Origin of the sequence: Aliiglaciecola sp. M165 (assembly GCF_007197995.1) — a bacterium.
In the GTDB taxonomy this organism is placed as follows: domain Bacteria; phylum Pseudomonadota; class Gammaproteobacteria; order Enterobacterales; family Alteromonadaceae; genus Aliiglaciecola.
In genome coordinates this window covers 1-50656 of record NZ_VKKH01000011.1, presented here as the reverse complement: position 1 = coordinate 50656, position 50656 = coordinate 1, and the positions used below count along the sequence as shown (strand labels likewise).

48 protein-coding genes are annotated in these 50656 nt (G+C 42.7%); 29 read left to right on the top strand and 19 right to left on the bottom strand.

Going from position 1 to position 50656, the window contains the following annotated elements; translation table 11 throughout:
• Nucleotides 1-423: 423 nt before the first annotated feature.
• Nucleotides 424-954 carry a gamma carbonic anhydrase family protein gene (locus FM019_RS20320; protein WP_143837935.1) on the top strand — a complete coding sequence of 177 codons (531 nt, stop codon included), beginning with the start codon at nt 424-426 and terminating at the stop codon, nt 952-954.
• 7 nt (nt 955-961) lie between these two features.
• Here the strand turns inward: FM019_RS20320 and FM019_RS20315 are convergent, their stop codons facing one another.
• The 8 genes from FM019_RS20315 to FM019_RS20280 all read right to left on the bottom strand — a co-directional run bounded on the left by FM019_RS20315 (nt 962) and on the right by FM019_RS20280 (nt 6985).
• Nucleotides 962-1204 (bottom strand): DUF1488 domain-containing protein, encoded by a 243-nt coding sequence (locus FM019_RS20315; RefSeq protein WP_143837934.1) that lies wholly within the window; start codon nt 1202-1204, stop codon nt 962-964.
• Nucleotides 1201-2040, bottom strand: a complete 840-nt coding sequence (gene aroE / locus FM019_RS20310) for a shikimate dehydrogenase (protein WP_143837933.1) — start codon at nt 2038-2040, stop codon at nt 1201-1203. The genes FM019_RS20315 and aroE overlap by 4 nt, the downstream gene beginning before the upstream one ends.
• Entirely contained in the window at nt 2033-2980 is a 948-nt protein-coding gene (gene hemF / locus FM019_RS20305) for an oxygen-dependent coproporphyrinogen oxidase (RefSeq protein ID WP_143837932.1), read from the bottom strand. Before hemF ends, aroE begins: the two co-directional genes overlap by 8 nt.
• A gap of 3 nt (nt 2981-2983) precedes the next feature.
• On the bottom strand, nt 2984-3547 hold the full coding sequence (locus tag FM019_RS20300) for a Sua5/YciO/YrdC/YwlC family protein (protein ID WP_143837931.1): 564 nt from the start codon (nt 3545-3547) through the stop codon (nt 2984-2986).
• 59 nt (nt 3548-3606) lie between these two features.
• On the bottom strand, nt 3607-4179 hold the full coding sequence (locus FM019_RS20295) for a topoisomerase DNA-binding C4 zinc finger domain-containing protein (RefSeq protein ID WP_143837930.1): 573 nt from the start codon (nt 4177-4179) through the stop codon (nt 3607-3609).
• 63 nt (nt 4180-4242) lie between these two features.
• The gene (locus tag FM019_RS20290; RefSeq protein ID WP_143837929.1) at nt 4243-4719 is read right to left on the bottom strand and encodes a DUF494 family protein; all 477 of its coding nucleotides are present in this window, start codon (nt 4717-4719) and stop codon (nt 4243-4245) included.
• A gap of 1 nt (nt 4720) precedes the next feature.
• On the bottom strand, nt 4721-5881 hold the full coding sequence (gene dprA, locus FM019_RS20285; RefSeq protein WP_143837928.1) for a DNA-processing protein DprA: 1161 nt from the start codon (nt 5879-5881) through the stop codon (nt 4721-4723).
• Nucleotides 5882-5911: 30 nt separating this feature from the next.
• Entirely contained in the window at nt 5912-6985 is a 1074-nt protein-coding gene (locus FM019_RS20280; RefSeq protein WP_143837927.1) for a LysM peptidoglycan-binding domain-containing protein, read from the bottom strand.
• Between the two features lie 212 nt (nt 6986-7197).
• Here FM019_RS20280 and def point away from each other — a divergent pair, with 212 nt between their 5' ends.
• The 7 genes from def to FM019_RS20245 all read left to right on the top strand — a co-directional run bounded on the left by def (nt 7198) and on the right by FM019_RS20245 (nt 13399).
• Complete coding sequence (gene def, locus FM019_RS20275; RefSeq protein ID WP_143837926.1) at nt 7198-7710, top strand: peptide deformylase; 513 nt, start codon at nt 7198-7200, stop codon at nt 7708-7710.
• 20 nt (nt 7711-7730) lie between these two features.
• Nucleotides 7731-8687 carry a methionyl-tRNA formyltransferase gene (gene fmt / locus FM019_RS20270; RefSeq protein ID WP_143837925.1) on the top strand — a complete coding sequence of 319 codons (957 nt, stop codon included), beginning with the start codon at nt 7731-7733 and terminating at the stop codon, nt 8685-8687.
• A complete protein-coding gene (gene rsmB / locus FM019_RS20265) occupies nt 8684-10012 on the top strand; it encodes a 16S rRNA (cytosine(967)-C(5))-methyltransferase RsmB (RefSeq protein ID WP_260681688.1) in 1329 nt (442 codons plus the stop codon). Before fmt ends, rsmB begins: the two co-directional genes overlap by 4 nt.
• A gap of 33 nt (nt 10013-10045) precedes the next feature.
• A complete protein-coding gene (trkA, locus tag FM019_RS20260) occupies nt 10046-11425 on the top strand; it encodes a Trk system potassium transporter TrkA (RefSeq protein WP_143837923.1) in 1380 nt (459 codons plus the stop codon).
• An 89-nt stretch (nt 11426-11514) separates the two neighbouring features.
• Nucleotides 11515-12054 (top strand): DUF2780 domain-containing protein, encoded by a 540-nt coding sequence (locus tag FM019_RS20255; protein WP_143837922.1) that lies wholly within the window; start codon nt 11515-11517, stop codon nt 12052-12054.
• Nucleotides 12055-12287: 233 nt separating this feature from the next.
• Complete coding sequence (locus tag FM019_RS21060; protein ID WP_313901713.1) at nt 12288-12596, top strand: hypothetical protein; 309 nt, start codon at nt 12288-12290, stop codon at nt 12594-12596.
• A 59-nt stretch (nt 12597-12655) separates the two neighbouring features.
• Entirely contained in the window at nt 12656-13399 is a 744-nt protein-coding gene (locus tag FM019_RS20245) for a complement resistance protein TraT (protein WP_143837921.1), read from the top strand.
• Between the two features lie 104 nt (nt 13400-13503).
• On the opposite strand, the gene FM019_RS20240 is transcribed toward FM019_RS20245, so the two are convergent.
• Complete coding sequence (locus FM019_RS20240) at nt 13504-14955, bottom strand: TrkH family potassium uptake protein (RefSeq protein ID WP_143837936.1); 1452 nt, start codon at nt 14953-14955, stop codon at nt 13504-13506.
• A 266-nt stretch (nt 14956-15221) separates the two neighbouring features.
• Complete coding sequence (locus FM019_RS20235) at nt 15222-15821, bottom strand: TetR/AcrR family transcriptional regulator (RefSeq protein ID WP_143837920.1); 600 nt, start codon at nt 15819-15821, stop codon at nt 15222-15224.
• Nucleotides 15822-16658: 837 nt separating this feature from the next.
• On the opposite strand from FM019_RS20235, the gene polA reads away from it, so the two are divergent.
• Nucleotides 16659-19454 carry a DNA polymerase I gene (gene polA / locus FM019_RS20230; RefSeq protein ID WP_143837919.1) on the top strand — a complete coding sequence of 932 codons (2796 nt, stop codon included), beginning with the start codon at nt 16659-16661 and terminating at the stop codon, nt 19452-19454.
• Nucleotides 19455-19753: 299 nt separating this feature from the next.
• On the opposite strand, the gene yihA is transcribed toward polA, so the two are convergent.
• Nucleotides 19754-20365 (bottom strand): ribosome biogenesis GTP-binding protein YihA/YsxC, encoded by a 612-nt coding sequence (yihA, locus tag FM019_RS20225; protein ID WP_143837918.1) that lies wholly within the window; start codon nt 20363-20365, stop codon nt 19754-19756.
• A gap of 182 nt (nt 20366-20547) precedes the next feature.
• Here yihA and FM019_RS20220 point away from each other — a divergent pair, with 182 nt between their 5' ends.
• From FM019_RS20220 to FM019_RS20210, 3 genes are all read left to right on the top strand, one after another.
• A complete protein-coding gene (locus tag FM019_RS20220; protein WP_143837917.1) occupies nt 20548-21171 on the top strand; it encodes a c-type cytochrome in 624 nt (207 codons plus the stop codon).
• A 574-nt stretch (nt 21172-21745) separates the two neighbouring features.
• The gene (gene yihI / locus FM019_RS20215) at nt 21746-22255 is read left to right on the top strand and encodes a Der GTPase-activating protein YihI (RefSeq protein ID WP_143837916.1); all 510 of its coding nucleotides are present in this window, start codon (nt 21746-21748) and stop codon (nt 22253-22255) included.
• A 10-nt stretch (nt 22256-22265) separates the two neighbouring features.
• Nucleotides 22266-22718 carry a DUF2489 domain-containing protein gene (locus tag FM019_RS20210; protein ID WP_143837915.1) on the top strand — a complete coding sequence of 151 codons (453 nt, stop codon included), beginning with the start codon at nt 22266-22268 and terminating at the stop codon, nt 22716-22718.
• Nucleotides 22719-22799: 81 nt separating this feature from the next.
• Here the strand turns inward: FM019_RS20210 and FM019_RS20205 are convergent, their stop codons facing one another.
• Nucleotides 22800-23387 carry a DNA-3-methyladenine glycosylase I gene (locus FM019_RS20205; RefSeq protein ID WP_143837914.1) on the bottom strand — a complete coding sequence of 196 codons (588 nt, stop codon included), beginning with the start codon at nt 23385-23387 and terminating at the stop codon, nt 22800-22802.
• Between the two features lie 119 nt (nt 23388-23506).
• Here FM019_RS20205 and glyQ point away from each other — a divergent pair, with 119 nt between their 5' ends.
• From glyQ to FM019_RS20185, 4 genes are all read left to right on the top strand, one after another.
• On the top strand, nt 23507-24433 hold the full coding sequence (gene glyQ / locus FM019_RS20200; RefSeq protein ID WP_143837913.1) for a glycine--tRNA ligase subunit alpha: 927 nt from the start codon (nt 23507-23509) through the stop codon (nt 24431-24433).
• The gene (gene glyS / locus FM019_RS20195; RefSeq protein ID WP_143837912.1) at nt 24426-26498 is read left to right on the top strand and encodes a glycine--tRNA ligase subunit beta; all 2073 of its coding nucleotides are present in this window, start codon (nt 24426-24428) and stop codon (nt 26496-26498) included. Before glyQ ends, glyS begins: the two co-directional genes overlap by 8 nt.
• A gap of 25 nt (nt 26499-26523) precedes the next feature.
• On the top strand, nt 26524-26958 hold the full coding sequence (locus tag FM019_RS20190; protein WP_143837911.1) for a hypothetical protein: 435 nt from the start codon (nt 26524-26526) through the stop codon (nt 26956-26958).
• Nucleotides 26959-27156: 198 nt separating this feature from the next.
• Complete coding sequence (locus tag FM019_RS20185) at nt 27157-29187, top strand: TonB-dependent receptor (protein ID WP_143837910.1); 2031 nt, start codon at nt 27157-27159, stop codon at nt 29185-29187.
• Nucleotides 29188-29210: 23 nt separating this feature from the next.
• Here the strand turns inward: FM019_RS20185 and FM019_RS20180 are convergent, their stop codons facing one another.
• The 5 genes from FM019_RS20180 to dnaA all read right to left on the bottom strand — a co-directional run bounded on the left by FM019_RS20180 (nt 29211) and on the right by dnaA (nt 35950).
• A complete protein-coding gene (locus FM019_RS20180) occupies nt 29211-29765 on the bottom strand; it encodes a DUF6942 family protein (RefSeq protein WP_260681686.1) in 555 nt (184 codons plus the stop codon).
• A gap of 79 nt (nt 29766-29844) precedes the next feature.
• On the bottom strand, nt 29845-32265 hold the full coding sequence (gene gyrB / locus FM019_RS20175; RefSeq protein WP_143837908.1) for a DNA topoisomerase (ATP-hydrolyzing) subunit B: 2421 nt from the start codon (nt 32263-32265) through the stop codon (nt 29845-29847).
• A gap of 4 nt (nt 32266-32269) precedes the next feature.
• Nucleotides 32270-33370, bottom strand: coding sequence for a DNA replication/repair protein RecF (gene recF / locus FM019_RS20170; protein WP_143837907.1), 1101 nt, complete (start codon nt 33368-33370; stop codon nt 32270-32272).
• A gap of 19 nt (nt 33371-33389) precedes the next feature.
• A complete protein-coding gene (gene dnaN, locus FM019_RS20165; protein ID WP_143837906.1) occupies nt 33390-34493 on the bottom strand; it encodes a DNA polymerase III subunit beta in 1104 nt (367 codons plus the stop codon).
• Between the two features lie 20 nt (nt 34494-34513).
• On the bottom strand, nt 34514-35950 hold the full coding sequence (gene dnaA, locus FM019_RS20160) for a chromosomal replication initiator protein DnaA (protein ID WP_143837905.1): 1437 nt from the start codon (nt 35948-35950) through the stop codon (nt 34514-34516).
• Between the two features lie 583 nt (nt 35951-36533).
• On the opposite strand from dnaA, the gene rpmH reads away from it, so the two are divergent.
• The 9 genes from rpmH to FM019_RS20115 all read left to right on the top strand — a co-directional run bounded on the left by rpmH (nt 36534) and on the right by FM019_RS20115 (nt 43059).
• Nucleotides 36534-36668, top strand: a complete 135-nt coding sequence (rpmH, locus tag FM019_RS20155) for a 50S ribosomal protein L34 (protein WP_008842504.1) — start codon at nt 36534-36536, stop codon at nt 36666-36668.
• Nucleotides 36669-36677: 9 nt separating this feature from the next.
• A complete protein-coding gene (gene rnpA, locus FM019_RS20150) occupies nt 36678-37046 on the top strand; it encodes a ribonuclease P protein component (protein ID WP_143837904.1) in 369 nt (122 codons plus the stop codon).
• Complete coding sequence (gene yidD / locus FM019_RS20145) at nt 37001-37255, top strand: membrane protein insertion efficiency factor YidD (RefSeq protein ID WP_143837903.1); 255 nt, start codon at nt 37001-37003, stop codon at nt 37253-37255. The genes rnpA and yidD overlap by 46 nt, the downstream gene beginning before the upstream one ends.
• A gap of 151 nt (nt 37256-37406) precedes the next feature.
• Nucleotides 37407-39074, top strand: a complete 1668-nt coding sequence (gene yidC / locus FM019_RS20140) for a membrane protein insertase YidC (protein WP_143837902.1) — start codon at nt 37407-37409, stop codon at nt 39072-39074.
• Between the two features lie 111 nt (nt 39075-39185).
• Nucleotides 39186-39668 carry a YajQ family cyclic di-GMP-binding protein gene (locus tag FM019_RS20135; protein ID WP_143837901.1) on the top strand — a complete coding sequence of 161 codons (483 nt, stop codon included), beginning with the start codon at nt 39186-39188 and terminating at the stop codon, nt 39666-39668.
• A gap of 11 nt (nt 39669-39679) precedes the next feature.
• On the top strand, nt 39680-41062 hold the full coding sequence (gene mnmE / locus FM019_RS20130; RefSeq protein ID WP_143837900.1) for a tRNA uridine-5-carboxymethylaminomethyl(34) synthesis GTPase MnmE: 1383 nt from the start codon (nt 39680-39682) through the stop codon (nt 41060-41062).
• A gap of 19 nt (nt 41063-41081) precedes the next feature.
• The gene (mioC, locus tag FM019_RS20125; RefSeq protein ID WP_143837899.1) at nt 41082-41534 is read left to right on the top strand and encodes an FMN-binding protein MioC; all 453 of its coding nucleotides are present in this window, start codon (nt 41082-41084) and stop codon (nt 41532-41534) included.
• Between the two features lie 9 nt (nt 41535-41543).
• Entirely contained in the window at nt 41544-42194 is a 651-nt protein-coding gene (locus FM019_RS20120; protein ID WP_143837898.1) for a DnaT-like ssDNA-binding domain-containing protein, read from the top strand.
• Between the two features lie 49 nt (nt 42195-42243).
• On the top strand, nt 42244-43059 hold the full coding sequence (locus FM019_RS20115; RefSeq protein WP_143837897.1) for a DnaA ATPase domain-containing protein: 816 nt from the start codon (nt 42244-42246) through the stop codon (nt 43057-43059).
• Between the two features lie 280 nt (nt 43060-43339).
• Here the strand turns inward: FM019_RS20115 and FM019_RS20110 are convergent, their stop codons facing one another.
• Nucleotides 43340-44128: a DUF4097 family beta strand repeat-containing protein gene (locus tag FM019_RS20110; protein WP_143837896.1), complete on the bottom strand. Its 789-nt coding sequence runs from the start codon at nt 44126-44128 to the stop codon at nt 43340-43342.
• 79 nt (nt 44129-44207) lie between these two features.
• Nucleotides 44208-45377 (bottom strand): hydroxymethylglutaryl-CoA reductase, encoded by a 1170-nt coding sequence (locus FM019_RS20105; RefSeq protein WP_143837895.1) that lies wholly within the window; start codon nt 45375-45377, stop codon nt 44208-44210.
• A 708-nt stretch (nt 45378-46085) separates the two neighbouring features.
• Between FM019_RS20105 and mnmG the strand changes: the two genes are divergently transcribed.
• From mnmG to FM019_RS20085, 4 genes are read left to right on the top strand one after another with little or no spacing between them, the layout of a single operon-like run.
• Nucleotides 46086-47996, top strand: a complete 1911-nt coding sequence (mnmG, locus tag FM019_RS20100) for a tRNA uridine-5-carboxymethylaminomethyl(34) synthesis enzyme MnmG (RefSeq protein ID WP_143837894.1) — start codon at nt 46086-46088, stop codon at nt 47994-47996.
• Complete coding sequence (gene rsmG / locus FM019_RS20095) at nt 47996-48637, top strand: 16S rRNA (guanine(527)-N(7))-methyltransferase RsmG (RefSeq protein WP_143837893.1); 642 nt, start codon at nt 47996-47998, stop codon at nt 48635-48637. The genes mnmG and rsmG overlap by 1 nt, the downstream gene beginning before the upstream one ends.
• A gap of 58 nt (nt 48638-48695) precedes the next feature.
• On the top strand, nt 48696-49481 hold the full coding sequence (locus tag FM019_RS20090; RefSeq protein WP_143837892.1) for a ParA family protein: 786 nt from the start codon (nt 48696-48698) through the stop codon (nt 49479-49481).
• A gap of 21 nt (nt 49482-49502) precedes the next feature.
• Nucleotides 49503-50366, top strand: a complete 864-nt coding sequence (locus FM019_RS20085; protein WP_143837891.1) for a ParB/RepB/Spo0J family partition protein — start codon at nt 49503-49505, stop codon at nt 50364-50366.
• Nucleotides 50367-50656: the final 290 nt, after the last annotated feature.

Genomic DNA, 50656 nt, shown 5'->3' with positions numbered 1-50656 from the left:
GGCGACGTTTGCGCAAGGTGACTGTCATAACATGACGTCGGTTGCGACAAACTTGGTTTTCACCTTTGCTTGATTTGGCCTAAGCCTCTCTCAAGCGGGACGCGAATTCTACACGCCCCTTGGATGTTGTCAACCATTTTGTGCTGTTTATTTGAAACTTTTTTCAAATCACCAACCGGCTGCATCCCGCTTCACACTTGCTTTACAGCAATGTCACAAAATGCTCATCTGAGCTTTTTGTGAACGAGTGTTCTTGTAAGAACTCCCTGAAGCGAGCGCGCATTCTACAGACCCCCTTTCTAAGATCAAGGCTTTAATTAAAAAAATTGTTTGAATGAACATTAAACGGTCAATTTGATTGGTATCTGCCCATTAGCAACGTTATATTTGTCTGAATACATAAAAGTTGACGGGTAGTAAATAATGTCGATACGTTCGTTTAAAGGTATAGATCCCACATTTGGGTCGAACTGTTACATAGATGAAAGTGCAATATGGATTGGTGACATCCAATGTGGCAATGATGTAAGTATATGGCCGCTGGTTGTTGCTCGTGGTGACGTTAACACGATGAGAATAGGCAACAGAACCAACATTCAAGATGCCACCATGTTACATGTAACAAGAAGTAGCCAGTCTAATCCCAATGGTTATCCACTTGTTATCGGCGACGATGTGACCATTGGACATAAATGCATGTTACATGGCTGCACATTAGGCAATCGTATTTTAGTTGGTATGGGTGCCATTATAATGGACGGTGCGGTAGTAGAAGATGATGTCTTTGTTGGTGCTGGGTGCCTGGTTCCACCCAATAAAACACTTAAAAGTGGTTTCTTATATGTAGGAAGTCCGGCGAAACAGGCAAGAAAATTAAATGAACAAGAAATTGCTTTTTTAAAAACCTCTGCTGATAACTACTTAGTGACCAAAGATGAATATCTCGCAGAGTAGCGCAAGACTATAACTGCGAAACGGAGATTTCAATTTCACCTTGAGAATTGAAATCTTCATTTTCTATTAATTCGGTAATCTTTTCTTCAATATCAAATTGCAACGCTTGATAAACCTTTTCCGAATCGACGCAATTGATTCCCATGACATAGCAATTTATTAATGCGCCGCCTGCGATACTTTGGATTTTTAAGGCTGATTTCTCTTCAATGTAGTCGAATCCATCAATTACTTGAATGTGTTGATTCAAAGGCTCGCTCTCAAATGATTCAATACTTCGTGGGTATCTGGCATCACCCCTCTCCATAATTTAAAACTGTGAGCAGCTTGGCCGACCAACATACCTAACCCATCACTTGTGGTCTTCACACCCAAGCGCGCAGCATGTTCCATAAATACCGTAGGTTTTGGTAAATACACCATGTCATAAGCCATATCGGCTTTAGATAAAACGTAGTCACCCACATTTGGAAGTTCGTTAGCCAAACTTGCGGACGTGCAGTTTATTATAATGTGGTAGTTTTTATTGTTTTGATTTAATTCTTCAAAAGACAACCCAGCAACGTTTTTTCTAGCAAACCAGCTAGCGAGATCCTGAGCTTTCGTTTTTGTGCGATTGACGATGTCGATACTTTGTACTTGTTGTTCAAGAAAAGGTAAAACAACACCCCGAGCAGCTCCACCAGCGCCGATCAATAGAACATTTGTATTTAAGAATGATACTTCTTGTTTAGTCAAATCATAAATAAGACCCTTACCGTCGGTATTATCGCCTGAAAATCGGCCATCATCATGACGGACAATCGTATTTACTGCCCCACATGCTTTAGCGTTTTCTGACAAATCATTGACCCAATTCGCTGCATCTTGCTTAAACGGTGACGTGATATTACAGCCTTTTGCATTAGGATCGTTGAAAAATCGCTCTAAACTGGCAGAAAACTTTCCAACCTGACCTAATATTTTTCCATAGGTTAGAGATTGACCGGATTGACGGGCAAACATTTGATGAATTTCTGGTGAGCGACTCTGTTCAATTGGATTACCGAATACCGCATATCGGTCAACTTGCGACTGATTATTCATTAGCGTCACTCTTAGCGTCCATACTCAACCAGTCGGTTGGCTTTAAAAAAACCTCTGTAAGTTTGGTTTCTGGTGTATTGGATTGTGCATGATAGGCATATTCCCACCTAGCCAAAGGAGGCATAGACATAAGAATAGATTCGGTTCTTCCACCGGTTTGCAATCCAAACAATGTCCCTCGATCGTAGACTAAATTGAATTCAACATAGCGGCCACGGCGATAAAGTTGGAATTGTCTTTCACGTTCGCCAAATGTTTGTGCTTTGCGTTTTTCAATAATCGGCACATAAGCATCCAGATAACCGTTACCTACTGCCTGCATAAACTCGAACGATCTTTCAAAACCCTGTTCATTTAAATCATCAAAAAATAATCCACCCACCCCACGAGTTTCTCCACGATGTTTGAGGTAGAAGTAGTCGTCACACCACTTTTTATATTGAGGGTAAACGCTATTGCCAAAAGGCTCACACAGGTTTCTTGCAATTTTGTGCCAATGCTGAACATCTTCAAGGTAGGGATAAAAGGGTGTTAAATCGAAACCACCACCGAACCACCAGACCGCTTCCTCCCCCTCTTTTTCAGCAACAAAAAATCGAACATTGGCATGTGAAGTAGGGACATAGGGATTGTTAGGGTGAATGACCAGAGAAACGCCCATTGCCTGAAAGCTTCTGCCAGCCAACTCAGGCCTTGCAGCTGTTGCAGAAGTAGGCAATTGCGTACCAAAAACATGAGAAAAGTTTACCCCGCCTTGCTCAATAACATTGCCGTTGGTCATTACTCTAGTGCGGCCACCACCGCCCTCTTCACGTTGCCACTCATCTTCGATAAAAAGACCTTTACCATCTACCATTTCTAAAGTGTGGCAAATTTCGTCCTGTAATTTCAGTAAGAATGATTTGACCCGTTGAATATCCGCAGATATTAACTCTGACATTTATTAGCTCGCTCTAATGATTTCGCCAGTTATTCCGTGCCGAATTTGGCTTGGATTGGCTTGTTGTCCGACTTCCCCTTCAACACAAACAACTTGATCGCCAAACTTATCAATTATTTGAGATTGTGTCCTTGCAGGTTCTTCGCCACTTAGATTAGCACTGGTTGAGACCAATGCACTGTTAAAATTTTCACACAACGTCTTTATGACGGGGTGCGCGCTTACACGAACGGCAATAAGTTCACTCCCTCCTGTAAGAAAATCTGGAGTCGACGGTGATTTTGGGATTAACCAGGTATTAGGGCCAGGCCAAGATTTATCCACCATACCTCTAACCTTATCATCCAATTGGCTGAAGTCGGCAAACGGAAGTAGCTGAGACATATTGGACGCAATAAGGATGACACCCTTCTCCAAAGGCCTGTTTTTTAAATTAAGGATTTGCATGACCGCTTTTTCATTTAGCGGATCACAGCCTAAACCAAACACAGCTTCTGTGGGATAGGCCAGTACTTGACCGCGGATAAATGCATCCACTAGCTGCGCTGAATTTGCATCCAAAATCATAACTGGTTCCGAGGTTAAATTGGCAGGCAAGTGTAATAGATAATGAATGGACTGGGAAGTCAGCTTTGGGCTTCGTCACTAACCGACGTTAGGCAGTTTTTTTGCGGACATTGAAAAATTCTTTGTTCACCCTTTTGTTTTTCTACCATCACTGCCCAATGGCACTTAGGGCAGCTTTTCGCGACAGGTTTGTGATTGAGCAAATATTTGCATTTAGGGTAAGCGTCACAGGAATAAAATGTTTTACCGTATTTGTTTGTGCGTTGTATGAGCTTCCCTGTGGCACACTTAGGGCAGTGCACATGAACATCTGTTTGTTGTTTTACCCCTTCAATATGATGGCAGTCGGGAAATCCAGAACATCCTATAAACAACCCATAACGCCCCTTTTTGATCGACAAAACTTTTCCGCAATCCGGGCATTCAGATCCCTCTATTTGCTTGATTTCTTCGGTATGATTGTCATGGAGTGGTTTAGAGAAGTGGCATGATGGGTAATGCTCACAACCAAGAAAAGCGCCAGTTTTACCTCGTCTGACAGCGAGTTTTCCATTACATTCTGGGCACTCACCAAAATTACCTTCTAACGCATGTTCATGAGCCGCAAACAGTGAATGATCTATTTTGCTCATTGCCTAAGCCCCAAAGATAGATGTGGGCGCCAGATGAACACTAGCGCCAAATCTTTTTTGTGTTTAATGCAGCGGGCCTTCTTGTTCATCAAACAAAAGATCTTCCATTTGTGCGTAAGCGTTTTCTTTGCCGGGCACATTAAAGAGCACCATTAAAACCACCCACTTAAGATCCTCGAGGCAAAATTCTTTGGAATCAATTTCCATGACTCTGTCCACGACCATCTCTCTGGTTGCAGAATCCAGCACATTAATTTGCTCTAAAAACATCAAAAACCCACGGCATTGCACATCTAACCGCATTTCTTCCTCTTGGGTATAGATACGGTTAACAAGCGAGTTACCGGATTTAACAAAATAGGGGTTAATATCGGTTTCTTGCAATGCGGCGAGTTTTTCTAGCCATGAAAGCGCTTTGTATATTTCGTCGTGATGAAATCCGGCACGCACGAGCTCGTCGGTCAATTCATCTTGATCGACACGAATTTCTGTTTCACTGTGAATGAAATTTTCGAAAAGATACATGAGGATATCGAACATATTATTTTCCCCTCAGTTTGACGTAACCACCGGAAACAGTGGCTACTAAACCTCGCAACTCATATTGTAATAATTGCGCCAATACTTCTTTAATCGGCAGATTGCTGCGCTGTATAATGACGTCTAACGCGGTAACGTCATAATCTACACTATCTAACAATTGTGCTGTTGCCAAGCTTTCACATGGACTTTTTTGCAAGTTTCTTACACATGCCCCAGAGTCAAAAGAACTAACGTTCTGAAATTCCTCTAATATATCGTTATAAGTTTCTACGAGCTTAGCCCCTTGTTTGATCAAATGATGACACCCAGCACTAAGTGGGTTCAGTGCACTTCCAGGGACAGCGAAGACTTCACGATTCTGCTCAAGCGCATATTTGGCGGTGATCAACGAACCGCTTCTCACAGCAGCTTCAACCACCAGCACTCCATGAGAAAGCCCGCTTACAATTCTATTTCTTCGGGGAAAATGTTCAGCTTTGGGAGGTGTGTTGACAAAAAACTCAGAAATTAACAATCCGCCTTGATCGACTATATGATCTGCTAGTGAGACATTGCGTTTCGGGTAGATATTATTCAGTCCACTACCCAGAACCGCAATCGTACGACCATTGGCGCTCAAAGCTGCATTGTGTGCGCAGGCATCAATGCCCAACGCCAGACCGCTAGTAACACTCATACCTTGAGCGGCAACATCATGGGCCAGCTCAGAACAAATACGTTTTCCTGTTTGTGTCGGATTGCGGCTCCCGACAATTGCGAGTTGTAAGCTATTAAGAATTGACCTGTCCCCAATGCCAAAAATTACAAAAGGTGGACTGGAAATTTGTTGCAATAAATAAGGATAGTTTTCGTTTTTTAGATGCAGGGCAAAGCGATTTTCACCTTTTGTGAGCCATGCAAGTTGGGTGTCAATTAGCTGCCAATTGGGCCGTTCAATGGCATTGATTTGGTGGTCTTTAAAACCTAGGGATCTCAATTCTCTCGGCGGAAGTGAAAGCAAATCTGTAGCAGGAATAGAGGTGCTTTCTAACAACGTGGTTAATGTGGCAGGTCCTAGTTGAGGAATAAGCTGAATTCTCAGCCAATCAATCAATTTTGATCCATCTGACTCATTAGCTTTGTCACTGTCGTTGCAATCGGTGAGCACATCCTGTGCCATGCATATTCCTTTTTTGTCAGTTATCCAAATTTAAGGTCTCGCAACTATAGCGCCTTGTTTAATCACTTGTTTGGATTGTGTAATGAGTGCATAGCTCGCTTTTTCAAACACTTTAAACACAACCAATTCACCTACTTTCAGAGCCGGCTGCTGAACTTCATCCGCGCCATCAAACGCACTTTGTACAAAGTTATTTTCCGCGTCGTATTTAGGATTTTCACTATCGTAAATAACCGGACCTTGCAGGTAAATTCCCATTACCGCACCCGGCTTAACTTCGCGCTCGCCCAAATCTAACACCACAACATTGTACTTACCCAATAGTCGGTGTTGCTCAAGGCTATCAACAATTTGACCACGCTGGCGGGTAGCAGGGTGCAGCTCTAAGCTTTCGAATTCTGTTGATACTGCAGGCAGCAGTTTGTCGCCCCGTTTGACTTCGAAGTTTGCTTGCTGCACTTCAACTAAGTGTTGATTTTCAACTTCACTTGGCAACGGTTGGGCATCTGCAACATGACGAATTTGAATACCAAGTAAGTTGTCATACTGATCATAAATCTCATTTTGTTTGCGAATGACATTGTAATGTTCCGGTGTTCTGCGGTTTGCTTTGCTCAGCACAATGTCACCGCTGGCAAACCTCACTGAACCATTTTGGTTGCCTAGTAAACGGGGTAATCGCCCATATTCCTCATCCTGCATGATATGACTGTTTTCAACGTAGGGCTGAATGACAGACCAAGGTAACGCTGGGATCGGCGCTCTGGCTTTGCGTTCCATCCTGCCTTGCGGTGAGAGTTTTATCTCGGCCTTGGGTTCTTCGCGAACAACCTCTAGTACAGGTTCACCCTGTTCGTTATATCTGAGGCGCAGTTCGTCTCCCGGGTAAATCAAATGCGGGTTATTGATGTGCACATTGTTGCGCCAAAGTTCCGGCCATAACCAAGGTTTGTCAAGGTACATGGTGGAAATATCCCAAAGCGTGTCGCCTTTTTTAACGACATACACTTCAGGAGCCGTCTGCTTGATATTAATGACATCAGCAATCGCTACCAGTGGCACAAGTACTAGTATCGCTAAAAATTTAATAAGTTTATTGCCCATGCCTTCCTCTTTACGCCGTGCATAGTAGTTTAGTATCGACCTACCCTTGATAAAGCTTGATCGAACTTTATATCTATTTAGGCTAGAATAGCGCCGTCAATGATTCAATAGCATATTTTATTGAACCGTATAGTAATTAATACTGACCTTGGGTCGAGTTTTTAGTCGAGTTCGCCCTTTGTCATGTGAGTATAGTGTAGCTGAAGAACAAAATGGCCATTTTAAATGTATTAAGATTTCCCGATGAACGCCTGCGCACAGTCGCTAAAGCTGTCGATGTGGTGGATGCGGATGTTAAACAACTAGTTGAGGATATGTTCGACACCATGCGTGACGAAAACGGTATCGGTTTGGCCGCTACGCAAATTAATGTGCACAAACGCGTGGTAGTTATGGATGTGTCGGAAGATCAAAGCAACCCCTTGGTGTTTATCAATCCAGAAATCATCGAAATGGATGGTAAAACCATTAGTGAAGAAGGCTGTTTGTCAGTGCCAAACAATTACGCGAAAGTGGAACGTGCTGAGCATGTCAAAGTCAAAGCGCTAGATAAAAATGGTGAAGAATTCACTTTAGACGCGGATGGTCTACTGGCAATCTGTATCCAACACGAATTGGATCACTTAAAAGGTAAGTTATTTGTCGACTATTTGTCACCTCTCAAACGACAACGCATTCGTAGCAAGCTAGAAAAAGAAGCCCGACTCGCCGCCCGCGCCTCCTGAACGAACTAAGGACTCTTTCTTTGACGACACCTCTAAATATCGTATTTGCAGGAACACCCGAATTCGCGGCCCTGCATCTGCAGGCGCTGCTCAATTCACCTCACAATGTCATTGCCGTTTACAGTCAACCTGATCGACCTGCAGGTAGAGGCAAAAAGCTCCAAGCAAGCCCGGTCAAACAAATAGCACTAGAACACGAAATACCTGTTTATCAACCAGAATCCTTTCGCGATGATTTTGCCCAACAGCAACTAGAAACCCTCACTGCAGACCTAATGATTGTTGTCGCTTATGGCTTAATACTGCCGCAGGTTGTGTTGGACACGCCAAAACTAGGGTGTTGGAATGTCCACGGGTCTTTATTGCCCAGATGGCGGGGTGCGGCGCCTATCCAACGCTCAATTTGGGCGGGCGATCAGGAAACCGGCGTGACGATTATGCAAATGGACGCAGGCTTGGATACAGGAGCGATGTTGCTGAAAAAAAGCATCCCCATTGCAGAAAACGACAATAGCGCAACCTTGTATGCAAAATTGGCCATAACAGGCCCAGAAGCCTTGTTATCTTGCTTAGAAAATATCGAATCCCTGAGTCCAGAAGCACAAAACGACGAGCTGGCCAACTACGCTAAAAAACTATCAAAGCAAGAAGCAAAAATGGATTGGTCTTTGCGGGCCGAGCAATTGGAAAGAAATATTCGTGCCTTTAACCCTTGGCCGGTCGCTTATTTTGAACTGCAGGTTAAAGACGAGCCTATTGCTATTAAAGTTTGGCAGGCAAACTGTGTAAACCTTGAAAAACAGTATGTAAATACCGGAGAAATTCTCGAATCTAACAAACAAGGATTACTGATCAGCACCGTCCAAGGCGCTATACAATTAACTCGTATTCAAATCCCAGGTAAAAAAGCGATGGATTTTGCTGATGTGCTAAATGCACGCAAAGAATGGTTCAACGTTGGTCAGGTCTTATCGTGACATCTCAACCAGCCAGCCAAGGGAAAGGAAAACATAAACCGAATCTAAGAGCAGATACAGCGAGAGTTCTGTACAGCATATTGGAAGACGGAAAATCTGCGCGAGAATGTTTGCCCGCTCTCCAAGCGAGGTATCAAGACAAAGACAAGGCGTGGATGCAAGAGATGACCTACGGCGTCTTACGCCAGTTGCCGCTATTGCAAAGCTGGCTGCGAGACATGCTCGACAAACCGTTAAAGAAGCGTTTTAAAGTCGTTGAACACCTCATATTGCTTGGTTTTTATCAGTTAGCTTTTAGTAGAGTTTCAACTCATGCTGCGGTATCCGAAACAGTCGCTGCGGCACCCGCTTTACAGGCGCAATCCTTAAAAGGCTTAGTCAATGCTTTGCTTCGCAACTTTATTCGCCAAGAAAAACAGCAGCAACCTATCACCGATCCACACATAGCCTCTGGGCTACCCAAGTGGCTGTACAAACTCCTAAAAAGTGCCTATCCCGAAAGTGAAGAATCCTTATACGAGCAAATGAATCAACGCCCTCCTATTTGGCTTCGCATAAATCGACTTAAAACATCGTTATCTGACTACCAGACCTTACTAAAGCAACAAAAGGTTGAATTCACACTCAGTGATGAACATAGCCAAGGGCTTTGGCTAGCAAAAAGTGTTGATGTGACGACGTTACCAGGGTTTGACGATGGACTATTTGCCGTTCAAGATGGCGCGGCTCAACTTGCTGCCGAATATTTAGATGCTCAACCTGGGCAGCACGTTTTAGACTGCTGCGCTGCTCCCGGTGGAAAAACCTGTCATATCATTGAGTCTCAACCAAAACTGGCCGACTGCACGGCGCTAGACGTAGATGAGAGCCGCATGGTAAGAGTCAAAGAAAACCTGCAAAGACTCGGTCACCAGGCGAAACTGATCGTTGCCGATGCCAATGATAGCGCCTCATGGTGGGACGGCGTTCTATATGATCGCATTTTACTCGACGCACCTTGCTCAGCAACAGGTGTTATTCGTCGGCACCCGGATATTAAATGGCTGCGGAAAAATACCGATATTGACGTACTTGTGGGTATTCAGCAGCAACTGTTAGACACAATGTGGCAATTACTTAAACCCGGTGGGGTGTTAGTCTATGCTACCTGCTCTATTCTTCCAGAAGAAAATAGCCAACAGATTATCAAGTTCCTAGCCTCCCATGCGGATGCTAGCCTGCTGAAACTCTCGGAAAAAGAAACCATCGCTCAACCAGGAAGACAAATTCTCCCTGGAGAAAAACAAATGGATGGTTTCTATTATGCTAGGCTGCTAAAGTCCTAATATGCATAGAAAATTGTTAGCTAACCATTAGCCATGAAAATCATAATTTTAGGCGCAGGCCAAGTGGGTGGAACACTCGCTGAGAACTTAGTCGGCGAAAAAAATGAAATCACCGTTATCGATTCCGATCAAGAGACCTTGCGCTCGTTACAGGATCGACTTGATCTACAGGTTGTCCATGGTGTCGGCTCGCACCCTGATGTGCTAGAAAAAGCAGGCGCAGAAGATGCCGACATGCTCATTGCCGTGACCAATAGTGATGAAAGCAATATGATGGCCTGCCAGGTCGCACATACGCTATTTAACACGCCTACCAAAATCGCTCGTGTCCGCTCCGAGCAGTATATTATTTACCAAGAGAGACTTTTTCATCATCAAGATATTCCGGTTGATCACCTTATTGCACCGGAACAATTAGTCACCAAGGCGATCAAGCGCTTGATCGATTACCCCGGCGCCTTGCAAGTCGTTGAGTTCGCTGACGGAAAAGCCAGCCTTGTTGCAGTGAAAGCCTATTATGGTGGCTTATTAGTTGGCCATGCGTTATCAACATTAAGAGAGCACATGCCAAATGTTGATACGCGCGTAGCTGCGATTTATCGCCGGGGCAGACCAATACGTCCGTTGGGTACGACAGTCATTGAAGCAGATGACGAGGTTTTCTTTATTGCTGCAACAAAGCATATCCGCGCGGTAATGAGTGAGCTGCAAAAACTTGAGTCCAGCTACAAACGCATCATGATTGCCGGTGGGGGTTTGATTGGCGCCGGACTAGCAAAGCGGTTAGAGCACAATCATAACGTTAAGTTACTTGAATACTCTCCCGAACGCGCTAAATATTTGTCGGCTCATCTCGATAAAACCATAGTATTTTGTGGGGACGCATCGGATCACGAGCTGTTGACGGAAGAAAATGTTCAGCAAGTTGACGCTTTCATCGCGGTCACCAATGACGATGAAGCGAATATTATGTCTGCTATGCTTGCGAAACGATTGGGCGCACAGAAAGCCATGGTACTCATTCAACGCAGTGCATATGTTGATTTAGTGCAAGGTGGTGAAATTGATATCGCATTTTCCCCACAACAAGCGACTATTTCAGCGTTGTTAACCCATATTCGACGGGGTGATATTGTTAACGTTTATTCGTTGAGAAGAGGCGCTGCAGAAGCCATTGAAGCTATTGCGCACGGTGATGAAAGCACATCAAAAGTCATTGGAAGAGCAATCAAAAATATCAAACTACCACCGGGTACCACAATTGGTGCAATTGTGCGCCAAGATGAAGTAATTATTGCGCACAGTAGCACGGTAATCGAATCAAATGATCACGTGATTCTATTTCTGGTCGACAAAAAGTTTATATCGGATGTCGAGAAACTCTTCCAGCCCAGTGCATTCTTTTTTGGATGAGTGATTAGCACTGTATTATTGCGCATTCAAAGGACTTATCTAAACTAACAATTATTAAACGTGACTAATGTTCACAAAGGAGAAATAAAATGAAACATTTGGCAATGGTCGTCGCCGTACTGAGTTTAACGTTTTCGTCGCAATCGCAAGCAGAGGGGTGGTTTGATTCACTCAAAAGCATGTTGGGATTTGGCGAAGAAGTCCAAGAAGAGGCTGCACCCAACGTTTCAGGAATGGTGAGCATGTTAATAGAAAACCTTGGCGTCAATGCAGGGCAAGCACAAGGTGGGTTAGGTTCAATATTTAACTATGTCAAAGGCAATTTATCCGATGAAAAATATGGGCAATTAACCAGTGCATTGCCGGGTGTCGGCGAGCTGATTAAATATGCGCCAGATGTCAGTCAACTGAAGGAATCTGGTGGTTTGGGTGGCTTGTTAGATAAAGCCGCTGAGAGTAGTGAGTCGCTTAAAGCGCTCAATGACGTGAAAAAGCAGTTTGAAGCACTGGGGTTGAAGCCTGAAATGATCATGCAGTATGTTGAGCAGGCTAAACAATACTTGGATACCGAACAAGGTAAAGAAGCCAAAGAAGTATTAATGCAAGGAGTGGGTAACCTCTTAGGCTAATTACAAAACGCTTTTCTACCGTCAGAATAAAAATAAGGAGGCATTTGCCTCCTTTTTTACTCCAACAAGTTAACCTTAAGTATAAATGTTCGATAATTAAGCATCAAACTGCACAAAGCGGTTGAATATTGTGCAGATTGTTATAAATTTATACATGAAATTTACTTTTAAGGAGGAAAGTTATGAATAGCCGTATTTTCACAATTTTCAGTAAAATTAGTCGAATCATCTTGATGCTCTTTGCAGCCTCAGGCTTCATGTTTAGTGCGTTTGCGTTTCAAGACACCTCAGAAGAGGACGAATTGGCTCGAATGCAAGCTCAACTTAATGCAGAAGTTGCGTCAAAGCCTTTCTTAGCGGAAAAGCCTGAAGAGGTCGATGCATACATCAAAAGTATGCTAGAAAAAAACATTAAACCAGAAGAATATAAAGGTACTCATTGGCGCCCAGGTTATACCTGCCGTGATTTACTTAGATACAACTGGACGCAGTATAGGAATTGTCGCTATTACTACCGTTATCACGGTCGTTACTATTACTAAACTAACTTGATTAAGCAGTTCAAGCACTTGAGAAACTAGGAATTATATAGGTATTTATTATGTTGAAAAGGAACCAAATTAAAGTCGCTATCGTTGCTGTCGCTGCACTTGTTCTGTCGGGTTGTGCGGCGGTACATACCTCTATTGCAAAGAAGGATTTGGACGTACAAACAAAATTGAGCACCTCTATTTTTGTTGACCCTGTTGCGCCGGAAAAACGTAAAATTTATTTAGAAGTGCGTTCCGCTGTTCAGGAATTTGACCGCAATTTATTTCGGCAATCACTAGAAGAGCAAATAGCGTCGAGCGGAAACGGTTATTCATTTGTTGATAGCCCAGACGACGCGCAATACACAATGAGTGTCTTTGTTAGAAACCTCGAAAAAGCTTCACCGACTGCGGCTGAAAATTATTTGAGCTCTGGCTATCAAGGTGTAGCAGGAGGTGCAGCATTAGGTTACGCCGCTGGTGGCGGGTATCGTGAAGCTGCAGGCGCGGGTTTAATCGGAGGTTTGGTATCTACCGCGGCAAACGCGTTTGTAAAGGACGTTACCTATTTGTTGGTAGCCGACATTCAAATCAAGGAGCGCGCTCGTAAAGGTGTGTTAGTGCGCAGAGATTCGAAAATCAACACAAAGATCTCAGACGATGGCGCAACAACTCAAACTTATTCAGAAGCAACGAATCAAAAAGAGTACCGAACACGCGTTGTGACAACCGCCAACAAAGCCAACCTTGAACTAGAAGAAGCACAGCCTAGTATGTTTGAAAAAACTGCCTATGCAATGGCGTCATTTTTCTAACCATTAAAATCGTTAAAAAAACCTGCTTTCTAGCGGGTTTTTTGTTGCATAGTTATTTTTGTATTGAGTGTAATTCATATACTTTCAATAGCCGTGAATATTTCTCAACTACGCCAAAATGTTGGTGAGAACAATACAAGCAGTGAAAAAATCTCTAATCGACCGAACAACATCGCCGTAATGAGCAGCCATTTACCCGAATCGGTCACATCAGCAAAGGTGCCAGCAACGCTACCTAAGCCGGGGCCCAAATTGTTAAGGGTTGCGGCTGTTGCTGAAAAAGCAGTGATATTGTCCATACCCGTTGCAATAAGACCTATCATAATTACCACGAAAACGATGGCATACGCGGAAAAGAACCCCCAAACGGCTTCAACAACCCGCTCTGGCATCATCCTGTCACCCAATTTAACTGCATAAACCGCCTTGGGGTGGATGAGACGTTCCACTTCCCGTTTCCCTTGCAAATACAACAAAAAGACGCGGATCACTTTCAATCCACCGCCTGTTGACCCGGCGCAGCCGCCAATAAAGCTTGCAAAGATTAACAGAATCGGCAAAAAGACAGGCCAGTTAGCGAAGTCAGCCGTAGCGAAGCCTGCGGTGGTACTGATTGAAACAGCTTGGAAAAGCGCTTGATCAAAAGCCGCCTCTGCAGTGTCGTAAAGTGAGTGATTCACTAACACCAAAAAGCAAACAGTAATCAGCACAAATTGAATAAAGAAAAAGGCTTTGAATTCCGGATCGTAGAAGTAGCCTTTAAGGGTTCGCCCACTGGCTGCCGCATAGTGTAATGCAAAGTTCAGTGCCGCAATCCAAAGGAAAATGACACAAATCAAATTGATAACTGGACTATCAAAGTGACCAATACTTGCGTCATATGTCGAAAATCCGCCAATGGCGATAGTCGAAAACGCATGGCAAATAGCATCAAACCAATCCATACCCGCTGACCAATAAGCTACTGTGCAGGCGGTAGTCAACGCGAGGTATATGTACCATAAATGTTTTGCTGTATCGGCAATTCTAGGGGTCATTTTTGAGTCTTTAACTGGGCCAGGCGTTTCAGCGCGATATAACTGCATACCACCGACTCCCAAGATGGGAAGTATCGCTACGGCTAAAACAATAATTCCCATACCGCCTAACCACTGTAGCTGCTGGCGATAAAACTGTACTGACTTGGGCAGGTACTCGATACCTTCGATTACGGTGGCGCCGGTGGTGGTTAATCCAGAAAAAGACTCAAAAAACGCATCCGTAACCGACATTTGTGGTTGATCTAGCAAAAGGAACGGAAAAGCACCGAAGCTGGCAAGCACAACCCAGAACAGCACGACTATTAAAAATCCCTCTTTGGCCCTTAAGTCGTTTTTAAAACTTCGATTGGGGTACCAAAATGCCAGCCCGGTAAATAAAATGAGAAAAAAGGCAAGAATAAAAGGCAGACCACTACCATCTTCGTAGATCAAAGAGATGATCCCAGGAAACAACATGGTGGTACTGAACATGGCCACCAGTAAGCCTAGAATCCGGATAATTGTGCGGTACTGCATCATCGCTGTGAACACTCGATGAGTAACAACAATCCACAACGTATGGGTTGAGTCATTTTATTATTCTTAGCAGGGTTTATTGCCCGGCGCATTATTGTAAACGTCTTACCCAATTATTGTATGCTAAGGCTCAGATCTAAAGCGAAATTTGTAATTAATTCTTTGTTTTATTGGGTTTTCTGTCCCTTTATCACTATTGGATGCATTATTATTGCAACATCTTGCTTTGCAAGGTGGTTTTTTAGGATAAACAGCAAAAAAACGGACTAGGCGACAATCCCTTCATTAATGATGACACCCACCGACTGAAAAGACTTTTCAATCTCAATATCATCAAGCTCGATAACACCGTCGATGATAAGTTGCGCGTAACCATGCACTAATGACCAGGATGCTAGGACAATTGCATCTTTGTCATGCGCTTTAAAGGCGCCAGATGCTAATCCAACGTTTACCGTCTGCTCAAGCAAATCGAACGCTTCGTGATGACAAGTTTCCATTTCCTCATCATCAAACTGTTCTACAGGCATACTGTACATTAGGCGATAGGTTTCAGGATGATGACAAGCGAATCGTATGTACGCTTGCGCACCTTTTTGCAGTGCACCAACAGGATCTGATTGATAATCAGCCATTACGTCTCGCATCTGCTCAGCAAGTTTCGCAAAACCTTCACTTGCTAGGGCAGACAGCAGAGCAACTTTGTCTTCAAAATGTCGGTACGGGGCAGCTTGTGAAACACCTATTTGTCGAGCAAGGGCGCGCAAACTTAATTTTTCAGCGCCATTTTCTCTAATGCATTGCACTGCAGCTTCCATCAACGCTTCGCGCAAATTTCCGTGGTGATACTTCGCTTTGCTATTCATACTACAGATAGCCTCTATTTAATTGACTCATTCAATATACCCCTTTGCAGACATGCTATAGAGGAAGTTCATTTAAACAAAGATTCCGTCTAGTCACAATCTTTGAAATGGTACTTTATGGGAATGATGTAAATGTAGCGTTCTTTAGCAATATCTTAACAAAATATTGATTGAGCTTGGAACTCAAGTGTTTGTTAGCAGGCGCTTACTAACTTGCAACTTTTTAGTCGACAGGCGAATATCGCATCACATTAAAACCTATCTACAGACCAATAAATACATGGCTTATGCAATTTTTGCACGAACCAAATACAAAACAGACCTAAAAACTTTAACCGTAACGCTTCCCAAAAAAATCAAATGTGATACATTACCGCTCTGCTTCAATTTACACCCTCAGATTTACAAAGTTTTAACATCTGATTGGCAAGTTCAAGCGGAAATGTAGCGAACAGTAAATTTTGATTCTGCAACTGGCTTTTTCCTATCGGTTGGTGATTTCAGACAAACTTAAATGAGCTACTAAATAAGCTTGGGAATGGTTGTGGATTGTTCAAATTGAAACGATCCAAATTAGGTAATTAAATACTCTGATATCTCGTATCTCCCCAAGGTTATCCACAGGATAACGAACAATAATAAAAATAAGGGATAGTTCTCTCCTTATCTATGAAAACGAAGCCTCATATGGTGTTCATAACGTTAAAGAAAAATTTCTTTGATGCGTTTTACTGTTCCCGGTGATTTTTTTCAACAAAGTTATCCACAGCATCGTAAACTGGATGACGATTTCTTTATATGGCATTCTAGTTCTAGACATTATCATTCGGATCACTCATGGCCAACATTCCAGAAAACCCATTCGTCCTTGTTGACGGGTCGTCTTATTTATTCCGTGCGTTTCATGGCATGCCACCGTTGACCAATTCAAAAGGTCAAGATACGGGTGCTATTTATGGTGTGATAAATATGCTCAGAAGTTTGGTAAAACAATACTCTCCAACGAATATCGCAGTTGTTTTTGATGCCAAAGGCAAAACGTTTCGCGACGATATCTATCCTGCGTACAAAGCTAATCGCCCGTCGATGCCAGATGAATTACGCAGTCAAATCGAGCCACTTCATGCAATCATTAAGGCAATGGGGCTGCCTATGATTGTCGAAGAAGGTGTAGAAGCAGACGATGTGATCGGTACCTTAGCGCAACAAGCTACCGAACAAGGCCGTGCGACGTTAATTAGCACGGGGGATAAAGACATGGCGCAGTTAGTTAATGAGCACGTCACCCTCATCAACACCATGAACAATCACATCATGGATCAGGAGGGTGTCCTTGAGAAATTTGGCATTCCGCCAGATCTGATCATCGATTTTTTGGCATTAAAAGGAGATAAAGTCGACAACATACCAGGGGTTCCGGGCGTTGGAGACAAAAGCGCCTTAGGGATGTTGCAAGGATTGGGGGGAATCGAAGATATTTATAACAATCTTGATAAGATTGCACAGTTAGAGTTTCGAGGCGCAAAAAAAATGGCCGTGAAGATGCAGGAGTTCGAAGAGCAGGCTCGTTTGTCTTATGAACTTGCGACCATCAAGTTAGATGTCAAACTCGAATTCAAACCAGAGGATCTGCAGCCCACAATCCCTGATAACAATGCGTTGGTCGACTTATTTAAAGAATATGAATTCAAGCGCTGGCATCAAGAAGCGGTGAATGGGAATAGCATTCTTGGCAATCACACGTCTCAAAGCGCTACAACAGACTCGACCAATGCCAAGAAAGAAGACTCTCAAGATACGTCTTCATTCAAAGCTGATGTCGAAACGCACTATTCCACAATATTGACTGAGCAAGACTTCGAACAGTGGTTGCAAAAACTTAAAGATGCGCCACTTTTTGCCTTTGACACAGAAACCACTAGCTTGAACTATATGGAAGCAGAGTTAGTTGGCATGTCGTTTTCTACGACGGCAGGTGAAGCCGCATATTTACCCTTCGCTCACGATTACATGGATGCACCGGAGCAATTGGAACGAGATTTCGTTTTAGAAAAAATGAAACCGCTGCTCGAGAGCACTGAGCACAAAAAAGTAGGGCAACACTTAAAATACGATAGAAATGTGTTGGCAAATTACGGTATTCAACTAAACGGCATTGCATTTGACACTATGCTTGAATCATATGTGTTAAACAGTGTTGCAACGCGCCATGATATGGACAGTTTGTCACTGCATTATCTTGATAAAAGCACCACAAAGTTTGAGGAAATCGCTGGGAAAGGCGCCAAGCAACTTACCTTCAATCAGATACCTTTAGAAAAGGCCTCTCCCTATGCTGCGGAAGATGCAGACATCACGTTGCGACTGCACAACACCCTTTGGCCTCAACTCTGTGAGCATGAAAGTCTCAAAAAAGTTGTCGAAGACATTGAAATTCCTTTGAGTGTAGTCTTGTCTGACATGGAGCAAACGGGTGTTTTATTAGATAGTCAGACCTTGTTGCAACAAAGCCAGGATCTTGCACAACGAATTATGGAACTGGAAAAAGAAGTGCATGACATGGCTGGACAAGAGTTCAATCTTAGTTCAACCAAACAATTGCAGGAGATTTTATTTGAAAAGATGGATTTACCTGTTTTAAAGAAAACACCTAAGGGCGCTCCTTCTACCGCTGAAGAAGTATTGCAAGAGCTAGCTCTAACCTACCCTTTGCCCAAATTATTAATGGAATACCGCGGCTTAACGAAACTGAAAAACACCTATACCGACAAACTACCAAAAATGATAAACCCGCGTACAGGCAGAGTTCACACCAGTTACCATCAAGCTATCGCCGCAACGGGCAGGCTATCTTCTACTGATCCAAATTTGCAGAATATTCCGATTCGAACCGCTGAAGGCCGTAAGGTGCGTAAAGCATTTATTGCATCTCCTGGGTATAAAATTGTTGCAGCAGACTATTCTCAAATAGAATTGCGAATAATGGCACACCTGTCAGGAGACGAAGGGCTGCTCAAGGCCTTTTCATCCGGTAAAGATATTCATAGAGCAACGGCCGCAGAAGTGTTTGGCGTTGAACTAGAACAGGTTTCTGCCGATCAACGCCGTAACGCCAAAGCCATCAATTTTGGATTAATTTATGGCATGTCTGCGTTTGGCTTGGCGAGACAACTAAACATTCCTCGTCAAGAAGCACAAAAGTACATGAATCTGTATTTTGAACGGTATCCCGGTGTATTGCGATACATGGAAGAAACGCGCGTTTCGGCAAAAGAAAAAGGGTATGTTTCAACTGTATTTGGCAGACGACTCTACTTACCCGAAATTAACGCCAGTAACGGTATGCGACGTCAGGGTGCTGAACGAGCTGCCATCAATGCGCCGATGCAAGGAACGGCGGCGGATATTATTAAAATGGCAATGCTTGAAGTCGCAAATTGGATCGACAACCTCAACAATGACGATGTTAAAATGATCATGCAAGTACACGATGAGCTAGTTTTTGAAATAAAAGAACATAATCTTGACGGTTACAAAGAAAAGATAGTGGAGCTGATGGAAAATGCCTGTGACCTCTCAGTTCCTTTAATTGTCGAGGCTGATAGCGGTGAAAACTGGGATGAAGCGCATTAAGCACTACCAAGTTCGTTTTATTCATTAAAATAAACCATCTTTATAGTGTAATAAAATTACAGTATTTGGTTGCATTTATCCAAATTGACGCTAATATGACCAATGTAGGGTACAGAGGTTATTTAGTCTTGTTATAGGTAGATAAACCTTTGCTTTTTGACCCCAGCCACTTGGCTGGGGTTTTTTTATGGGAAATTTTCAATATTTTATGAACTTTTTAAAAAGGCATGACTCATAACATACGGTTTTTATGTGTTTTCTCTGTGTTCTGGGCCTCTTTGCTTGCAAAGAGGCTTTTTTTATTCTTCTTGCTTTTTACTTAACCCAAGCCACATATCGAGGACATTTTGCATATTGTCCAAACCTAATCCATTCAATGAAGAAAACGCATGCACTGTAACATCTCCACAAAATGCCAACGCCGCCTCTCGTGCCATTAATAATTGGCCTTTGCGTTTACCTGATTTAAGTTTGTCAGCCTTTGTAAGCAACGCTAAAACAGGCAACTCTCGCTCTACGGCCCAATGAATTAACTGTTGATCCAAGTCTTTAAAAGGATGACGGATATCCATTAATACGACTAAACCTGTCAGACTTTTTCTTACCTGCAAATACTCACCTAATGAGCGCTGCCACTTTTGCTTCATTTCTAAGGGCACTTTGGCATAACCATACCCAGGCAGGTCGACAAGCCGGATACCAGGTTCAATCTCAAAAACGTTAATCAGTTGCGTACGCCCAGGTGTTTTACTGGTGCGAGCCAAATTCTTTTGCCGAGTGAGTCGATTCAATGCACTCGACTTTCCTGCATTTGAACGACCAGCAAAAGCAACTTCAACACCTTCATCATCTTTTAAGTGTCGGATGTCTGGTGCACTGATGATAAATTTTGCGTGACTATAATGACTCACGAATTCTCTCTTCTATAAATAGCGCTTTAAAATTCAGCCGAAGTATACCATCGAACCAAAAATATTGAGTTAAAACACTGAAATATCCACACAATTGTTCTGGAAATCATTTTATCGTCCGCGTAAATGTGTAAAATAACGCTATTAATTAACCAATACGAAAGTTTTGTTTGGAAGTCACTATGAAAAAATTGGGTCTGTTAGTCTGTCTAACGTTAGGGTTTTCCTCAGCTGCCATGGCACAAGGTGATGCCGAGGCAGGAAAAGCGAAATCTTTGACATGTGCTGCGTGTCACGGTGTGGATGGAAACTCTGCTTTAGATATGAATCCGACGCTAGCAGGTCAACATGCGGGTTATCTAGCCAAACAATTAAATGAATTCAAACTTGCCAGTGAGACGGGTGGCCAAGAAGGTCGCAACAATGCCATTATGAATGGCCAAGCAGCAATGTTAAGCGAACAAGATATTGTTGATTTAGCCGCATACTTTGCAAGCCAAGAACAAAAAGAAGGCACGACTCCTGAAGATGTTGTGGAGACAGGCGAAAAACTTTATCGAGGTGGTGATTTAGATCGCGGCATTACCGCTTGTATCGCTTGTCATGGCCCTAGAGGTAATGGCATGAGTGCGGCGGGTTTTCCAGATATTAGTGGCCAACACGCTGCTTACCTTAAAAGCCAATTGGAAATGTTTAGAAGCGGGGAGCGTGCAAACGATCTCAACGGTATGATGCGTGATATAGCGAAAAAGCTTACTGACGAAGATATCGAAATATTGTCGAAGTATCTTGGTGGCTTGCATTAATTTGCGCACAAATTGAGCGATCCAACAGGCTATTACGGTTTTCAAATTAAAAAGTTCAGTTTTTTTTCAATTTTTTTTGTAAAAAAGTTGTAAATTTAACGTTATCGTGTATTCTTTGCCCACATAAAAATAAGGAAGCACAAGTTAATACTTGTCATGGAAGTTCGAACAGCGACTAAAAATAATAACAAGCTGTTCATTGTTACCATCCTGGGAATGAATGGATTAACCATAAAGCGTCAGGAAGACCTAAAACAAAAAGTAATCGGCTTCGTTAAAAACAAAAATAAGTGAAGCTCAGAAATGGAAAGCGCAAAAGTTCAGGATGAACATATAACGGGAGAAGTGTCATACGACACTCTATATCTAAAAGGTGACAGGCGACTGTTACCTTTTTTCTTTTCTGGCAATGAAAATTGTCGACACTCGCTACTCTGCTCGCTCACTCTGATCTTGCTGGTTAATCTCATTTAAAGGGAAACCCCTCAGCACCTTTAGATATATTCTCTTGGGTATAACATTCCACGGCAAACTACGGTAAAATCTCGCCCAATATCATAACTGGCAAGAATTCATGGCAAGAGTTAAAAAATCGCGGAAAATTGGTCGTATCGGTGTTCCTAAAGAGCAACGTGAACCAAGAAAGTCCCGAGAATCTCAAGCGGGAAAGCCCAAGAAACACAAAGGCAATCCGAGCGGAAGCAGACACAGTGGTGCTCAAACAACTAACAATGGAACTGCACAATCAGGGCCAAAGGATCCAAGAATAGGTAGTAAAAAACCCATTCCATTGCTTGCAGAAGCAAAGACACAAAAAAAATCAGAAGCAAAACCAAAATATTTCAGCCCTGCACAAGAACTCAAGGCCTTAGAAGATAATACGCGGCTAAACGAATTACTTGACGCGCTTGATGATGGCAAAAAGCTCGCTAGTGACGATCAACAATTTGTCGACACCTCGTTAGCAAGACACAAAGTGCTTTGTGAATTGCTTGGGATCTCAGAAGAGCCTGAGGAACCTGACATTGACCAAGACGATCCTTTTTCACGTTTTGAAGCTATAGACATTAATAAGCTTAAATAAGGTATTGGTTTTGACGGGAATTGCATACGCGTTAATAGCGGTAGCGTTAGTCATAGTAGCAGGGTTGGCATATTACGCAGGTTCGCTATTATTTCAGCTTAAGCAACAGCAAAAGCGCCAAAACAATGCGCGGCAGACGCGCGTAAAAACGATAATGGAAAGCGTTCACACCATTGCTATGGCTGTAGAACAACAACAATGTAATTTATCGGAAGGCGCTATCCGGCTAGTAAACCTGTTGGACAGCCTGCCAGTTTCGACTCCACCTAATTGCCAAAGGGACTACCCTTCGTTGTACGCTTTGTTTACCGAAGTCAGACATTTACCCACTCACGAAGAGCGCAAAGCCCTCGACAAATCTATCCGTGCATCCCAAGACAAAAAGCGTGAAGAGCACGAAGCAAAACTTGAGTCTTCCATTTTAAAAGAAATCGCTCAAATTCGTGCGTTAAAATTCGAATAAGATTTATCAGCGACCGATATTCCCAAAGGTTTAACTGCGCAGTTAGAGCGTGTTTATTTTTGTTGTATGAAATTTGTTCATTTATTTTCTGGTTTTAGCCAACCCATGGCAGACATTATAACAGTGGCAATCCGTTGTATGGTCGTTGACCAAGCCGACAGCTTGCATAAAGGCATAACAAATAGTTGTCCCCACAAAGCTAAAGCCTGCTTTTTTTAAAGCCTTGGCCATTTTATCTGAATTCGGCGTCGATACAGGCACATCCTCAAGATTTTTCCAAGCATTGTTAATCGTCGAGTGATCGACAAAACTCCAGATAAACTCGCTAAAATTAGTCCCTTGATCTTCCAGTTTTATATAAGCTTTTGCATTTTTTATAATGGAATTGATTTTTAGGCGGTTTCTCACAATACCTGTATTTTGCATCAAAACCTCTACATCTTGGTCAGTAAAGGTGACAATTTTATAGGGATCAAAATGACAGAATGCGTCTTCATAGTTGGGTTGTTTTTTTAGAATGGTAATCCAACTTAGACCCGCTTGTTGACCATCTAAACACAATTTCGCAAACAGCTCTTGAGGATCATATACGGGTCGGCCCCATACATTATCGTGGTAGTCTTGGTAAATTTTATCTTTCCCTACCCAGCCACAGCGGACAACAGCCATACAATCCCCTCCCAAATGCACTTTTCATTCAATAAATCGTTCATTTAGCCTACATTCAAAGCGACACAAAAGGTATACTGGCGGGCATTTTTTATTAACCCATTTTGTAGCGACAGTACATGCAAAAGTTTGACATTAAGACGTTTCAGGGCCTTATCCTTGCTTTACAGGATTTTTGGGCTCGTCAAGGATGTGTGATCATCCAGCCACTGGATATGGAAGTCGGCGCCGGCACATTCCACCCAATGACTTTTTTACGATCCTTGGGCCCCGAACCAATTAGCAGCGCCTACGTGCAACCTTGCAGACGCCCAACAGACGGACGTTATGGTGAGAACCCTAATAGACTGCAACATTATTATCAATTTCAGGTCATGCTAAAGCCCTCTCCCGACAACATTCAGGAGTTGTATTTAGATTCGTTGCGTGAGCTAGGATTCGACCCGTTGGTGCATGATATCCGTTTTGTCGAAGACAATTGGGAGTCACCTACCTTGGGAGCTTGGGGATTAGGCTGGGAAGTCTGGTTAAACGGCATGGAAGTGACACAATTTACCTATTTTCAACAGGTGGGTGGCTTAGAGTGCGCTCCTGTTACAGGAGAGATCACCTACGGTCTAGAGCGTTTAGCAATGTATATTCAGGGGGTTGATAGCATTTATGACTTAACCTGGACAGATGGTCCAATGGGCAAAGTCACTTATGGCGATGTATTCCACCAAAATGAGGTCGAACAGTCTACGTATAACTTTGAACATGCTGATGTTAAGGCGTTATTTGCCAACTTTGATCAGTGCGAAAAAGACAGCCAAAGAATGATCGAGGCCGGTCTGCCATTGCCTGCATACGAACAGGTAATGAAAGCTTCTCACGCATTTAACATGTTAGACGCTCGCCACGCCATATCTGTCACCGAGCGGCAAAGGTATATACTTCGCGTGAGAACCCTTGCCAAAGCCGTTGCTGAATCTTATTACCAAAGTCGTGAAAAATTAGGATTCCCGATGTGCAAAACTAAAAACCAAGGAGGCCAAAACCATGCGTAAAGAGAACCTTCTTGTTGAACTAGGGACAGAAGAACTTCCTCCTAAAGCACTCAAAACCCTTGCTCAAGCTTTCAGTGATAATCTGCAGTCAGGTTTACAAACCGCTGATTTGGCGTTTGAAAGCGTTGAATGGTTTGCTTCTCCACGCCGCTTAGCGGTTAACGTCATTGCGCTGGCCGAAAAACAGCTCGATAAAGAAGTCGAAAAGCGCGGACCTGCTGTCACTGCAGCATTTGATGCTGATGGAGAGCCAACTCGCGCTGCAGAAGGCTGGGCACGTTCAAATGGAATTAGTGTCGATCAGGCCCAACGTTTAAGTACTGACAAAGGTGAATGGCTTCTGCACATTGCCAAAGTCAGTGGTCAACCCTTGGCTGATTTATTAGCTGATATCGTTACCTCGGCACTTAAAAAACTGCCCATTCCCAAGCCCATGCGCTGGGGGGACAAAAAGACCCAATTTATTCGTCCTGTTCACACATTATGCATGTTATATGGAGATGAATTGATTAATGGCGAAGTGCTAGGACTGAGATCATCTAGAACTATACAAGGCCATAGATTTCATGGCGAAGCTAGGTTTGAGTTAGACCATGCAGATAATTATCTGGAGAAGCTCGAAGCACATTTCGTTTTAGCAGATTATCACGTCAGACAACAACGCATCATTGAAGGGTTGACGAAAAAGGCTGCTGAAGAAAGCGCAAAGGTAGAGCTTCAACAAGACCTGTTAGATGAGGTTTGTGCTCTTGTGGAGTGGCCAGTCGTGTTGGTTGCCAACTTCGAAGACGAGTTTTTAAAGGTGCCAAAAGAAGCACTTATTTACACCATGAAGGGGGATCAGAAGTACTTTCCGATGCTAGATGAAAAAGGACAATTAAAGTCCCGTTTTCTGTTTGTATCGAACATAGAAAGTAAAGATCCTTCTCAGATTATTAGTGGTAATGAAAAAGTTATTCGACCTAGATTAGCTGATGCACGCTTTTTCTTTGAAACAGACAAAAAGAATAGTCTAGAAAGTCGCCTCGATAGCCTGGAAAGCGTCTTATTCCAAAAGCAGCTTGGCACATTAGCCGACAAGTCACGACGTATCTCAGCGTTAGCAGGAAAGATTGCAGCGGCTATCGGTGCAAACGAACAACATGCAGCAAGAGCTGGCCTGCTGTCTAAAACCGATTTGATGACCGAAATGGTAATGGAATTCCCTGATGTGCAGGGCGTTATGGGAATGCACTATGCAAATCATGACGGTGAAAACGAACTCGTTGCAAATGCGCTTAATGAGCAATATATGCCAAGATTTGCAGGTGACCAACTCCCTCAATCAAAAGAAAGCTGTGCCGTTGCATTAGCGGACAAACTGGATACCTTGGTCGGTATATTTGCTATTGGCCAACTTCCTAAAGGGGATAAAGACCCCTTTGCATTGCGCCGCGCGGCTATTGGTGTGTTACGAATTTGTGTAGAGCTTAGATTACCCGTTGATTTATTCGATTTGGTTGAAGACGCATACGCTTTATTAAGCGATAAAGTTGATGCGCCTGAGGCGAATGAGCAGGTAATCGACTTTGTGTTGGGACGATTTAGAACCTGGTATCAGGAACAAGGAATTGATGTTGATGTCATTCAATCAGTGCTTGCACGTCGCCCTACTTCACCTGCTGATTTTGACGCTAGAGTCAAAGGTGTAACGACCTTTAAATCATTAGCAAGCGCACAATCATTAGCAGCAGCAAACAAGCGAGTTGCAAATATACTTGATAAAAACCAAGTCAGTGACGATTATGTAATTGACGTGTCGTTGTTGGTAGAAGAGCAAGAAAAATCATTAGTCGAACAAATCGACGGGATCGCCAAGACAGTCGAACCCTTAATTAGAAGTGGTGACTACGAAAATGTTCTTATAGAACTATCAAGTTTGGCGCCATTTATTGATGCATTCTTTGACAATGTTATGGTCATGGCTGATGAACAAGCAGTTAAGAACAATCGTTTAGCGTTATTGCTCAAACTTCGCGGTTTATTTTTGCAATGCGCAGATATCTCTTTGTTAAAGCACGATTAATCTATGGTAATGAGGTAAACATCCAATGAAAAAAAGACTTACGATTTTTGTTGCCATCAGTGCCCTACTTTCTGGTTGCTCTACAACTTTTGTTGAACAGATTTTAGAAAAGGATTATGAGAGCTTCTATTTGAGAGGCGTTTTTACTTGGTGGGAAGCCGATGAAAACTATAAGGTTAAATTAGTCGATGGAAAACTATACAAGGCCTCAGTTAAGCTAATTGCAGACGGCCAGCCCTACGATTTTAAGTTTGCTGATGAAAACTATGCGCCAGGTTACGATTGTGGAAGTCCAGTTGGCACTGGTGGAAAAGTGATGAGAATTGACACTCCAGCTCTTTCTGCCTGTGAAACTCCTGGTGGAAATTTTCAATTCACACCGGACGAAACTGGTACCTATGACTTCTTTATTGATTTTACCAATGAAGAAACACCTGAGGTCTTCATCAAAAAATCGTAAGTTACATAATAGTCTTCAACAGACAGTAAATGTGAGTTTATGTAAGGGTTGCATGAAAATGTAACCCTTTTTTATTCTTATCGATTAATTTCTGTAAATTGTCATTTCGATATGTACACTCTTTGACAAATCCATCACAGAAAGCTCGGAACTTAATACCTAAACTCGGCTTCATTCATTTGTTAACGGAACAATACAATGCAGCCAACAACCCTATACCTAAGCGCAATAACAGCCCTTACGCTTTTTTCTCCAAAATTAATTGCAGACGAAGTTTTAACAATTGAAAGACTGAATATCGTGGGTCAACGTAATCAACCTCTAACGCAGGTAAGCGAAGAAACTCAGAAGTTGTTAGATGTTCCTGGCATCGACGGCGATCCCTTGGCAGCTGTTTTTAGTCTACCAGGCATTGTTTATGCGGGAGGTGATTTTGGTGGAGAGCCCGCAGTAAGAGGCTCATCGCCAAACGACAATGCTTTTTACGTAGACAACCTACCTACCGACTACATATTTCATCTATTTGGCGACAGTATCTTCAACAAAAACTTAGTCCGAACATTTGATCTCCATGCAGCGGCATTTGGGCCACAATTTGGTAATGCTACCGGTGGCGTTTTTGATGTACAACTTCGTGATCCTAAAAACCAACCAACGCAAGTGACATTAGATGCAAGCTTTCTTAAGACTGGTGTTATGGCAGAGGGGGGAGTAACTGACGATCAAGCCTATTATATTTCCTACCGCCACAGTTTATTGCATCTATTTTATAAAGAAGGTGAAGAGGAAGATGGTATAAGAGTCTTTAATGCACCCAAAAGTGATGACTATCAAGGCAAATATCAGATCCTATTTGGCAGTGACCATAAGCTCACGTTTAGTATTAATGGCGCCAGTGATGAAGCAGGGATCAACATTTCCGAAGCTTCTGAAGAAGGGCGTATTGATCCGGATTTAATTGGCGACGCATCGGTACTTTCTTCTTTCAACAACCAGGGAGTTAATTGGGAGTGGTATATAGGAGAACATGAATTCTTAAGTTTTGTCCTTTCTCACCAACAGTTAAAGGACAACACGCGTTATGGCGACGATCAATTTTCTAAAGTAGATAACGATCAAACTAGCTTTCGGGGGCTCATTCAAAGTAAAAGATTTGATCACCATTTTTTATCAGTAGGCGTAGATGCTCAACGTAACGATTTTACTTATAGCTTTGACCTTATCCCTTACTTTTGCACTGAGCATGATACAAATTGTATCGATCAAAAAGGTCAACGAATTCAAGGTAGAGATAATATCGTTGCAAATCTAATTGGACTTTACGTTACTGACAACATTTCCATTACAGATGACCTACATCTTGAATTGGGCCTGAGATTCGATACAGACGATTATACAGATAAAGATTTCATTCACCCTCGTGCATCGCTTAAATGGTCAATGAATAGCAGTACAGAGCTATTTCTAAGTGCCGGAAGTTATAGTCGCTTCCCCGATATCGATACCGCGCTAGCTTCCATCGGAAACCCAGATATTTCCCCGGTAGAATCGAAGCATATCGCTGGTGGATTCAAAGTTGAAATTGACGACTATTGGCAAAGTAAAGTTGAGGTATACCATAAATCACTCGATAATTTGGCTCGGGCCGTTGATATCAACGCAGAAGATGCGCAACTCAGATATACAAACGATCTCTCAGGCTCAGCATATGGCGTTGAATGGTTACTAGAAAAATCCTTGTCAAACGATTGGTACGGTTGGTTGTCTGTTAGCTGGTCTAAAAGCGAAAGAACGGATGATTTAACTGGCGTAACAAGTGACTACTTTTTAGATACTCCCTGGATCGTCAATAGTGTCATACAGTATCAATTAAATGAACGTTGGGAGATAGGCGCTCGTTTAACACTAAGAAGTGGAGCAAAATACACTCCGATAATCGGGATAAAACCCAATCCTGACTTTCCAGACAATAATGTTGCAGTATATGGGGGGTTAAATTCCGAAACGCTTCCTAACTACGTCAGGCTCGATCTGCAGGCAGACTATGCATTTGATTTGTATGGCTTAGACAGCAAGTTAACACTAGCATTAATTAACGCTACCGGTAATGACAATATTTCAGGTTACTATTTTTTGCCTGATGGTTCCGAAACGCCAGATAACTTTAAGATTGAATCCGAAGAAGGAATTGGAGTTTTTCCGTCAATCGGTTTGCAGGTTAATTTTTAGGATGCCCAAGAGAGTTAGAAGATTTAGCGGATTTTGCCAAAAGTAAGCTGGATGGTCTCGGCTAAAAACAGGATTTTTTGATTGGACAGTTGGCGATAATCGAAATACGGACAAACTAGCAATCGATGTTGTTCATCGATTGCAAACTCATTGTTTAGCCATCGCACGCTAGAGGGTAAATTTAGAGACTTAGCATATCCCCTTCCCATGATAAAATGCAGTGGTTGATGATTTATGCCTTCTACGTTTTTGTATGAATCAAAAGTGGGAGGCATAAAGCATAACAAAGTAGAGCTATGGTCTTGCAACAATTCACCTTCTCGGTATTCCTGCCACGATTTATAGTTGCATTGAAACCTAAAGTGCTTTCTACCCATTGCAAAAACGAGTTTTGCATAAACGTTAAATACTTTACGCCAACCGTTGCCACAGTGATCTCCAATCGCCTTCAACTCCCCTGAAATTAATGGCAAGACGGCATCTTTTTGCATCGTAGGTCGCCAATTAAAAGTCGGTACATTGCCAATGTATACTTTAAGACGAGCATTAGGATCGCCTATTGCGTTAGGTATATTCAATGATTGGCCTCCTACCACCATCTATGAGATATAAAAAAGCCGACCATAAAGGTCGGCTAGTGAGTTTGGTATCTTTGGTTTACACGTCCAAGTTAGCAACACGCAGCGCGTTTTCTTCAATGAAGTTACGACGCGGCTCAACTTGGTCACCCATAAGTGTTGTAAACAATAAGTCTGCGCCAATGGCATCCTCAATGGTTACCTGAAGCATACGACGATTGTCAGGATCCATGGTTGTTTCCCAAAGCTGGCTAGGATTCATTTCTCCCAGTCCTTTGTAACGCTGTATGTATTGACCACGTTTTGATTCAACCATTAACCATTCCAATGCACTTACAAAATCCGTGACGGGCTTGGTTTTTTCGCCACGCTTAACGTAAGCACCTTCTTCCATGATCCCGTTTATAGCCTTGTTCAATTCACGGATTTTTTCGTACTCCGTAGAATCGATAAAGTCATGGTCCAACTTGTATTCGGTATCGATACCATGCTGGCGCAAAATGATAGAAATGTACCAATTATTACGTTCAGCATCTTGTTCGACACTGAAGCTGTATGTAGCACCGTCTGCTTCATCTTCCATGAGTGATGAAATGTAAGTTTCACCAAACGCCTGAAGTTTAGCTTTATCATTTTGGTCTTCCAGCTCCAAAATATCACTATAAATCAATTGGTTAACTAGAACCTTAGGATAAATCCTACTGATTCTGTCGATCATCTTCGATGCAACATGGTATTGATTGACGAGATTTTCTAGTGCAACACCAGAAATGCCCGGCGCATCAGCATTTACATGAATAGAAGCGCCGTCAAGTGCGATTGAAGTCAGATAAGAAGTAAGAGCTTCATCATCCTTAAGATACTGCTCCTGCTTTCCTTTTTTAGTTTTGTACAAAGGCGGCTGAGCAATGTAAATATAGCCTCGCTCAATCACTTCAGGCATTTGACGATAGAAGAATGTTAGTAACAAAGTACGAATATGACTACCGTCAACATCAGCATCAGTCATAATGATAATTTTATGATAACGCAGCTTTTCTGGATCATATTCGTCTCGACCAATGCCACAACCTAATGCTGTGATTAAGGTGGCAACTTCTTGAGAAGAAAGCATTTTATCAAAACGTGCTTTTTCAACGTTGAGGATTTTACCTTTGAGAGGCAATATTGCCTGATTCTTACGGTTACGACCTTGCTTAGCAGAGCCGCCAGCAGAATCACCCTCCACTATGTACAGTTCTGACATTGCAGGATCTTTCTCCTGGCAATCCGCTAATTTTCCAGGTAGGCCAGCTAGGTCTAGAGCCCCTTTACGACGGGTCATCTCGCGAGCTTTACGAGCTGCTTCTCTGGCTCTGGCTGCATCTATGATTTTACCGACGATGATTTTACTCTCGGCTGGGTTTTCTAATAAAAAGTCCGTTAGTTCTTCACCCATTGCTGTTTCGACAGCCGGTTTAACTTCAGACGAAACAAGTTTGTCTTTTGTTTGCGAAGAGAATTTCGGGTCGGGTACCTTAACCGATACAACTGCGGTAAGCCCTTCTCTAGCATCATCGCCGCTGGCGTTGGTTTTAGCTTTCTTGTTGAGACCTTCTTTTTCCATGTAGTTATTGAGTGTGCGTGTCAATGCACCTCTAAAACCAGCTAAGTGAGTTCCGCCGTCTCGTTGTGGAATGTTATTGGTAAAACAGAACACATTTTCATTAAAGCTATCATTCCATTGCATAGCAACTTCTACTGACATGCCGTCTTCACGTTCTTTTTGGAAGTGGAATATTTTCGAATGCACAGCAGTTTTAGCGCGATTCAAATATTCAACAAATGCTTGAATACCACCTTCATACATAAAATGATCAGATTTAGCGTCTCTATCATCGGTTAGAACAATCGATACACCCGAATTTAGGAAACTTAATTCACGCAGTCGTTTGGCAAGTATATCGTAATGAAATTCGATATTTGTGAAGGTATCTTCACTTGGCCAAAAACGGATGGTGGTACCGGTAGTTTCTGAATCACCTACAGGGGCAAGCGGTGCTTGTGGTTCACCGTGCACGTATTCTTGTTCGTAAAGTTTGCCTGCGCGACGTATTTTCAATTGAAGTTTACGTGATAACGCGTTCACCACAGATACACCTACGCCGTGCAATCCACCGGATACTTTATAAGAATTATCATCGAACTTTCCGCCAGCATGCAGGACTGTCATGATAACTTCTGCTGCAGACACGCCCTCTTCTTCGTGGATTTCAGTGGGGATACCACGTCCATCATCTGAAACGGATACTGAACCATCTGTGTGAATTTTGACGTTGATGACTGAACAATGTCCAGCAAGTGCTTCATCAATAGAATTATCAACTACCTCGAACACCATATGGTGAAGTCCGGTGCCGTCATCCGTGTCACCTATATACATTCCTGGTCTTTTGCGCACAGCATCAAGTCCTTTTAGGACTTTAATACTCGAGGAATCGTAGTTATTCTCTTCTGCCATTTGATTAGTTCTCCTCTCTCATATGGCCATGTTCCACGTGAAACATTTTCTTATTTTTGTATTTATCAATGAACGACAATTGAGATTTTTCGATTGCCGTAATGAAAAGCTGCGTATCTTCTAGTAATAGTCTGTCTATAAAAAGCTGCCGTTTAACTTCATCTAATTCGGCGCCTATGTCATCTAATAAGAAGACGACAGACTTTGACGTTTTCAAACTAAGATATTGTACTTGAGCCAATTGCAGTGCGGCTACTAGCATCCTGAGTTGTCCTCGAGATAATAATTCTGCCACGTCAATTCCCTGACTCTTTATTTTGAGATCTGCTTTGTGAGGGCCCACACTTAAAAATCCATTTTTAATATCTTTTTCTTCTTTTCTAAAAATTGCTTCTTGTAGCGCCGCATCTTTTTCCCACCCCCTATGATACGAGATTTCGAAGGAAAACTCAGGTAGAAAATGCATTAAATTGTCATTTATATGCCCCATAATGGCTTCTAGATAGGAATATCTCATATTAGTAATGATCTCCCCTACCCGAACAATTTGTTTGTCCCAGAAATGCATTTGATGAGCGTCATCAGATGAGTAGTTTTTACCTATTTTCTTCAATAACGCGTTCTTTTGCTTGAGCAGCTTTGCGTACTCTTGACTGGTTTTAGAGAACGATTGTTCCACGTGAAACAATCCCCAATCAATAAAACGTCGCCGTAGTGAAGGCGAGCCTAAAATCACATCCGCGCTTTGAGGTGTAAAAATCTGTACAGGAACATGACTTACAAATTCAGACAAACGATTAGACTTCTCACCATTAATACTAACTGTTACTAAATCTTCTCTATTCCTAGAAATACCCAGTTTGAGAATTTCCGCATCTACACTCAACTGGCAAAAAATACTGAAGGACAGCTCTTCGTTGTTAATAACATTTTTTTGCTTACTCGTTCGAAAGGAACGACCAAAACCAAGGTAGTGCAAAGCCTCCAAAAAAGAAGACTTTCCACTGCCATTTTGGCCAAAAATAAAATTTAGATTTGGTGATGGGAGAACCACAACATCTTGCAAATTTCTAAAATGTTGTATCTGGACTTTGTCCAGTTTCATAAAAAGAGACCCTTAGTTATTAGAGTCTCATCGGCATGATTACATACAAGGCTGAATCGTCAGCGGCATCTTCTATCAGTGCACTACTATTGGAATCAGCAAGCGATATTTTCACGTTCTCTGAACCCAGTGCATTAAACACATCAATCAGATAAGCGACGTTAAAACCAATCTCTAAGTTTTCACCTTCATAATTGATATCAACAATTTCTTCCGCTTCTTCTTGTTCTGGGTTATTCGCAGTAATTTTTAACTCACCATTAGATAGATTTAAACGCACACCCCTAAACTTCTCGTTAGACAGAATTGACGCTCTAGAGAACGCATTCTTAAGTAGGTCTTTACTTGCTTCAATCGTTTTATCACCATCTTTAGGTAAAACTCGACGGTAGTCGGGAAAACGACCATCTACCAATTTACTCGTAAAAATGAAATCAGATGAGAATAATCTAATATGATTTGAACCTAACTGAATTTTTACCAATTTATCATCTGCTTCGATGAGTCGGCTTATTTCCATCACGCCTTTACGAGGTATGATAACCTGGCGGCTTGGTAATGATGCTGCCGTATAGTCCATCCTACAAAGCGCCAAACGATGACCATCTGTTGCGACAGTGCGAATAACGTTTTCTTCTATTTCTAAACTCATGCCGTTTAGATAATATCTAACGTCTTGCTGAGCCATTGAAAACTGAGTACTTTCAATTAGGTGTTTAAGATCCGCACGTGAAATTTCAAATTCAGCTTCGCCTTCCCAGTCTTCCAAATTAGGATAGTCTGCGGCAGACAAGGTCGATAGAGTGTAGCGGCTTCGGCCTGAACGAATCAGTGCTTTACTACCTTCAACTTCAAATTTGATCTCTGATTCGTCAGATAGACCACGAATAATATCAAACAATTTCTTAGCTGGAACGGTAATTTCGCCGTCTTGACATTCCCCGGCTAACGTTACATTGGAGATCAGTTCCACCTCTAAATCCGTGCCCGTCAGCCAAAGTGAATTCTCACTCACTTTGATTAAAACGTTGGATAGTATGGGTAAAGTATGACGGCGTTCTACTGCGCCAGAAACCAATTGAAGGGGTTGCAGAAAATTTTCCCGGCTAATGGTAAATTTCATTTAGTAACTCGTTTTTTATTTTAAGAAGATAAGGTGCGAATTAAGTTCTGATAGTCTTCTTTTATATCATGACTTTCGTCTCTTAGCTGCACTATTTTTCGACATGCATGCAATACAGTGGTGTGATCTCTACCACCAAAGGCATCTCCGATTTCTGGCAGACTATGATTGGTCAGTTCTTTAGATAGAGCCATGGCCATTTGACGGGGCCTTGCAACGCTACGACTGCGTCTTTTTGAGAGTATATCTGCAATTTTAATCTTGTAGTACTCAGCCACCGTCTTTTGAATATTATCGATAGTGACCAGTTTCTCTTGCAGCGCTAATAAATCTCGTAAGGCTTCACGAACAAAATCAATAGTGATCGGTCGACCGGTAAAGTTTGCATTGGCGATTACACGATTTAATGCCCCTTCCAACTCTCTGACGTTTGAGCGTAAGCGCTTTGCTATGAAAAAAGCTACTTCATCAGGTAAATGAATATTATTTTCTTGCGCTTTGCGATTAAGAATAGCAACCCGTGTTTCCAACTCTGGTGGCTCAATTGCAATGGTGAGACCCCACCCAAATCTTGACTTCAATCGATCTTCAACCCCATCAATTTCTTTGGGATATCGATCTGACGTGAGTATGATTTGCTGATTGCCTTCCAATAACGCATTGAAGGTATGAAAGAATTCCTCTTGTGAACGCTCTTTGTTTGCAAAGAATTGAATGTCATCTATTAATAACGCATCAACAGAACGATAGTAGCGTTTAAAAGATTCTATGGCATTGTTTTGTAGCGCTTTTACCATGTCTTGAACAAAACGCTCCGAATGCATATACACCACAGTAGCGTTCTTCTTTTTAGCCATGATGCCATTGCCTACTGCGTGCAATAGGTGAGTTTTACCTAAACCTGTTCCGCCATAAATAAACAAAGGATTATAAGCACCACCAGGATTGTCGGCGACTTGAGATGCCGCCGCTCTAGCTAGCTGGTTTGATTTACCCTCAACAAAATTATCAAATTTGTAGGTAGTATTAATGTTGCTTTTATGTCGATTTTGAAGGTCTGGATTAGCGCTTTTGTTAACATGTATATCTGATGCTTGTTCCGATATCACCTGGGCACTATTTCCATTATGATTGGCTTGAGGTGGTTGACTAAAGTCAACTTCGGGCATCACAGCTTGCTGCCCTGCTGGTCTAGCTGCCGAAATATTTGCTACTGTTGAGCGTCCGCCCACATCGAGCGACAAACTTGGCGCATCAGAACCACAATATTCTAAAAACAACTGGGTAATTTGACGATGATATTTGTCTCTAACCCAATCCAATACAAAACGATTTGGTGCAAGCAATGTCACTGAATCTTGACTTTCATTCACTTTTAACGGTCTTATCCACATACTAAATTCTTGTGTAGATAGATCGTGCTGAAGTCGATCAAGACATTTGTTCCATAATGACATTAATAAATCACCCGTCACGCGGCCATTATAGCCCGTTTTCAATAAATGCTTACATTTTAATCTGGATAATTGCGATGCACTCAATTGCGTTGAGGTTGTCCAATTATTGTTCTTTTTTTACCCCTATCGGTAGGGGGTTGTGAATTATCTCGCGATCTCTGTATAAGTTGCAACCTGCATTTTATCTTAATTTTACTTAACGCCATAAATATCACTTATATCGTTGTTTTTATTAGTTATTTTTTTATCTTCTCAAAAATAGCAGCACTATAACTTAGGTTTATCGTCATTTCACAAGTGGATAAAAACGTCAAGAAAAATTAGTACATTAGCTAATTATATTTGGCTATCTGTGGATAAAATGTTCAATAGCTACATTGTTATCAACAAGCTGGGAGTAACTAACATTTTGATCGCAAAAGTCCTTCTGCGATCGCAACTAGAGTTATTTTAGGATTTATGTTGATCTTTGATTGACAATGCTAGGTTAGATCTCTAGAATTCAGCGTCCTTTTTGAGCGCAGTAGTTTTTTGTCTATTGATGTTCATTTTGTATTAACCCTTATGTATCCGGGACTAGGTCATGAAAAGAACATTTCAACCAAGTAACTTAAAGCGTAAGCGTTCACACGGTTTTCGTGCCCGTATGGCGACAAAGAATGGCCGCAAGGTCCTTGCTAATCGTCGTGCTAAAGGCCGTGCTCGTTTATCAGCCTAATTTCTCAAAGTGAGTGAAAATTCGTTTTCTCGGGAGCTAAGACTTTTAACTCCCACTCACTTTGAAAATGTTTTTCAAAACGCTATACCCTCCGTTTCTCCGCAACTCACAATTTTAGCTCGCCCTAATAATCTAGATCATCCTAGACTTGGCATAACGCTGTCTAAAAAACGTGTAAAGCAGGCCAATCAGCGCAATAGGCTTAAACGTCTGATCAGAGAGAGCTTCCGGCACAATCAGCACGATTTGCCAAATACTGATATAGTCGTTGTAGGTAAAACGGGGCTGGATACGCTCACCAATGAGCAAGTAAGCTTGCTTTTGAAGAAATTATGGAAAAAGCTCTCGCGACGCTGCGCACAATCCCAATCGGGTTAATCAGGTTATATCAAAAATGGTTATCACCGTTGATAGGGCCGTCTTGTCGGTTCCATCCGACCTGTTCGCAATATGCTATTGAAGCAATTCAGCGCCACGGATTCTTCGTCGGAAGCTATCTCGCTGTCAAAAGAATTGGAAAATGCCACCCTTTTCATCCAGGTGGGGTGGATCAAGTACCAGAAAAACCATCAAAAAAGCACGATTAAGCTTATCATCCGCGGCATTTACCTTTAATATTCCGCACTGGCAAAAATCGTTGTAATAAATTCGCATGCATCCTGACTAATAAAGGGTGTGATAAGCATCATTTGGCGAAATTATTTCGCTGAGTAAATGTAAGTAGTTAAAGAGTATTTTATGGAATCCCAACGTAGTTTTCTGTTAATTGGCTTAGTCTTAGTCAGTTTTCTTTTATGGAACCAGTGGCAGATGGATTATGGTCCGCAGCCTGTTCAAGCGCCGGTTGAATCAACTGACACCTCTGCACCTGCATTACCCAGTGCAGATTTGCCGCAAACCGTACCATCAACAGACGCCGATTCAGATGTACCTGTTTCACAAGCACAGGCAGCTGTGGTCGATGCAATATCTAGCTCCACCAACCTTATTAGTGTCAAAACCGATACGCTGGACGTGCTGATAGACACACGCGGTGGCGATGTTGTTTCCGCAGATCTTCTGCAATTTCCGCTAACGCAAGGAAGTGACGAGAACTATAGTTTGCTTAGACCTGATTCAAATTCACTCTATATCGCACAGAGTGGTTTGATTGGTCGCGATGCAATCGATACACCAAAAGGTCGCCCTGCATACGTTACAGGACAAGAAAGTTATGTCCTTGAGGGAGATGAATTAGTCGTACCTTTGCGTTGGGTTTCTGCAGAAGGACTTGTTGTGACTAAGCGTTTTACCTTCACGCGTGGTCAACATGACATAAAAGTTGATTACGACATCAATAACTCAACGTTAACGAATAAACAGTTTCAGCAGTATGCGCAGTTGAAACAAAGTATTGAAGGCAAAGAAAGCAGCATGTTCATGCCGACTTACCGAGGTTCTGCGTACTCCACGCAAGAAGATCGCTACGAGAAGCTAGATTTTGACGATATGCAGGATGAGCGCCTGAATGAAACGACACCCGGCGGTTGGGTGAGCATGATTGAACATTACTTTGTAGCTGCATGGGTACCGCCGCAAGAAAATACTAATCAGCTTTACAGCGCCGCTTTACAAGGTCGCTACGCCGCCATTGGTTATAAAGGTGAAACGGTAGAGGTACCTGCCGGACAAACAGTAACCATCAGCAGCACACTTTATCTAGGTCCAAAAGATCAGGAAGTGCTTCGCAATATAGCTGAAAAGCTAGATTTAACCGTTGATTACGGCCCGTTGTGGTGGATATCTCAACCTTTGTTTACGTTATTACAATGGATCCAAAGCATGGTTGCCAACTGGGGTCTAGCCATTATCATCATTACAATTATTGTTAAAGGGGCCATGTACCCACTGACCAAAAAGCAATATGAGTCGATGGCAAAAATGCGTAACTTAGCACCCAAAATGGCTCAGCTTAAAGAGCGTTTTGGCGACGACAGGCAAAAGATGTCTCAAGCGATGATGGAAATGTACAAAAAGGAAAAAGTAAACCCGATGGGTGGCTGTTTCCCTTTACTGTTACAAATGCCTATATTCCTAGCACTCTATTGGGTACTTTTAGAAAGTGTCGAATTACGTCACGCCGACTTTGTATTCTGGATCACAGATTTGTCTGTTAAAGATCCCTACTTCGTACTGCCGATTTTAACAGGGTTAAGTATGTACTTGCTGCAAAAGCTTCAACCCATGACCATTCAAGATCCCATGCAACAAAAAATCATGCAATGGATGCCGGTGGCGATGAGCTTATTCTTCTTCATCTTCCCTGCAGGATTGGTATTGTACTGGTTGATCAGTAACGTTATCACCCTAGTACAAGCAAAAATTATTTACGCATCAATGGAAAAACGCGGTTTAAAAACCAGTTAGTCCTGAGGTATAGAAAATAATTAGTTAAAGATAATAAAAGCCCGTCAATACGGGCTTTTTTGTCGTTGAATGCACGTTTACAATAGTTAAAAAATTTTGGGAGCCAATAAAATGCCATCATTTGATATTGTGTCAGAAATTGATATGAATGAAGTTCGCCACTCGGTGGACAACGCTAACCGTGAACTCAGTACACGTTTTGACTTTCGTGGTGTGGAAGCCTCTATTGAATACAAAGACGAATCGGTATTGCTCACCGCTGAGGGTGAATTCCAGCTTCAACAACTCCAAGACATGCTCAGAAACGCCTGTTCAAAGCGCAAATTAGACACATCTGCGATGGAATCTCAGGATGTGGTGCGCAGCGGCAAAACTTGGCGTCGTACGATTAAGTTCAAACAAGGTATTGAACAACCCATTGCGAAAAAGTTGGTTAAATTAATCAAAGATAACAAAATGAAAGTGCAGGCCAGTATTCAAGGCGACCAGTTGCGGGTAAACGGCAAAAAGCGTGATGATTTACAAGCAACCATGGCACTGATCAAGGGTGAAGATTTAGGTCAGCCGTTTCAATTTACCAATTTTCGTGACTAAACGAGCAATACATGGATTTTAACAGCGAGGCGCTTGTCAATGAGACCATAGTCGCCCAAGCCACAGCGCCTGGTCGAGGGGGCGTGGGGATTGTACGGGTGTCTGGGCCATTGGCCAATGAGGTTGCACAAATAGTACTTGGTAAATCCATCCCACCACGAAAAGCAGAGTACTTACCGTTCTTGGATGAAAACGGCCAAGTTCTGGACCAAGGTATCGCGCTGTTTTTTAAAAACCCTCATTCCTTCACTGGCGAAGATGTACTTGAACTGCAAGGTCATGGTGGGCAAATCATTCTAGATTTGCTCATCAAACGTATTTTATTGATCCCCAAATTGCGCATGGCCAGACCGGGAGAATTCAGTGAGCGGGCCTTTTTGAATGACAAGCTTGATCTTGCACAAGCTGAGGCCATCGCTGATTTAATTGATGCCAGTTCAGAGCAAGCGGCAAAAAGCGCAATGCGTTCCTTACAAGGCGAATTTTCAAATCGTATCCACCAACTTGTAGAGCAAGTCATTCAATTAAGAATGTACGTTGAAGCAGCCATTGACTTCCCCGACGAAGAAATTGATTTTCTCAGCGACGGTAAAATTTCCCGCGATTTGGCGCAGATCATTGCACAAATACAAGAAGTGCAAAAACAAGCCAAACAGGGCAGCCTGCTTCGTGAAGGTATGCAAGTGGTTATTGCTGGCAAACCCAATGCTGGCAAATCAAGTTTGCTTAATGCACTGGCTGGTCGTGACGCTGCAATCGTGACAGACATCGCTGGAACGACCCGTGACGTATTAAAAGAGCACATCCACTTAGATGGTATGCCATTGCATGTTATCGATACTGCAGGGCTTAGAGATAGCGCTGATAAAGTTGAACAAATTGGTATTGAACGAGCTTGGCAGGAAATTTACAACGCTGACCGGGTTTTGTTTATGCTTGATAGTAATGACAGCCAGGAAACCGATCCAAATAAGATCTGGCCAGAATTCATGGCAAAACTTCCGAAAAACATTGGCCTGACACTGGTGCGCAATAAAGTCGATTTATCGGGCGAAGCACCCGGATGTGACAAACATGGTGATACGCCAGTATTTAGGATCTCTGCGAGTAAAAATCAGGGTATAGACGCACTCACTGAACACTTAAAAGACTGCATGGGGTTTGATCAAAGCCAAGAAGGTCAGTTTATCGCACGAAGAAGACATCTGGATGCCATTGAACGTGCCGCAGAGCATTTAGATATAGGCCAGCAGCAACTGCATGATCATCTGGCTGGGGAATTGCTGGCAGAAGAGTTAAGATTAACTCAACAAGCGTTAGACGAAATTACCGGTGAGTTTAGTTCTGACGATCTATTAGGTCGTATATTTTCATCATTTTGTATCGGAAAATAGCGTCTTTAAAGGAATGGGTATGGCAAATTTTAATATCATTGTAGGCTCAGTGTTAGGTGCAAGCGAATATGTGGCAGACGCACTTCAAGAAACCCTACATAACCAGGGGCACAGCGTGACAATTCACCTTGAACCTGAGCTGCAAAGCATTGATAAATCGACTATCTGGATAGTATGTACCTCTACACACGGCGCTGGTGATCTGCCCGACAATATTCAACCCTTTTCTGACCAGCTTAAAGAAACTGAACTGTCTTCTACGGCCTTTTTGGTAGTTGGATTAGGGGACAGTAGTTATGACACTTATTGCAACGGTGCAATGACCATGCAATCTCTTTTAGAAAAAGCCGGTGCGACCTTGCTCAACAAACCCATCCATATAGATGTGTTAACCCATCCCATTCCCGAAGATGCCGCGGTAGAATGGCTGGAATCCTGGTTAGCTAACCAGCCCAAAATCCTAAAAGGTTAATCATTTACGATGAATTCTTCCGAACAAGCTGCATTAACACAAGGTATCAGCAATGACGCCAGAGTATTGTACTTGTTGGGATTACGGCCAACAGCCGATGATCATTCTGGACAAACGGCGCCACTGAACTACAAACACTTGTTAGCCTTGCTAAATGGAGCAAAAAAGGAATTCACTCTGGGTCGACAAATTAATGGGTTAATCAAAGAATTGGTCAAACACCAATTAGTTGAAATTGAGCCCGATGATTCATTAGATAAAAGTTTCAACGGCCGCAATGTGCGATTACCGTTGCTAAATATTAAACAAGACGACTACCCTGCTCTTCATTTACAATGGTCAGCAATGACAACAAGCTGGACGCCACACCCGCCGCTTTTTAAAGATTTATCTGCGCTCATTGGTATTATTGATAATCAGTACACTGCGGAAGAACTGGGAGAATTTATCGCCTATTGGATGGGTCGACCAGAAATGCAGTTTAGTTTGTTTCAGTGGACACAAAAATTTGTGTTTCAACTAAAACAGAAGCGCACTGCCCGAGGGGTGAAAACCGCTCAGAAAGTTGGCAACCAGTGGGTAGAACCAAAAGCCGGTATTGAAGCTGATGACAATGCTAAAAAACTGGTAGAAAAATATCGAAAAACCAAAACAGACTAACCCGGTTTGGTTTTCGATTAATTAACCTAAAAGTGACTAGTGGATCCTTGTGGACAGTATCAAAAATAAAATCGAACAATTGGCAAAAGCCCTCGGTAAAAAACATGTGCCGGATACTTACACCGACTACCAAGACGTTCGAAAAGAATACGAACGACAAGCCAATGATGACGTAAGAAAACTTCAACAAGAGTCCAAATTACGCCGGATTCAAGATATCCATGGTCGTTCCGATCTGAATCCAAAATGGACATTCAATACGCTTATTGAAGACAGTGAAGATGTGATTGAAGCGGTGAGTATTGCACAATCCTTTATTCACGCTCATGATGACCCTAATTGGCGCAAGAGTGGTTCCCATATGATGATCTTTTACGGTGATTACGGCCGTGGAAAGTCCCACATAGCCGGCGCCATTGCTCATCAGCTTATCGAGCAGTTTGAAATATCAGTGTTGTATCGACAGCTTTCCAGCCTTTTGGAAATGCGTTTCTTTTCATACGACTACAACGCCACCGACAATGTTGCTGAGCAATTCCGAGAAATTCAAAAAGAGTTGTTGGACGTAGATTTACTGATTTTAGATGAAGTCTGTGTCAACGAATCGGTACTTAAGAAAAACACCCAAAGCTGGCTGGGTAATCTGCTACGCCAGCGCATGGTCAATAACAAAAATTGCATCATGATCACCAACCACAATTTGGCTGAATTGGAAAATGCATTAGGCCGTTATTGTTTCGAATCGATAAAGGAATATGACACCTACAAAGTTAAATTCTCAGGCCCCAGTCGACGTAAAGAAGTAATTCCACAAAGCGCTGAACCGGCAAACGTTTCCGGATACCAACCTAATCAGGTTAAGTGAAAAACGACAACGTCGTCCCCGGAACTAAAAAGACCTAATCCCTGATACTAAAAGACGTCTTCCCCGAGTGCTCTTTGTCGCGCACGCAGTGGGGGATCTCTTCAATTCAATCGCAGTATTTAAAACAACAAGCTGTTTAGTAGATCCCGCAAAAGAGCACTGCGGGATGACGTGATGGAAAAACGCAGCCAGGAGGGTGACGTGTTTTAAAAAAAGATCCCGCCACTGCGTGCGCCCTAAAAGAGCCCTTGCGGGATGAGAAATTCCCTCCGGGAATTTCTCAATTCTTTTTAATCGAAACACTGCCGCCGCTGGTGTGCAATTCCAAACGTGGACCACCACCGTTTATTTCGCCGCGAATTGATTGTTTTTTGACCCGTCCATCTACGTCGAAGTCAGAACGCACACGTCCACCACTAGTAGAAGCATCAATATCAATCTGAATATCTTCCATTAAATACGCGGTAATTGAGCCTCCTGAGGTACTCAACTCAGCGTCTTTGGTTGGCTGTTTTGTCATAGTCACTCGAATGCTACCACCTGACGTATGTGCATCAATTTCGCCGTGGATCTCTTCAGTTTGTATCGAACCACCTGACGTTTTAAGGGTGACATCCCCTTGGATATTCCCCACATCAATAGAACCGCCGGAGGTGTGTGCATCCACATTTCCAATCAAATCTTCAATATCGATTGAACCGCCAGATGTATGCATTTCCAGATTGAACTCTTTGGGCACTGTGACTCGAAATTCAACTTTAAGTTGTCTATTCCAGCCCCAGCCTTTGCGGCCTTCTACTTTTCCGTACACATTGATCCTGTCGCCATTAACATCATGAGTTAATTCAAAGTCGTCAGCATCTTCACCTTTGACTTGAACTTCCAGTATCACTTCGTTGCTAGAATGGGTATCGATGGTCAATCGCCCAACGTCTGTGCGCAAATACAGTTCACCGCCAGATTGAGCGCTAAAGGTTTCGCGAAGGGTTTCTGCCGATATATTGAGGCTAGCAAACAGTGCCACTGCAGATAACAGTGTGACGACTTTGTTTTTGGTTAGTGCAAACATAATAATCTCTCGTGTTTTGTTTGGATGTGTTTTTATGTCGCAATATTGAGTTCAAAGGTTTAAAAATTATTTTAAATTTTTATGGGCGGTTTCTGCCAAAGGTATCGTGGCTTGACACCCATTCATCAGCAACAATCGCCGAAGAGAGCGACAATTCACCGCACAACACAGTTGCGGCAATGATTTCAGCTAATTTATTCACTTTACCCTTGCCATAACAATTAAGCATGTCTAAACATTCTTTTTGGGTTGCTAATCCGGTACCACCACCGTAGGTTGCTACGATTAGTGAAGGAATGGTAATTGAAAAATAGTAGTCACCTGATGATGTGATCTCTGAGTAAGTATAACCTGCTGACGACTCGGCAACATTCGCTACATCTTGTCCACAAGCAATAAACACAGCAGTTATCCCGTTGGCAAAATGGGCACCGTTGCTGACACTGCCGGCCATAAAAGCGCCCATATTTGAATATTGACGTTGTTTAAAAAGTGCCTCAGGTGTGCAATTCATAATGGATTTCAATAGCTTTGCTGGAATAGTTACTTCTGCAACAACACGTTTTCCGCGAGTATGAAGCGCATTAACAAAGGAGTGTTTTTTATCTGTGTCCAAATTGGCTGCTAGGGCAAAATGCTCTAATCCTGGAATATTTTGCGCCAATATCCACTGGCATGCGTGGCGGGTGGCTTTACTCACCATATTTTGTCCAGCCGCGTCTCCACAGGTAAAATTGAAGCGTAACCAGCGCAGTTTAGAGGCTGCATATTGTTCAATATTAGTAAGTTTTCCGACGGATGTTGTTTGCTCGGCCTGAGCTTTGATTTTCGAAAAATGTTCAGTTACCCATTTTCCGAACGCTAATGCTGCGCGGGCATCTGTAAAGGTAAAAACTGGCGCCCGTTGCATTGCATCTTCTATCACCGTAGTTTGAATGCCACCGGCCTCATTGGTAAGACGCATTCCCCGGTTATAACTGGCAACCAGGGTTCCTTCTGTTGTTGCCATCGGTACATAAAACTCACCACGTGCCTCTACGCCATCAAGCAGCATAGGTCCGGCTACACCGATGGGTACTTGGGCGGCACCAATAAAATTCTCAATATTCCCGGGTAAAGAATCCGGATTAATAGAATACTGGCCCACATTATCTAAAGAGCCTTTGGTTTGCGAACTGATAAAACTTCGGCGAGTAGCTGCCATTTCACAGGTGTAATCATTTTCTTTGCTACGAGGGATTTTGGGCATAAGTACTATCAACGAATTTAGCGTTAATCCAGTATGGATGAGCACTTATATATAAAGCAAATTCCATTGATAACTAGTTGTTAAAGGGTCTCACCTTAGTACCTTGCCAGATCTCCCACTGCGTGCGCGACAAAGAGCACTAGGGGAAGATGTGAACCTATTATCGGGATGACGTGGATCTGTGATTGGGGACGACATTTTTCGTTTAATTGGAATTCAATACAAAATCGTACATTAATCACACGATCCCCCTGTGGATAAAACGGTTAATAACCCGGTAGCATCCTATGGTTATCAACTGAATACATTTATCCACAAAATCATCTGTGGATAAGATCGTGTTTTATACACATCTTATACGCAGTTGATCAACCTTTGATCACATGGATCACTAGCTCGTAAGCTCCTGTTATTTATTATAAAAAATGGCTTACACACAGAAATCAGCGTGCTTAATAATAGTAAAAGTAAATTAAAGATCTAAATAGATCATAAAGATTAGTAAATGCGATCGCAGTGGCGATCACTGTTTTACAAGTCAAAACAAAATAGGTAAAAGTCCTTGTGAAATGCGTGATTGATTGAATTTTAAACATTTCTATTCTGAAAAAATAAGTGTAAAATACGCGCCCTTTTTTAAATGTGATCGATCTGATTTGTTAAAACCGATCGTTTATATTGAGTTAGTGCAAATTTTTTGAGGCAAATATGTTTTACCAGCAAGATTTTGACGTAATTGTTGTCGGTGGCGGTCATGCAGGAACCGAAGCCGCGCTTGCCTCTGCGCGAATGGGTGTTAATACGCTTTTGTTGACCCACAACATCGAAACCTTAGGTCAAATGTCCTGTAATCCAGCGATCGGTGGTATTGGTAAAGGACATTTGGTTAAAGAAATCGATGCCTTAGGTGGTGCCATGGCTTTGGCAACCGACAAAGCAGGTATTCAATTTCGCACGCTAAATTCCAGTAAAGGTCCGGCGGTTAGAGCAACTAGGGCACAAGCCGACCGCTCTTTGTACCGAACGGCGATCCGCCATATGCTCGAACATCAACCCAATCTGACGATTTTTCAACAATCCTGTGACGATCTGATTGTTGAACAGGATCGTGTCACCGGTGTTGTGACACAGATGGGCTTGAAATTTAAAGCCAAAACCGTGGTGTTGACAGTAGGCACCTTCTTGGGTGGCACCATCCATATCGGCATGGAAAACTATAAGGGCGGACGTGCAGGTGATCCACCTTCAATCGCCTTGGCAGATAGATTAAGAGCCTTACCCTTTAGAGTTGATCGCCTAAAAACCGGTACACCAGCGAGATTGGACGCGCGAACGCTTAACTATGATCTGATGCAAGAACAACCTGGTGATAGTCCGCTTCCAGTGGTTTCATTCATGGGCAAAGTAGAAGATCATCCTCAGCAGATATCTTGTTATATCACGCACACCAATGAACGTACTCATGAGATTATTCGTTCTGGATTGGATCGCTCACCCATGTACACCGGGGTGATTGAAGGTGTTGGGCCTCGCTATTGTCCGTCGATTGAAGACAAAATTAATCGCTTTGCTGATAAAAATTCACACCAAATATTTGTTGAGCCAGAAGGCCTAAACAGCATTGAAATCTATCCAAACGGTATCTCCACGAGTTTACCGTTTGACGTTCAATTTGATTTGGTTCGCTCTATCAAAGGCTTTGAAAACGCACATATCATTCGTCCTGGTTATGCGATTGAATACGACTTTTTTGATCCAAGAGATTTGAAACAGAATTTGGAAACCAAGTTCATCGACGGTCTGTTTTTTGCCGGACAAATTAACGGCACCACAGGTTACGAAGAAGCCGGAGCACAAGGGTTGCTTGCAGGTGCAAACGCTGCTCTGCAAGTACTTGAAAAAGATCCCTTCACACTACGTCGTGACGAAGCATACGCTGGTGTGTTGATAGACGATTTGGCAACGATGGGGACAAAAGAGCCCTACCGCATGTTTACTAGCCGTGCTGAATATCGATTATTGTTGCGTGAAGATAACGCAGATATTCGATTGACCGCAAAAGGCCGAGAAATTGGTTTGGTTGACGATGCACGCTGGGCGGCTTTCAATGAAAAAATGGAAGCAATTGAAGCGGAAAAACAACGTCTAAGTTCTTCATGGGTGCACCCAAACCATAGCTCTGTTGCACAGCTTAATACCTTATTAAAAAATCCGGTCAGTCGTGAACATTCTTTGGAAGAATTAATTCGTCGCCCAGAGATGACTTACGACAAATTGATGGACGTTGAAGGCTTAGGCCCTCGTTTGGAAAATGGCCAAGCAGCTGAGCAGGTTGAAATTCAAATCAAATATGCTGGGTATATCGAACGCCAAAAAGATGAAATCGCAAAAAGCCGTCGCCATGAAAATACGCTATTGCCGATGGATTTTGATTACAGCACTATTTCCGGACTTTCCAATGAGGTTCTGGCTAAATTAACTGATGCACGCCCAGAAACCATTGGTAAAGCCACACGAATTTCGGGGATCACACCTGCGGCGATTTCATTGTTATTAGTGCATCTGAAAAAACAGGGTTTGATCCGCAAACAACCCAGTGGCGATCGACAAAGCGCATAATGAGTGATTTAAAAACGGACCTTTTGTCAGCGCTCGACAAAGCACTGTCGCCTCTTGAATTAATCGTGAGTGATCAGCAAAAACACCAGCTGGTGGATTATGTATTGATGATCCACAAATGGAACAAAGCTTATAACCTAACCTCGGTGCGCGATCCGCAAGAAATGCTGATTAAACATATCGTTGATTCCATAGTGGTTGCGCCGCATCTGATAAAAAAGCGTTATATTGATGTGGGTACTGGACCTGGCTTGCCGGGAATTCCGTTGTCCATCATGCATCCTGACAAACATTTTGTGTTGCTGGATAGTTTAGGTAAGCGTGTACGCTTTATGAAACAAGCGGCATTCGAACTTGGATTAAAAAATATCGAGCCAGTGCAATCCCGTGTAGAGCAGTATCAAAGCGACTTACCACTAGATGGGGTATTGAGTCGGGCGTTTGCGTCGATAAAAGATATGTTGCACTGGTGTCAGCATCTGGTAGATTCTCAAGGTGAGTTTCTCGCTTTGAAAGGCCAGTTACCCGAACAAGAAATTGCCCTTCTCCCTGATGGTTTTGAAATGATAGAATCCATTGAGCTTTCAATACCGGCGTTGGAAGGACAACGGCATTTACTGAAAATTCGAAAAGTTAGTTAGTGCCTACTACCATTTTAGTTAATTAAAAATATTAGTAACAAGAAAACGGAAGAATACCTTGGCGAAAGTCATCGCAATAGCAAATCAAAAAGGCGGAGTTGGTAAAACGACTACGGCGGTAAATGTGGCGGCCTCCATGGCTGCGACTAAACGTAAAGTGCTGCTGATCGATTTGGATCCTCAAGGTAATGCCACCATGGGAAGCGGTGTCGACAAATATGACGTCGATTCCACCTGTTACGAATTACTAATCGAAGAAAAGCCAGTGCAAGATGTGGTGATCACCGAGACCACGGGCAAATATCATCTTATTGCGGGTAACAGCGATGTCACCGCTGCAGAAATCAAATTGATGGAAGTGTTCGCTCGTGAATTAAGATTACGCAATGCACTGGAACCGGTTCGTAATTACTACGATTATATCTTCATTGATTGTCCTCCTTCACTAAGCCAGCTCACAGTGAATGCCATGGCGGCGGCCGATTCAGTTTTGGTGCCCATGCAGTGTGAATATTATGCGCTGGAAGGTCTCACGGCATTGATGGACACGATTAAAAAATTAGCATCTGTGGTCAACCCAGAGCTGAAAATTGAAGGTGTATTGCGCACCATGTACGACCCGCGTAATCGTTTGGCTAACGATGTATCAGAGCAGCTTAAACGTCATTTTGGCGATCAAGTTTATCGCACTGTTATACCGCGCAATGTGCGTCTCGCCGAAGCGCCTAGCTTTGGCGCGCCAGCAATGTATTACGACAAATCTTCTACCGGCGCTAAGGCTTATTTGGCCCTAGCCGGAGAAATATTACGTCGTCGCAATAAAAATTTGAAAAAAGCCAGCTAAATAAAAAAGGTTAACTCAGACATGTCGTCGAAAAAACGTGGATTAGGAAGAGGACTCGATGCCTTGCTGGCAACTAGCTCAGCGAAACAAGAGACCAACGTACCAGAGCGTAGCAGCGAACTACAAAAACTCCCCATAGAGTTCCTCCAGGCAGGAAAATATCAACCACGTAAAGATATGTCGCCCGAAGCATTGGATGATTTGGCCTCGTCAATTCGTTCTCAAGGGATTATTCAGCCCATTGTTGTGCGCAAAGTTGAAGATGAAAAATACGAAATTATTGCAGGCGAACGTCGTTGGCGTGCGTCACAACTGGCTCAGCTCGATGTTGTTCCCTGTATTATTAAAAATGTTCCTGACGAAGCAGCGGTTGCCATTGCACTAATAGAGAATATTCAGCGCGAAGATCTTAATGCTATGGAAGAAGCCCAAGCTCTTGATCGTTTGATGACCGAATTTGAACTGACTCATCAGGAAGTCGCTGAAGCTGTCGGTAAGTCTCGCACAACTGTAACCAACTTGTTACGACTCAACAATTTAAACGAAGACGTAAAATTGTTACTCGAATATGGTGACATAGAAATGGGCCACGCCAGAGCACTATTGGCGTTGGAAGGCGAGGTGCAAACTGAAGCCGCGCAAACGGTTTCTGGCAAAGGACTTACCGTCAGGGACACTGAAAATCTGGTACGAAAGTTACTCGAACCTGCCAAACCCAAAGCCGAACAAAGCATCGACCCGGATGTCCAACGCCTGCAAAACGAGTTGTCAGACAACCTGGGTGCACCCGTTACAATCGCTCACAATGCCAAAGGAAAAGGCAAGCTGGTCATTAACTTTTCTAACCTTGATGAGTTAGACGGGATTTTAAGTCATATTAAGTGAAGCTCCGCTTCATCCCCGAATGCTCTTATCGGGGATCTCCTGACCTCAATCGTAGTGTTTAAAATAACAGCCTGTTTAGTAGATTCCGCACAAGAGCTTTGCGGAATGACGTTTTGATTGGCGTTTGCGGAATGACGTGCAAAGGTAGATGTCATATATGGACCCACCCAGTTTGCAAGGTTTATTGATAGATAATAAGTGAGTTATTGCCTTCATATATTCGGCCTGTTTATTGAGCTCATTGGCTCATGGCCCAGATGCAATTTGCTCCTACTTAACTAATCATCCCC

Coding starts and splice junctions, on each gene's coding strand:
- FM019_RS20320 (WP_143837935.1), top strand. CDS start 424: ATGTCGATACGTTCGTTTAAAGGTATAGATCCCACATTTGGGTCGAAC.
- aroE (WP_143837933.1), bottom strand. CDS start 2,040: ATGAATAATCAGTCGCAAGTTGACCGATATGCGGTATTCGGTAATCCA.
- hemF (WP_143837932.1), bottom strand. CDS start 2,980: ATGTCAGAGTTAATATCTGCGGATATTCAACGGGTCAAATCATTCTTA.
- FM019_RS20300 (WP_143837931.1), bottom strand. CDS start 3,547: ATGATTTTGGATGCAAATTCAGCGCAGCTAGTGGATGCATTTATCCGC.
- FM019_RS20295 (WP_143837930.1), bottom strand. CDS start 4,179: ATGAGCAAAATAGATCATTCACTGTTTGCGGCTCATGAACATGCGTTA.
- FM019_RS20290 (WP_143837929.1), bottom strand. CDS start 4,719: ATGTTCGATATCCTCATGTATCTTTTCGAAAATTTCATTCACAGTGAA.
- dprA (WP_143837928.1), bottom strand. CDS start 5,881: ATGGCACAGGATGTGCTCACCGATTGCAACGACAGTGACAAAGCTAAT.
- FM019_RS20280 (WP_143837927.1), bottom strand. CDS start 6,985: ATGGGCAATAAACTTATTAAATTTTTAGCGATACTAGTACTTGTGCCA.
- def (WP_143837926.1), top strand. CDS start 7,198: ATGGCCATTTTAAATGTATTAAGATTTCCCGATGAACGCCTGCGCACA.
- trkA (WP_143837923.1), top strand. CDS start 10,046: ATGAAAATCATAATTTTAGGCGCAGGCCAAGTGGGTGGAACACTCGCT.
- FM019_RS20255 (WP_143837922.1), top strand. CDS start 11,515: ATGAAACATTTGGCAATGGTCGTCGCCGTACTGAGTTTAACGTTTTCG.
- FM019_RS21060 (WP_313901713.1), top strand. CDS start 12,288: ATGCTCTTTGCAGCCTCAGGCTTCATGTTTAGTGCGTTTGCGTTTCAA.
- FM019_RS20245 (WP_143837921.1), top strand. CDS start 12,656: ATGTTGAAAAGGAACCAAATTAAAGTCGCTATCGTTGCTGTCGCTGCA.
- FM019_RS20240 (WP_143837936.1), bottom strand. CDS start 14,955: ATGCAGTACCGCACAATTATCCGGATTCTAGGCTTACTGGTGGCCATG.
- FM019_RS20235 (WP_143837920.1), bottom strand. CDS start 15,821: ATGAATAGCAAAGCGAAGTATCACCACGGAAATTTGCGCGAAGCGTTG.
- polA (WP_143837919.1), top strand. CDS start 16,659: ATGGCCAACATTCCAGAAAACCCATTCGTCCTTGTTGACGGGTCGTCT.
- FM019_RS20220 (WP_143837917.1), top strand. CDS start 20,548: ATGAAAAAATTGGGTCTGTTAGTCTGTCTAACGTTAGGGTTTTCCTCA.
- yihI (WP_143837916.1), top strand. CDS start 21,746: ATGGCAAGAGTTAAAAAATCGCGGAAAATTGGTCGTATCGGTGTTCCT.
- FM019_RS20205 (WP_143837914.1), bottom strand. CDS start 23,387: ATGGCTGTTGTCCGCTGTGGCTGGGTAGGGAAAGATAAAATTTACCAA.
- glyQ (WP_143837913.1), top strand. CDS start 23,507: ATGCAAAAGTTTGACATTAAGACGTTTCAGGGCCTTATCCTTGCTTTA.
- glyS (WP_143837912.1), top strand. CDS start 24,426: ATGCGTAAAGAGAACCTTCTTGTTGAACTAGGGACAGAAGAACTTCCT.
- FM019_RS20190 (WP_143837911.1), top strand. CDS start 26,524: ATGAAAAAAAGACTTACGATTTTTGTTGCCATCAGTGCCCTACTTTCT.
- FM019_RS20185 (WP_143837910.1), top strand. CDS start 27,157: ATGCAGCCAACAACCCTATACCTAAGCGCAATAACAGCCCTTACGCTT.
- gyrB (WP_143837908.1), bottom strand. CDS start 32,265: ATGGCAGAAGAGAATAACTACGATTCCTCGAGTATTAAAGTCCTAAAA.
- recF (WP_143837907.1), bottom strand. CDS start 33,370: ATGAAACTGGACAAAGTCCAGATACAACATTTTAGAAATTTGCAAGAT.
- dnaN (WP_143837906.1), bottom strand. CDS start 34,493: ATGAAATTTACCATTAGCCGGGAAAATTTTCTGCAACCCCTTCAATTG.
- dnaA (WP_143837905.1), bottom strand. CDS start 35,950: ATGTCATTATGGAACAAATGTCTTGATCGACTTCAGCACGATCTATCT.
- rpmH (WP_008842504.1), top strand. CDS start 36,534: ATGAAAAGAACATTTCAACCAAGTAACTTAAAGCGTAAGCGTTCACAC.
- yidD (WP_143837903.1), top strand. CDS start 37,001: ATGGAAAAAGCTCTCGCGACGCTGCGCACAATCCCAATCGGGTTAATC.
- yidC (WP_143837902.1), top strand. CDS start 37,407: ATGGAATCCCAACGTAGTTTTCTGTTAATTGGCTTAGTCTTAGTCAGT.
- FM019_RS20135 (WP_143837901.1), top strand. CDS start 39,186: ATGCCATCATTTGATATTGTGTCAGAAATTGATATGAATGAAGTTCGC.
- mnmE (WP_143837900.1), top strand. CDS start 39,680: ATGGATTTTAACAGCGAGGCGCTTGTCAATGAGACCATAGTCGCCCAA.
- mioC (WP_143837899.1), top strand. CDS start 41,082: ATGGCAAATTTTAATATCATTGTAGGCTCAGTGTTAGGTGCAAGCGAA.
- FM019_RS20120 (WP_143837898.1), top strand. CDS start 41,544: ATGAATTCTTCCGAACAAGCTGCATTAACACAAGGTATCAGCAATGAC.
- FM019_RS20110 (WP_143837896.1), bottom strand. CDS start 44,128: ATGTTTGCACTAACCAAAAACAAAGTCGTCACACTGTTATCTGCAGTG.
- FM019_RS20105 (WP_143837895.1), bottom strand. CDS start 45,377: ATGCCCAAAATCCCTCGTAGCAAAGAAAATGATTACACCTGTGAAATG.
- mnmG (WP_143837894.1), top strand. CDS start 46,086: ATGTTTTACCAGCAAGATTTTGACGTAATTGTTGTCGGTGGCGGTCAT.
- rsmG (WP_143837893.1), top strand. CDS start 47,996: ATGAGTGATTTAAAAACGGACCTTTTGTCAGCGCTCGACAAAGCACTG.
- FM019_RS20085 (WP_143837891.1), top strand. CDS start 49,503: ATGTCGTCGAAAAAACGTGGATTAGGAAGAGGACTCGATGCCTTGCTG.